Here is a 57,671-nt window from a genome sequence, read left to right as displayed (position 1 = left end):
CGGAGGCAGTGCCGTGCGAAAAATACCGAGCCCGCTCGGCCGTTGCCGGTGGGCATCAAGTTCCCCCGCAACTGATCGTTCGTCTAGCTTGAATCACGACGCAGAGAAACCCTTGGTTCGGTTCACTATTTCGAACTGAACCAAGGGTTTCTTGTCTTGGCTAATTAATTGACCTTGCTGGAATCCCAGGCGCTGGAACGAGCAGAGTCGATGGTCGCTTGGCCCAGCACTCGGCTGTCCTGGTAGACGACCATGGTCTGGCCTGGTGCGACTCCACGCATGCCTTCGGGAAGGTTGACAACCAACTCGTCGCGGCCTTCTTCGGAGCGCTCCATGTGGGCCACTGCAGCGACCGGATCGCCGTGCGCGCGCACCTGCACCATGCAGTCGAACTTGTCTCCGCTGAAGACTTCCGCAATCGGCAGGCCAGCCCACGAAATGCGGATGCCGCGCAGCTGGTCCACAGCCAGCAGGGCCTCTGGGCCGACGATGACTTTGTTGTCCTTTGGGCGGATTTCCAGGACGAAGCGCGGTTTGCCATCGGCAGCCGGGCGGCCCAAGCGAAGACCCTTGCGCTGGCCAACGGTGAAGGCCTGGGCGCCTTCGTGCTCACCGAGCGGATTGCCCTCGTGGTCGACAATCTCGCCTGGCTTCATCTCGATGCGTTCAGCCAGCCAACCACGGGTATCGCCATCAGGAATGAAGCAGATGTCATAGCTATCTGGCTTGTTCGCCACGGTCAGTCCGCGCGCTTCGGCTTCGGCGCGAACTTCTGCCTTGGATGGAGTCTCGGCTAGCGGGAACATGCAGTGCTCCAGCTGTTCCTGGGTCAGCACGCCCAAAACGTAGGACTGGTCCTTGGCCCAGTCTGCGGCACGGTGCAACTCCGGGTTGCCTTCGGAATCGCGCAACACCTTGGCGTAGTGGCCGGTGCATACCGCATCGAAGCCTAAGGCCAGTGCCTTTTCCAGCAGGGCGGCGAACTTGATCTTCTCGTTGCATCGCATGCAGGGGTTCGGGGTGCGGCCAGCCTCGTATTCATCCACGAAGTCCTGCACCACGTCTTCTGCGAAGCGGTCCGAGAAGTCCCAAACGTAGTATGGGATGCCCAGCTTGTCGCAGGCACGCCATGCGTCGTTGGAGTCCTCCAAGGTGCAGCAACCGCGCGAACCGGTGCGCAGGGTGCCTGGCATGCGAGACAGGGCCAGATGCACGCCGACGACATCGTGGCCGGCTTCAACTGCGCGGGCTGCGGCCACCGCCGAGTCCACGCCTCCGGACATCGCTGCTAGTACTTTCATCGTGTAAAACCTGTTCCTGCCGTGTGGATGCTGCTTTCATCGGCTGCCATGCCAGCCTTCTTTGCCTGAGCATACGCTTGGGGCAAAGCCTCTAATAATGCGTCAACGTCTGCGCGTGTGGATGTATGCCCCAATGTGAAGCGTTGCACACTGCGTGAGGTGCGCGCATCGCGTCCCATAGCCAGCAAAACATGCGAAGGCTGCGGAACACCAGCGGTGCACGCCGAACCGGTGGACGATGCGATGCCAACCATGTCCAAGCCGAAGAGCAAGGAATCCCCCTCGCATTCCGGGAAGGTGAAGTGCAGATTGCCCGGGAGGCGCTTGCCCTCATTACCCTGATCCCGTGGACCGTTCAGCACCGCTTCCGGGATCAAGCCGCTGATCTTCTCAACCGCGTATTCACGCAGTTCGCTCAGCCTCGCGGCTTCCTGCCGCAATTCAGAACGCACCGCCGTAGCCGCAGCGGCAAAGCCGGCCGCGTGGGCAGCGTTCAAGGTTCCCGAACGCAGCTTGCGTTCGTGTCCACCGCCGTGCTGGACCGGGGTGAGCACGATATCGCGGCGAACCAGCAGTCCTCCGATGCCTACCGGGCCACCGATCTTATGCGCGCTAATCGCCATGGTCGCCAGATTCGAGGAGGCAAAGTCGACCTCGACCGCGCCAAAGGCCTGAACCGCATCCGAATGCACCGGGATCCCGTACTTGCCAGCCAAGGCAGCAAATTCACGAATCGGCTGAACGGTGCCGACTTCATTGTTGGCCCACATCAAGGTCGCTAACGCGATCCGCTCATGCTGCTCTTCAAACAGCTTTTCGGCCGCCTGCAGGTCAACTGCACCGTCTTCATCCACGGCTAGCCACAGCAAGGTGGCATGCTCATGGTCCTGCAACCAGGTAGCCGTATCCAGGACCGCGTGGTGCTCAATGCCGGTGAGCACAATGGCACGCGCCTGCTCATTGGAAGCCACGCGGTTCCAGAACAATCCCTTCAGCGCCAAATTATCCGATTCAGTTCCACCAGATGTGAAGATCAATTCGCTGGAATGCGCTCCGGCGGCCATGGCGATAGCCTGGCGGGCATCATCCACCGCACGGTTCGCGCGTCGTCCGGCCCCGTGCAGAGAAGACGGGTTTCCGGTGCGGGAGTATTGTTCGGTGATGGCAGCCAGAGCTGCTGGATTCAGATCGGTGGTTGCCGCGTGATCCAAGTATACGGCGGAAGTATTCATAACACTTCAATGGTACGGGGTTGGGCGCCCTAGTTTGAATGGCCGATCCGTGTGAATTGGCCGACCTCAATTGCTTCCAGCACCGGATTGTCCAAGATCGCTTCAATCAATGAAGCTGGACCACCCAGGATGGTGCAGTCATCAAATGGTTCGGTTGACAGCATCCAAGAGCGGTCTGCCGCAAAAGCCAGAGCCGGGCGCTGGCGTTGGGCGCCGTCGGCAGTTCTCGCCCATTCGGGCTGCGCCAGGAACTCTGCGTCCGCTTCGAACAGGTGGTAGTTCCGGTATCCGCCACCCAGGGCAAACGGTTCTGCCTGGATGATCCCAGGGCCAAAGGCAGGTTTCTGCGCCTCGGCGAGCGCCAACTCGTAAACCCGCTGGTTCTCGTCATCGCTCAATGCAGGATCCGGCTCGCGCTCAATCTGGATGCGCTCCCCGCCCTCGATAAAGGCGTAACCGGCCCACAAACCCACCACGAACTTCTGGTCTTTGGCGGAAACCTCGACCAGTTCGGCGGCTAGTGCTTGCCATTGCGATCCTGGGAGCTGGTCCAGCGGCAGATCGGTGTCTACCCAGGCATCTTCCGTTGCGGGATTGCCTTGCGCGTCCAGTCCGGCCACGGTTTCAAAAAGATCCGCGGCGGTGATGATGTGCTTGCGGCTCTTCGCCACTGTCTCCCAGCGCACCAGCTGGTCATCTTCATCCAAGGCCGGGTGCAGGATGCGAACATAGCGTTCATAGCCATGAGGGACTTGGGCTACTACCGTGCTGGGGTCGGCTGAGGCACAAGCGGCGGCGATCCATTGCCCATGTTCTGCGGAGAGGTGTGAAAACTGCATGATCTAAGCCTAGCGAGATCAGCGGGCGAATTCTGTCTCCGAACCGTGGTCGGTGGTATGAATAGAGGAACAACTGATGACCTGTCGAATCCAGCTAAGGGAGCCTTCCTGCATGTTCAAGCCTGACTTCTTGGTTCCCGTCCATGATTTCGCCCAGCGCTCCTTGGATTTCTCAAAACGGATCGCGGTGATGGCCGTGATCAACCGCACCCCGGATTCTTTCTACGATGCCGGGTCGACCTTTGGCTTGGATGATGCGGTGGCCGCTGCCATGCGTGCGGTCGAAGCGGGGGCTGATTGGGTGGATATAGGCGGAGTTCCCTTCTCCCCGGGCCCAGAGCTACCGTGGCAGGAGGAAGCAGAGCGAATTGTGCCGGTTATCCATCAAGTGCGTAAGCGCAGTTCGGTGATTATCTCTGCCGACACCTTCCATCCACAGGTGGCGCAGGCTGCCATTGATGCCGGCGCTGATGTCATCAATGACACCACTGGCTTTTCCTACCCAGGATTAGCTCAGGTGGTGGCCAAGAACAATGTGCACGTGGTGATCACCCATTCGCTAGCCAAGCCCCGCACCATTTACCCGCGCCCTCGCTATGGCGATGTGGTGGCCGAGATCCGCCAGTATCTGCTGGCGAAAATCCAAATTGCGTTGGACGCTGGTGTTTCTCCGGCAAAGATCATTGTTGATCCGGGCCATGACCTGAACAAGAACACCCGCCACACGTTGGATCTGACCGCTGGGTTCCAAGCCTTCGCTGATTTGGGCTACCCGGCCTTGGCAGCGGTTTCGAATAAGGACTTCATTGGCGAAACCTTGAACTTGCCGAAGGCCGAGCGCATGGTTGGTTCCATGGTGGCAGCTACGATTTGCGCCATGAACGGTGCCCGTGTTTTGCGGATGCACAATATTCCTGAATCGGTGCAGACAGTACGCCTGCTCGAAGCAGCGCAAGGGTGGAGGGAGCCTGCCTACCAGATCCACAACATGGGGGAAGTTAATCCTCCTGCTCACCCAGAACGCGAAGTCAGCAAGTAAGGAGTTTTCCAGATGCGTGCCCTGCTTCCCCAACCTGCAGATCAGGTTGATGACCAGTTCCTGCTTGAGCGCTACTCCAGCGAGCAACGCCCTTTCGTGCGTTTCAACTTCGTCAGCAGCATCGACGGGAGTTCCCAGGCTGATGGACTCTCCGCAGCATTGGGTTCCCCGGGCGATCGGAGGGTTTTCGCGCTCTTGCGCCGGCTTGCCGACGTGATCATGGTGGGTGCTGGAACAGTTCGTTCCGAAGGGTACGAAGGCCAGCTCCTGTCCGCCGAGGACATGGCGTGGCGTATCGAGCATGGCCTGCCATCACAGCCCGTGCTGGCGCTCATTTCACGAGGATTGCATCTGGAGCCAACGGCCCCGGTGTTTGTCCAATCCCCGGTTCCTGTTCTGCTTTTCACTAGCGTTCAGGTCACTGACGAGCAGCGTCGGTCATTTGGCCCCAATGTCACTCTCGTGCAGGTTTCTGACACCGACGGCGGGTGTGATCCGCAGGAAATTGTCGCTTATCTGCATTCCGAGGGGTACGGCTTCATCCATGCTGAAGGCGGTCCTCATGTCTTCGGGCAGTTCGCCGCGGCTGGCGCCGTGGATTCGGCTTGCATCAGCTACTCCCCGGTGGTTGTGGCAGGTGATGGCATGAGAATAGCGGTTCACGATCGGCAGGCTTTCCACGCCTTCGAGCTGCATTCCCTATTTGAAGAGGACAGCATGCTCTTCTGCGACTATCGGTTTAGGAAATCAGCTGGATCCCCGCGGGAATAACAGATAGGTCGAAGGGCCCATCCCCCACGCATTCCCCGTCAGCATAGCTGTGCCGGGATGTCTCTACTCGGGCCTGCGTGAGGTTTGCGCTGACTTTCCATGGGTGCGGTGCGCCGGTGAGGATCCTTGCCAGATATGGAAGGACCCGCAGAATCCTTGGCCCCCGTACGATAACCAATTCCGCGGTGCCGTCGGTGAAGTCAGCATGTGGGAACAGCCCGATTCCTCCACCTAGTGATTTGATGTTCGCCACGCTGGCGGCCAGGACACTTCCACTGAATCTCAGCCCGTCGGCCCTTACTTCGCTAGGGCATCCGCGCAGCTGGGGGATGCTCAGGATCAATCCGGCGATATACCGCAGTGCTCCTAGCTGGCGTGGCAACGCGTTGGCTTTCGCGTTGACGGTGGCTTCAAAGCCCCAGGACACTGCGCCCAGTGCATAGCGCCGTGTTCTACCGGCTTGGTCAAACCGTAGCTCCAGCACGTCGATGGGCGTAATTGCTCCCGGCTGCTTGCAGAATGCAATCACCTTGGCCAATGATTCTTCTGCGTTCGCGTCCCCTGTCATGCGCCAGAAGTCGTTGCCACTGCCGGCCGGGATGACACCGACGGGAATCGAAGTTCGCGCAACATGCTGGATGCTGTGGTGGATCAGCCCGTCACCGCCAATGATGATGATCGCACGCGAAGCTCTGAGCTGGTCCCCCACCTGTTCAACGCTCGTCGCCGAGGTATCAACCAGCGCATGATCCAGCCCAAGCTTCCCAAGCGCGTGGGCAAGCTGCTGGGCGCGGAGCATGCCCCGTCCTCGGCCTGAGGCGGGGTGAAAGATGATCCGGATTTTTCCGGCGCGAACAAACGAGCTCATGAGCATAGAGATTACCCAGCAACTTGACGCTTCTACAAAGAATTTGCTGGGTTGGGTTCGCTAAACTGGTGAACACTGACCATCCGGTCTTTTTCACCGAGAGGATTCTTCCGTTCAATGAGCACACCAAGCCCGTACGAAATTCTTGGTGTCGCGCCCACTGCGAGCATGGAAGATATCAAGGTCGCTTACCGAAGGGCCGCTCGCGCGACCCATCCGGATCTCGGTGGCAGCGAAGAAAAGTTCAAGGAAGTACAGCGCGCTTTCCAGCAGCTCAACGAGATGGCGTCTCCGCTGGGTTATGAGCAGACCTTCCAAGCCCCGGGCAACGCTCCACGCGCCGGATTCAGCGCCCGTCCCTTTGACGAACGCTTGCGAAAGAGCCCTCAACAGCCCAAGGCCCAGTTACCCACCGAATATGTTCCACCGTTTTCGGATACGTCTTTTACGTTGCTGGACAAAAAGGTTTGCGAGCAGCGGGTGCACGGGGAGCCCCGAAAACGCGGTCTGTTCTCCAACCGTGCGCGGCTGATCCGCGAGGCGCAGACCATCAACCTGCTTTCCAAGAATGTCCTGAACATCTTGCCAGCGGCCCGTTTGGTCAATGGCCTGCGTTCGCCGGCGTCGGGGCACTACGATCATGTGCTGTTTGCCGGTTACCGCATGGCAGTGATCAACACGATGACTCTTCCCGATGGCTACTATTCCTTTGATGGCAATGTCTTGCGCCACGGCAATAAGCTGACGCAGCCTCCGCAGTTCTCCATCTCCGGTTTGCAACGGCAATTCATGCAGATGAACGTAGTTGCGTTCACCCTGGTGCTTTCTTCCAACGGCAATCACCACGAACCGGTCATTGAATACCGACGCAATGCCGATCCAACACTTGCGTCGACTCCGAATGTGCTCAATGCGGCCGGATTGATGCGCGAGTTGAAGCTCTTCTTGGGCTCTGGCCCATCACCGAATGTCGTCGATCGCCTGGCCCTGGCGCAGTTACGTGAAGCGATGTACTAAGGTCAATGGCATAATTCTTGTTGGTGAGAGCTTAAACTGGTTGAGTGTTTCGTATCGTATTCAATGCCCCAGAGATCCCGGGTAATTCCGGCAACGCTATCCGCCTAGCTGCCATCACCGGCGCAGAACTGCATTTGGTCAAGCCGCTAGGCTTCAACTTCGAGGATGCCAACCTGCGTCGCGCAGGATTGGACTACCATGATCTGGCTTACGTCACGGTGCATGAAAATCTTGACGCTGCTTTTGAAGCGCTGGGCGAAGGCCGGGTCTTTGCCTTCACATCCGAAGGCACCACCGTCTACTCGGATATCAACTACGAGACCAGCGACATCCTGCTCTTCGGCCGTGAATCGGTTGGTCTGAGCGCGGAGGACAAGAAGCATCCGCGCGTCAACGGCCTGGTCCGGTTGCCGATGCTTCCAGGCCGCCGATCGATGAACCTGGCCAATACCGCTTCGGTTGTTGCCTTCGAAGCTTGGCGCCAGCACGGCTTCGCTGGCGCATAAAGTACCAGCACGCCAGCGCCACGCATACAGCTTTACCTAATCTTTATAAAGTAGGCTCGAGTCTGTACCCGCAGTTTTACGGGTATTGAACTGTGCCGACTACATTTCGGGAGAATCCAAGACAATGAACGGTAGCCATTCTCAGCACCGCGACGAGCCCCAGGACGAGAACCTGGGTCTAGATCTGGTGAGCCAAGTGGCCAGCAGTTCACGCGCCGCCAAGAAAAAGCCTAAGCGCTGGATCTTCGCAGTCACGGGACTTGCCATCATCGTTGTCCTAGCGGTGGTCATTTTCTCCCTGCTCAATGGAGGCACCAAGGCGTCCAAGGCATCCAAAGCCGATGATGCAGTCACCCAGACCGTCGAGTTGAAGAGCGGAGGGCAAGCGGTGCTCAGCTCCTCGAAGTCCGAAAACGCTGTGGGTGTGGAGCTCTCTGAGCTGCCGGCCCTGGACGGCTCGGAACAGTATGTTGCATGGGCCGTGCATGAGTCCGGCAGCGTCTCCGTGATCGTTTCCAGCACCGGTGAAGATGCCGCGGCGGGACTGTCTCCAGCCGATGACGTGATTGCCCTTCACATCACCGTTGAAGGGTCCAAGATCCCTGACGCTCCATCGGAAGATGCTGAAGCATCGGTGGACCTTCCGCTGGCCCAAGACAAGGCAGCGGAAGACGAGAGCTAGCAGCTCACCTCTGGCTAGCCAAAGAGTTCGGGGCGAAGATCAATTCTTGATCTTCGCCCCGAACTCTTTTTCAGTATCCATTGCCTGGAACGTCAGAACCCTGCAATCGTGTCGCGGGCGTTCACCGCAACTGCATGGAATGCTTCGGCAAGCTTGCCCGAGCCCAGCTGGCCACGCACGGCGTTTTCCTCGCACTGCTGCAAAACATAGTTTTCCATGGCGGCAACATCCGGGTGCTGCGTGAAGTGCGAACGCAAGGCATCCATCTTCTTGTCGAAGAATTCGGTGATGTCCACATAGGCATTCTCGCGTTCCTGCGGAGCGCCGCACAACCAGAGCCAAGGCACCTTGTAGGCTTCCAGGCCTTCATCATGCAGCAGCTCCGGGTAGGAGAACGGATTCTCCACCGCCGGGTAGATGGCACGGGTGACCGCTTCGCCGCAGGCCAGATGGTCCGGGTGCGAAGCCTGAATCCGATCCCACTTGCGCTCCGGGTGCATGGCAATCACGATGGTTGGCTTCACCTGGCGCATCAGCCGGACCACCTTGCGCATGACATCGTGGTTGGCTTCCAGGAAGCCGTCGCGTTCACCAAGGAAGTGGACGGTCTTCACGCCCACCTTGGCGGCGGCTTGCTTCTGCTCTTCGTGACGCAGCTTAGCTGTTTCTTCAGGATCTCGATCATCAAAACCGCCGGCATCGCCGTCAGTCATGATGCAGTACTGAACTTCTGCCCCCGCCGCAGTCAGGGCCGCTACTGTGCCGGCCGCCCCGAAATCCAGATCATCTGGGTGAGCGCCGAAGGCCAGGACCCGCTGGGTGCCTGCACCAATGAATTGCGCTGTATCGATCATGCCTTGCGACGTCGAATCTCTTCGGCTGCCTGCGGCAGAACCTTGGCCAGGTCGCCGACGATGCCCAGATCTGCGATTTCGAACACTGGGGCGTCGACATCCTTGTTGATGGCGATGATGAACTTGCTGGTCTGCATGCCGGCCTTCTGCTGGATCGCTCCCGAGATGCCTGCTGAGATATACAGCTGCGGGGCGACGGTGGCACCGGTCTGGCCGATCTGCGCATCGTGCGAGATCCAGCCGGCGTCGGTAGCTGCACGAGAAGCGCCCACGGCAGCGCCCAGGGCATCGGCGAGGTCTTCAACCGGGCCGAAGTCGCCGTTGACCCCACGACCGCCTGCGACCACTACGCGCGCTTCGGTCAGTGCCGGTCGATCGCTCGCGACCTTGGCCTCCGCCGCTGCAATACGGACCTTGGAATCACTGGTGTTCTCCAAAGCCAGTTCTTCTACCGCCAAGACGGTGCTGGAAGCAGCTGGCGCGTCCTCGATGCTGTTCGGCTTCAAGGTGGCGAAGAGGGTGCCGTTGGTTGCCTTGGCCTGAACGCTGTAGCTTCCTGCCAGTTCATCCTTGGTAGCTACCAGGTCCCCGGTGATGCCAATGACATCGGTGATAATCGCACCGTTGCGGCGCACAGCCAAACGGGCACCGAGTTCACGGCTGAAGTTGTCGTTGGCAAGCAAGACCAATTCGGCGCCGGTAACCTGCAAGGCTGCGTCAAGCACGGAAATCTCGTGCCGGCCGAAAGCCTGCGCATCGCTGGAAGCGGTGAAAAGCTTCACCACACCATAGGAAGCGAGCACCTGCTGGGCTGCGTCGCTGACCTGGCTGGCAACAGCCACGGCCGGGTTCTCAAAGCCGGAGGCCAAGGTCAGCAGCTCGCGCTGGGCTTTGGACGGGGCCGCGGAAAGTTCAGTGAAAAATACTAGTGCTGAAGGCATGTTCAATATTCCTTAGATCAGCTTCTGTTCGGCCAAGAAATCAACCAAGGCGATGCCTGCCTGGCCGCTGTCGTTGATGACAGTTCCGGCTTCGCGCGCAGGTCGGGCTTCAGCTCCGATAACCTCGGTGTTCGAGCCGGTGGCGCCAACAGCGGCTGCGTCCAGGCCAATAGCAGCCAGATCCAGCTCGGTGACGGTCTTCTTCTTGGCAGCCATGATGGCCTTGAAATTCGGGTAGCGAGGCTCATTGGCCTGGTCGGTGACCGAGAGCACCGCAGGCAGGTTCGCCTTCAGGGTCAAGGTGCGGTCCAGGTGATCACGCTTGATGGCCAGTTCACGCTGTGCGGCGTCGAACTCAACGGCTAGCGCGTGAGTCAGCTGCGCATAGCCCAGCCGCTCTGCGAGCTGGGCTGGAATCACTGAGGTTTCAGCGTCGGTTGAGGACATGCCCGCAATAACCAGATCCACGTTGCCGGCATGTTCAACCAGTGCCGCAAGCGCTTTCGACGTGGCGACGGTGTCGGAGCCAGCCAGGGCCTCATCGTTCAGGTGCAGTCCGGAGCTGGCACCCATCTGAAGGGCCTTCTTGACTGAGTTGCCTGATCCCTTGCCGCCCATGGTCGCAGCGATGACTTCATGCCCGGCGGCGAATCCGCCGTTGGCTTCCACTATGGAAACAGCAGCTTCCACGGCGTATTCGTCAAGTTCCGAGAGGACTGATTCTGCACGGTCAAGACGCAGCGTTCCCGAATCGATGTGACGGTCAAATTGAACATCTGGGACGTGTTTGACCAGGACCACTATTTTCAGTGGCGTGGTGCTTTCCTCGCTCATTCGCGCCTTCCTACAAGCTTCGATGCCCGCACCGGTGCCGGGCACCGGAGCAGGCTAATTCCTTCAGTCTCTATCGTATCGACACAATGCAGTTCACCGGTTGTTTATCGCTCCCAGATCAACAAGTGACGCAGGCTGGTTGATCACCAGCCCGCGTCACTTGTTTCACAGCGTCATCATGACGAATTGTTTAGTTATTTGACAGCGCTCCGACAGTTGCCGTTGCGGTATGTTCCTGACCATTACGAAGGTAGCTGATCTCCACTTCTCCCCCGGACGGGATCTCGCGGATGGCCGCGGTCACGGTCTGCGAGTCCTGCACTGCTCGGCCGTTGACGCCGGTGATCACGTCACCGGACTTCAGGCCTGCCTTATCAGCTGCCGAGTCAGGGCTAATTTCAACGATGCGGGCACCTACCGAGAACGCCGAAGCGTTCTGCTGGTTGGAACCGGCCGCGCCCTGCGGGGTCACCGTGGCACCGAGCAGACCGTGGGTGGCCACGCCGTTGTCGATCAGTTCCTGGGCAACACGCTTTGCGTAGTCGATGGGGATCGCGAAGCCCACGCCTATCGAGCCGCCTTCTTCACTGTTGCCTGCCGAGGCGATAGCAACGTTGACACCGATGATTTCACCATTGGCGTTAACCAATGCGCCGCCGGAGTTGCCGTGGTTGATGGCCGCATCAGTCTGGATGACGTTCACGTAGATCGAGCCGCTGGAACGCTGCTGTTCTTGTTCCTGCCCCGGGAATTGGAAGTTGAATTGGTTGCCGTCCCCGCCCTCGCTCTGGTCGCTTTCCTTGGGAACGGCCGAAGAAGCGATGGAGATCGTGCGGTTCAGGGTGGAGATGATGCCGTCGGTGACGGTGCCGCTTAGACCCAGCGGTGCGCCGATGGCTACAGCGGCATCCCCCACATTCAGCTCGGCTGATGAACCCAAGGTAGCAGGCACCAGGCCGTCGGCTTGGATATTGATGACCGCCAAGTCCGATAGTGGATCGGTGCCGACCACGGTGGCGCTGTGCACCGAGCCGTCGTTCATCTGGACCGAAATCTTGGGATTGGCAACTTCGCCGCCCAGGGTAACCACGTGGGTATTGGTCAGAATGTTGCCTTTGTTATCCATGACGATGCCCGAGCCGGACCCGCCGGCCCCGTTGCCGGAGACCTCGATGGTCACCACGCTTGGGCTTGCCTTGGCGGCAGCGGCGGTGACTTCGGTGACCTTGTCCGGGTTGTTAATCACCACTCCCTCGCGTGGCGAGCTGCTGACCGGGGAAGATCCCGCGTTGTCATTCATCAGGTAGGTAGTGCCTGCCGCGGTGACGCCACCGACCAATGCCGCGGCGACCATTCCGGCGATGAGCGTGCTGCCGGAGAAGGACTTCTTGTCCTTGGAAGGCTTCTCGGGTGGGATTGGGTAATTCGTAGACCCGCTGGGCGGAGTACCGTAAGGGGAACCATAGGGAGAGTCGTTCTGGACTTGCTGGGCACCGGCATGCTGGCCGTGGGAGTGGGCCGAGTTCTGCGTGCTGGCAGCTGCCGGCGCTGGATAAGCGCTGGTTGGATGCTCGCTGGCGCTTGGAGCCTGATTCACTCGCGGATAGCGCACCGTAGGTTCGGACGAAGCAACTGGATCATTGTTGGTGTTGTTCATTGGCTCTGCTGAATCGCCCGCATTGTTCCCACGTGGCTCATTCGGTGTCTGGCTCATGGCTTGCCTCTTTCGAACTGTCGAATCTCTTGAGTTCTATTATCCAACTCTGGTCTGTGGCATCGAATTGTGGTGTCTGAGCACCGCCTGTGAGTTAACTATTCTGCCAGCTGAATGTCGTAGACGTTGTTCATTAGGCCAAATAGAATCAATCATAAGTGTGAACCCAATCTCGGGGATCACCAGATCGGGTTTCTCCCGATTTTAGATTGACTGATGCATTTCAGGTGGGGAACAAGACATGCGTATGAAAGCTCGACGGCTCATTGCTGGAGCAATATTGGCAACGGTGGCCTCATTCGGCTTATCGGCACCTGCGATGGCTGAATCGCCTGTAACAATTCCACCCGGAGACTTTGTAGTCGATTCTTCAGGCGTGCTCGGTTCGGACGAAGCGCGCCTGGAGTCCGAAATTAAAGAACTTCGCAGCGATACCGGACTGAGCCTGTTTGCGATATTCGTCGACGAGTTCTCCAACCCAGACCAGGCCGAGCAATGGGCCACCGAGGTTGCCAACCAAAAGGGCTTGGGCAGCGCTGACTCCATCCTGGTGGTAGCAACCGATACCCGTCAGGCCTATTTTGCCGGTGCAGATGGCGGCCCAATTGCCAAGGCCGACACCGATATCTACAGCAGCCAGATCAGCCCAGCACTCGGCGAGAATGACTGGGCCGGAGCTGTTGAGGGCGCCATCGACGGTATGCGCAGCGTCGAAGGTGGTGGCAGCCCCGACGGCTCTTCCTCCGGCGGAGGCTTCCTAACTGTCGTTCTGGTCATTGGTGCCGTCGCTGTGGTTGGGTTCCTTTTTCTTTCCCGTCGCAGCAAGAAAAAGACCTCTCAGCTCGGCCAGGGCTTTGGCCAGCACCCAGGACAATACGGTGCTCCTGCCCCGCAGCAGCAGCTGATTCCCCTGGACAAGCTCCGCCTGCAGGCAGACCAGTTGCTGGTGGCTGCGGATGATTCGATCCGTTCTTCGCAGCAGGAACTGGGCTTCGCCGAGGCACAGTACGGCAAGCAGGCTATTCAGGTCTACGTGGAAGATATCGAACAGGCCAAGAATCACCTGACCGAATCCTTCCGCCTGCAGCAGCAATTGGATGACGATATTCCAGATACCGAGCAAGATCAGCGTTCATGGCTGAATGAAATCATTGACCGGTGCCAAAAGGTCAATAATTCCTTGCAGGCGCATGCCAACGAGTTCAAGCAGTTGCGTCAGCTGGAGCAGAATGCGGAGGATCGCATTACTGAGGTTTCGGCGAATCAGGAACCTCTCAACCAGAGGCTGTCAGCTCGCGTTGCAGATTTGGAACGACTCGCTGGCCAATACGATGCCAGCGCAGTATCGCAGATCAAGGACAACGCCGACCAGGCGGCCGAGCGCCTGACCTTTGCTTCCTCTGCTTTGAAGCAGGCATCCGAGAAACTGGCCAATGACCGATCCAATGCCGCGATCTTGATCCAGAATGCGGAAGAAGCCCAGGACCAGGCCGATGTGCTGCTCAAGGCCATCAACAAAGCCGGCCAAGCCTTGGAGCAGGCCCAGCAAGACTTGAAGTCGGCAATTGCGCTGGCCGAACGCGACCTGGCGCAAGCGAAAGCTTTCGTAGGCAACGGGTCGAATCCCGAACTTTCAAGTGCAGCGGCTGGTGTCGAGAGCACCCTGAACAATACCAAGCAGGCATTGAGCAGCGGCAAGTACAACCCGCTGGCTTTGATTACCCAGCTCGATGAGGCTGTTCGCCCGCTCTCAGGTGCACTGTCAAGTTCACGTAATCAGGTCCAGCAGGAGCAGTCAGCCCGGGCACAGCTGGATTCGTTATTGCACACCGCAGCATCGCGTATCAGCGGTACCGACGATTACATTCGTGCCCGTCGCGGTGGTGTCCGTTCTTCGGCTCGCACCCGCCTTGCTGAGGCGCAGCGCACCTTCGATGAAGCCCGCGCGCTTTCCGGCAGCGACCCGCTGCGTGCTGTTGGTTCCGCACAGCGTGCCATTCAGCTAGCTGACCAGGCGGCGCAGATGGCCGAAAGCGATGTCAGCGGATTTGGCGGCGTCGGCGACTCCCGCGGTTATGGAAACTACGGCAACTACGGCCGTGGCCGTGGTGGCGGAATGTTTGATGGCATCGGTGGCGCAATGCTCGGAGGCATCCTGATCAATACCATCCTCGGCGGCGGAGGCCATGGCGGTCATTCCGATGGCGGAGACGGCGGAGGTTTCTTTGGCGGGGGCGGCTTCGGTGGCTTCGGCGGCGGAGGCGGCTTTGGAGGAGGTGACTTCGGAGGCGGAGGAGGCGGCAACTTCTAGCTTGCCGGACTGGTTTCACCAGAAGTTTTGAAGTACATAGTGTTTTCTTGACGGACAGAAAGGTCCAACCATGATCAAGCAGTCAATCTTCGGACGCATTTCCCAGTTGGCCAAGGCCAATATCAATGCGATGCTCGACGCAGCTGAAGATCCTCAGAAAATGATGGATCAGATGGTGCGCGACTACAACGACAATATCGCTGAAGCAGAGCAGGCGATTGCCCAGACCATCGGCAACCTGCGCATGCTGGAAGACGACTTCCGCGAAGACGAGCAGGCAGCTTCCGAGTGGGGTAACAAGGCCCTGGCAGCCTCCAACAAGGCAGAAGAGTTCCGTGTCGCAGGCAATGCTGATGATGCCTCCAAGTTCGACAACTTGGCTAAGGTCGCCATCCAGCGCCAGATGCAGGCTGAGTCCGAGATGAAGACCGCCGAGCCGACGATCGCTTCGCAACGCCAAATCGTGGACAAGCTCAAAAGCGGCTTGAACATGATGAAGGAAAAGCGCACCGAACTGGCAAGCAAGCGTGATGAGTTGGTCGCCCGTTCCAAGTCGGCGCACGCGCAGAACCAGGTCAATGAAGCTATCAAGTCCGTGAACATCATGGACCCGTCCAGCGAGATTGGTCGCTTCGAAGAAAAGGTCCGTCGCGAAGAAGCCCGCGTTCGCGGTGCTGCAGAATTGCAGGCATCAAGCTTGGACTCCCAGTTCGAGTCCTTGGAAGATCTGGGCGAGCAGACCGAAGTTGAAGCCCGCCTGGCTGCCCTTAAGGCCAAGCAGGCCGATGCGTTGGAAAGCTAGGCCCTCGGCTATCTAAGCATCGTTATTTGGCTGGCAGTGCGAAGGCGCTGCCAGCCAATTGCTTTAGTGCTTAAACCAAAAACGGAGACCCTTTCGGATCTCCGTTTCCACTTTCGTGGCGGGGAGAGGATTTGAACCTCTGACCTCCGGGTTATGAGCCCGGCGAGCTACCGAACTGCTCCACCCCGCGTCGGTAAATACAATATTACCAATCAGTGAATGACTTGGCTAATCCTGGGGCAGTGCACTTCGTCACCCCAGAGAGCTGTGCCCCTGAAGCATGGAAGATTGCACCATTCCCTCGGAATTTCACCTGGGTGAAGGAAAAACTTATCAGGTTCATCCGGCGAGCCCGAATGGAAATCAACACTACGGACCTGCTGGCGACGGACCTCGACTCGATAAGAGGCGACGTAGCCGATTTTCCAGCATCGTGATTCAGATCGAGTACCTGCTGGAGCTTGCCCACGGTCCCCTAGCGGCGCCAACCCGAGAAATCATGTTAAACCAAAAACGGAGACCCTTTCGGATCTCCGTTTCCACTTTCGTGGCGGGGAGAGGATTTGAACCTCTGACCTCCGGGTTATGAGCCCGGCGAGCTACCGAACTGCTCCACCCCGCGTCGGTAAATACAACATTACCAATCAGTGAATGACTTGGCTAATCCTGGGGCAGTGCCCTTCGTCACCTCAGAGAGCTGTGTCCCTGGGTGAAGGAAAAACTTATCAGGTTCATCTGGCGAGCCTGAATGGAAATCAACACTACGGACCTGCTGGCGACGGACCTCGACTCGATGAGATGCGACCTAACCGATTTTCCAGCATCGTGATTCAGATCGAGTACCTACTGGAGCTTGCCCACGGTCCCCTAGCGGCGCCAACCCGAGAACTCCGGTTAAACCAAAAACGGAGACCCTTTCGGATCTCCGTTTCCACTTTCGTGGCGGGGAGAGGATTTGAACCTCTGACCTCCGGGTTATGAGCCCGGCGAGCTACCGAACTGCTCCACCCCGCGTCGGTAAATACAACATTACCAACTAATGAACTCAATAGCGAATCGACAAGATTGTCCTTAATCGCACTGCTCCCGGATGTCCCACCTGAGCCGAATTATTCTTCGGTGCTATCCATATGTTCGTGCGCCAGCGATACCCGGGTTCAAAGGCGCCAGAAGCCTTTCGCCACATGATTGCCCACTCCGGCAGGCAATCGTCACGCCAACGTACCTGAGAGCCCTTGCAGCAACCGCAATCGCCCGCTCAAAGGGGATTTCGGGCCTTCTAGTCGCCGGGGCCCCGCGATCGGCCTGGCACTGCATCTGCCTACGACCCCATCTTCCGCAGATGCCGGCGACCGCTTGCGCTGTCCGCGAGGACAGTTCCTCAATGTCCTTGGCAGCTGGCATTGGGAAAATTTACTTTCCACGACCGCTCGCTCCCCGCATACGGGTTGACGGCGTTTCTCACACCAATTCTCGTGTGCTGGCCTGGCAGCTAACAACTTGCGGCTTAACGCAAAATGGAGACCCTTTCGGATCTCCATTTTGCCATTCGTGGCGGGGGCAAGATTTGAACTTGCGACCTCCGGGTTATGAGCCCGGCGAGCTACCGAACTGCTCCACCCCGCGATGACTAGACAATTCTTGCATCATCGCGGAGTGAAAGCAAATCGGGCAGCTGGGGCTAATGCTTAGCCTTCAGCACCGTCCTCGGGTGCTGGCGACTGGGCGGCGTCCTCATTCTGGCCGTCGTCCAGCTTCACGTCACCTTCAACCTCGGTGCCGTTGATGGCCGCATCTGCGTCCATCGCACGGGTCAAGGCATCCTCCAACTGCTTCTGCGATTCGCCGTAGGCTCCGAAGTCACCCTTGGCCAGCGCTTCCTGGCCATTCTTGATGGCTTCATTCGCATCAGCCAGAGCCTCGGAGAGCTTCTCGGTATCAGTCTTGGTTGGCTCCTTCTCACCCTTAGGATCATCCTTTGGCGCGACGCCTTCGGTCTCCCCGGTCACTGCACCGGATTCACCGCCAAAGACCTCATCCAGTGCTTCAGCCAAGGTATCGGCGAAACCAACCTTGTCACCGAAGGAGACCAGAACCTTACGCAATGTCGGGTAGCTGGTCTGACCCGAGGACTGAACGTACACCGGCTGGACGTAGAGGATACCGCCGCCAACTGGCAGCGACAGGAGGTTACCGTTCTTGACCTCCGAAGCACCTTGACGCAGCAGGTTCAGTTCGGTGGTCACTCGGGTGTTGGTATCGAAGTTCTGCTGTGCTTGGCCTGGGCCAGGTACCGCAGTGTCTCGTGGTAGCTCTAACAGGCGCAGCTTGCCGTAGTCTTCTGACTTCTCCCCGGGATTGGAGCCGGCATCGGCATTGGCCGAAAGGAAGCCGAACAGCACATTGCGCTGCTGGCCATTGGCCGCGGCAGCAGGGATAAAGGTCGAGGTCAGCGAGAACGACGCTTCATCCTGAGTAGGCATCTTCAATGACATGAAGTATGGCGGCTGCTTCACGCCAGCGGCGGACGAGGTTGGATCATCCGGCACGGCCCACGCATCGTTGGACTCGTAGAATGCATCCGGGTTATCCACGTGGTAGGTGGTCAGCACTTCGCGCTGCACCTTGAACATGTCCTCGGGGTAACGCACGTGCTCCATCAGCTCAGCCGACATGTCGTCCAACGGGTTCAAAGCCGTAGGGAAGATCTTCTGCCAAGACTGCAGGATTGGATCTTCGGTGTCCCAGGCGTAGAGCTTGACCGTTCCGTCATAGGCGTCAACGGTAGCCTTCACCGAGTTGCGCAGGTAGTTCACCCTGCCAGTCAACGACAGGTCCTGAGCGTTGGTCAGCGAGTCGGTCACTGCCGAATCCAACTGCTGCTGCTGCGAATAAGGGAAGTCATTCGAGGTGGTGTAGCCATCGATAATCCACTGCACGCGGCCATCGATGATGGCAGGGTATGCCTGGGAATCCAGCGTCAGGTACGGAGCAACCTTGCTCACGCGATCGCGAGGATCACGATCGTAGAGGATCTGCGATTCGCTATTGACGTTCTGCGAGAGCAACAGGTCAGTGGAGGCGAACTTCAATGCGTAAACCAAGCGGTTGAACATGTTGCCAACGTTCGGACCGCCATCGCCCTGGAAGGTATAGCGAGTGTCCTGGTTCTCTCCACCGGTACCTGGACGGTCAAGCTCCTGGTCGGTCCACCCTTCCTCCGGTCCGCCGACGATGGAGTAGGACGGAGAATTCTCACCGAAGTAGATGCGCGGCTCGTAATCCTTGTCGGTAATCAGATCACCGGAGGTTGGGATGCCACCGAGCATGAAGTCCGGACGACCACCGGCAGCCACACGATTACCGTAGGCGGCCACCAAGCCGTAGCCGTGGGTGTAGTTAATGTGCTGGTTCACCCAGGTGTCGGTTGGGTCGACGTTCACTTCACGGGCGGCGATAACGGTATCTTCCACCTTGCCGTCGATCTCGTAACGGTCAACGTTCAGGGTCTCGGCGAAGGTGTAGTAGCCACGGAACTGCTGCAGCTGCGCGAAAGCAGCCGAAACCAGGTTTGGATCCAGCAGGCGGATATTCGCCGTGGTTGAGGTTTCCTCAGCCAGCGCATTCTTCTCGGTCGAAATTTTTGCGTCGTAGTCAGTAACTTCGACTTCATCCAGGCCGAAAGCCAAGCGCGTCATCTCGATATTGCGCTCAATATATTCGCTCTCCAGCGCCCTTTGGGAAGGGACCACCTTGTACTGCTGGACCAAGAACGGGTAGACGCCACTGGCAACGATCATAGTTGCTACCAGCATGGCGGTGCCGATCAATGGCAAACGCCAGCGCCCGTTGATCGCCGCAATGACGAAGGTGATGGCGATCAGGATTGCCACGATGGCCAGAATCATCTGCGCAGGGATGACAGCGTGGACATCCTTGTACAGTGCACCGGCGACACGGCCGGACTGGTCGGTGAGGGTCTCGTACTGGCCAATCCAGAAGTTCACACCTTGGAAGATCAGGAAGACTCCGACAACGACTGCAGTGTGCACTCGCGCAGCCTTGCCAACGGTAATGCCACCTCGCTCTTCAACACGGATACCGCCGTAGAGGTAGTGAGTCAGCAGACCAGCCACGCCGCTGAGCAGCACGACCGAAATCAAGAAGCCGTTGACCAGTCCGATGAATGGAAGGGAGAAAACGAAGAAGCCCAGATCCATGTTGAACTGCGGGTCAGTGCTTCCGAAGCCGACCTGGTTGAAGAACAGCAAGATGGTCTGCCACTGTCCGGCTACGGCAACGGCCGCGAAAATGCCGATCACCAGTGGAATGCCAACCATCAAGAAACGGCGGACTGGTTCCAGCTGGGCCTGGTAGCGCGACATGGAATCAGGTCGGGTCGTGTTGGGTGCATAGACAGGGCGGTGCTTGTAGGCACTGCGCATCGAGAACCACATGGGAACTGCCATCAGCACCAACGCGATCAAGAAGATCACGAATTTGGAGATCCGTTCAGTCCAGTAGACCTGGGAGAAACCCAGCTGGTTGAACCAGAGGATGTCAGCGTAGAAATTCGACAAGAAAACGAAGACCGCGACGAGGATGACCACCGCGAAGATGGTCAGCGTCAGCGGCGAGGCTTTCTTGCCCGAAGGGTTGGAAGGTCGTTGTGGTTCTTGGGGCCGCGGCGGACCCCCGAACGGACTATCCGATCCGAAAGACACTATCTATTCCTTACTTTGGGTTCTTCTCGTTGTTCCCAACAAGAGAACTCGTGTACCTAATTCTTGTACGGGCGTTGTGCACGAGATTGGTTTCCTTGCATCACATTCTTCCCTTGATGCCCGGCTAAATCTATTCGCATGTCGTGAAAGTCGCCGGGTCTTCACCCGCGGCGATCTTCTCCAAGGCCTGGCGAGCTTCCGAGAGGGTAGCAACCTTGATGACGTCCAGTCCGGCAGGAACACGGCCGATGGCTTCAGCGCAGTTATCAGCTGGGGCCAAGAAGACGGTCGCTCCCGCGTTCTTCGCCGCCACCATCTTCTGGGCGATTCCACCGATCGGACCTACCGCGCCATCGGCAGAAATCTCACCGGTGCCCGCGATGTGGTGCTCCCCCGCCAATGAGCCTTCGGTCAGGCGATCAATGATCGCTAACGCAAACATCATGCCGGCGCTCGGACCACCAACATTCTCCAACCCGAAACTCACATCGATGGGGAACTTGTATTCGCTGCCCAGGAAGACGCCCAATTGGCGTTCGCCATTGTCGGCTTCCTTGGTGCGCACGGTGACTTCTACATCGCTGTAGACACCATGCTTATCCGGTCGGCCAACGGTCATGGTTGCTGGTTCTGCACCGTGGGAGTTCAGTCCTTCCTTCAGCTGCTCCAGCGAGGTTATCTTCTCCCCTTCAAACTCCAGCAGGCGGTCCTTTGGCTCAAGCACCTTTTCATTTGTGTCGGTGGAGAACTCAGCAACCGTCAGCCATTCGGTGAAGCCCTGATCGAGCTCGGTCAAAGCCGCTGCCACAGCCAGGTCCTGCGAAGAGGTCATCATGAAATCATTTTGTTCATTCTTCTCTTCCGAAGAGACACCGCGAGAAATGATCGTTTCTTCCGGAACGAGATCCTTGGCCGGGTTGATCAGTGCTTCGAGTACGACAGGTATGGTGATTCGGTTCTGCCCGCCGCCCTGGACGTAAATGGTCAACAGATCCAAGACGCTCTCCGAAGGGTACGACTGGGCCCCCTTGATGGAGACCACATCGTGCCCGTTGTCCTCGCCAAGAGTGTTGAACACTGGGCCAGGTGATCGGATCATGAAATTCGTGGGGAGAAACATCATTACGCCGATCAGGAGCAGCGCAACGATGCCGGAGCTGGTGCGTTTCATGGTTTTGGAACCTTGCGGAGCGCGGCTGGAATTGCCTGGCTCCAGAGTCGAGTCTTGTGGTTCCCGTACGTGCACTGATCCTGCTCCCGCCAACTGTCAAAAAATACGCGGATCCGCCCTTGCAGACATCCCCACTCTTAGCCTACTGAAGCCACGGGTTTAAAAGCATCAGCATCAAGGCGTATTCGATGTGCCGAAAGCGAACTGAAGCCCAGATTCATGGGAACTATCAGCTACTCGCGGTAGTTTTAAAGGCATGGCACAGAACCCCCCGAACAACCGCCCTAACGGCGATGACGACGAAAACAATCCGCAGGACCCATTTTCTGCAATGTTTGGTCAGCTCTTCGGTGGCGGATTCGACCCGAATGACCTCCCGCCGCAGCTTCGCGATGCCCTTGGTGCTCAAGGCGATCCGGCTGCGATGCAGAAAATGATGCAGCAAGCTCAGGCCATGATGTCCGCGATGATGAGCAATAACGCCACTTCCGGTCCGGTGAACTGGAAGCTTGCATCCGACACCGCTTTGCAGGCCTACGCCAGCGATGATCCTGCGGTTTCTGACGCGCGCAACAACGCCATCAGCGATGCTTCAAACCTTTCTGAATTGTGGCTGGATAACGCCACGGTGTTCGAGTCGAACGGCCACGCGACCGAGGTGTGGACTCGCAAACGATGGTATGACATGACCTTGGCCACCTGGAAACAGGTCACCGAACCTGTTGCCGAGTCGGTAGCCAACGCAATCACCACCGCAATGAAGGACCAGATCCCCGAAGAGATGAAGGGCATGCTCGGCAACTCCGATGGCATGTTCCGCAATCTCGGAGCAAGCATGTTCGGCATGCAACTGGGCACTGCCTTGGGCGGCTTGGCAACTGATGTGCTTGGCGGCACCGATATCGGATTGCCGTTGGCAGGGACCACTCCAGGCATTATCGCGACCAACGTCAGCAAGTTTGGCGATGGCCTTGAAATCCCTGAGCAGGAAGTCCTGCTGTATGTGATTCTGCGCGAGAACGCTCATACGCGGTTGTTCAACCGAGTACCATGGCTAAGCTCCAAATTGATTGGTGCCGTGGAATCCTATGCTCGCGGCATCCACATCGACATGTCTCGCATTGAAGATGCAGTACGCGGTATTGATCCGTCCAACCCCGAAGCTCTGCAGTCGATGCTGGGCGAAGGACTGTTCACCCCGCAGCGCACCCCCGCTCAGGAAAAGGCTCTTGAAAACCTTGAGCTGACGTTGGCGTTGATCGAGGGCTGGGTTGACCATGTGGTCTCCTTGGCCGCTCAGAACCTGCCATTTGCGGGTCACCTGCGCGAAACGATGCGTCGCCGCCGTGCTTCTGGTGGTCCAGCGGAGACTGCTTTCGCGTCCCTGGTTGGCCTTGAATTGCGCCCGCGTAAGCTGCGCGAAGCGGCTGCCCTATGGGAGCACCTGCATGATGAACGTGGCATCGATGGCCGTGACGCCGTATGGGATCACCCAGATCTGATGCCTACCGCGGAAGACCTGACCGATCCTAAGGGCTTCACGCATCGACGTGAAGTTGCCGCGACCGAGTTTGATGACTTTGACGCGGCGCTGGGCAAACTATTGGATGGTGGCTTCGACAATGTTGAACCTGAAACCGAGGGCGGCGATGACTCCGGGAAACCGGAGGATCCAAGAAACTGATTAGGTCAAAACCTCGAAGAAGGGATGTGCACAAGCGCACATCCCTCCTTCTTGCATTGGATTATTGTTCCTCGTCATGGCCAAAGCCAGAAAGCTCATCTTCGGCCCTGCCCAATTCCTTTGCGTGAGCGTTGTAGCCTGCATGGAATGCCTCCAGGAAAATATCCGCCTGCGCTCTGCGTTCGAACTGGTTCAGCAAAGCTTGGAACCTAGGTCCGTGGCCTGCCCGCGGAGCCACCAAATGCGCCAGCTCATGGACTAGCACATAGTCCTGCACCCAGTTGGGCATATGCTGCAATGTGACCGATAAGCGGATGCTGCGTTGCCGATACGAAGCCGAGCCCCAACGCTTATTCTGGTTGGCTACCCAACGCACAGATTGCGGCGCGGCTTCGCCGGCAAAGTACTGCTGGTCAAGGGACGCGGCGCGGCTCTCCAACGCGTCATCGGTATGCCCCGCGGTGCGTGCTTGGCGTCCCTTGCGATACTTCGTGATCATCTCATCGACGAAGGCGCGTTCCGTTTTTTCGTCCAGCGCTGCAGGAACCTGAATAATCAGCCGGTTATCGCGCCACTGGGAGGAAATGGTCTTCTTGCGTTTGGCCGAACGGAGGATCCGCACTGGAATCTCATCTGGCGCTACGAAATCGACGGTATTTGGAAAAGCTGGCATTGCACCTCGCCCCTTTCCTCATCTACGGCAGTGGCCACGAATCGTCCCATCCGCCCTCTAAGTCATCACTTTAAGCTAAGCCCTAGCCTGGACAGCTTCGGCTCCAGTTCACCAATCTGTGGAGAACCCTATGCGCGGCGCTCGCCTACGACCGCAAGAACCGCCTCGCCATATCGTTCAAGCTTGCTTCGTCCCACCCCTGAAATCTTTGACAATCCCTGGATCGAATCCGGCTGGTGCTCCGCGATGGACATCAGGGTCGCATCGGTGAAGATGACGAATGCCGGGATCGCATTGGATTGGGCAATCTCCGATCGCCATTCACGCAAGTTCTCAAATAACGCCTCATCGTAAGCTGCGGGGCACGAGGCGCAACGCTTGAGCTTCCGCTCTTTCGCACTGGTCAGGAACGATCCACAGGTCATGCAGACTGCCGGCGTGATTTTCTGTTCGCGCTTGCGGTAGGTGGTTTGTTGCCTGCTGCTGGCTTGGCGTACCGATTTGATTCCATCGAGGAATCGCGATGGGTAACGGTGCGCACGTCCGCCCGGGGTTCTGGCCAGCGACCAGGACAGGTACAGGTGCTTCCGCGCGCGGGTAATACCCACGTACAGCAGGCGCCGTTCTTCATCGAAGCCCGCTTGGTCCTTGGCATAGGAGATCGGGACCAAGCCTTCGTTCAATCCAACAAGGAATACAGCGTCCCATTCCAAACCCTTGGCTGCATGGAACGAGGCCAAGGTGACGCCATCAAGTGTTGGTGCGTGCTGGATCGCTGCGCGGTCTTCCAATTCCTTGACCACATCGTGCAATGTGGCATCAATGCCTTGTTCTTTTTTGAGTGCAACGACTTCATCGGCCAGGCGTACCAGTGCAGACATCGATTCCCACCGCTGGCGCACAGCACCGGTGCCACCGCTTGGGGCGTTCACCGAGTAGCCGTGCGAGGAAAGCACATCGCGCACCATCTGCGCGACCGGAGTATCCGCGGCAACACTCAATCCTGCCCGCAAGGCGAGCATCCCTTCCTTGACTTCGCGCCGGGAGAAGAATCGCTCGGCTCCACGCATTACATAGGGGATGGAATACGCCGTCAGTGCTTGTTCAAAGGCCTGGGACTGCCCGTTGGTGCGGTACAAGATGGCAATTTCGGAGATGTCTTGCCCGTTTTTGAGCAACTGCTTAATGCGCTGGGCGACTTCCTCAGCTTCATTTTCGTCATCTGTCGCTTCAAAGAATTCAGGGGCCGGACCGTGTTCGCGTTGCGCGATGAGTTCCAGTGGCTCGGGCCAGGTGACGTTACGGTCTGGGACCTGGGATTCAATGCGCCGATTGGCCAGCACCTTATTCGCCAGGTTTACGACTTCAGGAGTGGAGCGGTAGTCGCGTACCAGCTTCACCACTTTTGCCTCCGGGAAGCGCGCGCCGAAGTTCAGCAAGAAGTCTGGGCGTGCACCGGTGAACGAATAAATGGTCTGGGAGGCATCACCCACCACGCACAGCTCGTTGCGCTGGCCAAGCCAGAGATCCAAGAGCCGTTGCTGCAACGGCGAAACGTCCTGGTACTCGTCTACGACAAAGTGGCGGTACTGCTGGCGTACACTAGCTGCGACTTTTTCATTGTCTTCAAGAATCGCAATGGTCAGCAGCAGTACGTCTTCGAAGTCGATAACTCCGCGGTCATCTTTGAGCTCTTCGTAGGTCTGGAAGATGCGGGCCATGCTGACTGCTTCGAGACCGTTTGGCAGTTCGCGGGAAGACGCGATCTTGGCGTAGCTTTCCGGGGTGTGCATGGACACCTTGGCCCATTCGATTTCCGCGGCCAGATCACGGACCATGGCGCGGTCGCTGGAAATGCGCAGGCGACGCGCGGCTTCCGCAATTAACGGGGCCTTGTGTTCCACCAAGTTCGGCAGGGTTCCGCCAACGGCCTGCGGCCAGAAGTACTGCAGCTGGCGCAAGGCCGCTGCATGGAAGGTACGTGTCTGAACGCTGGGTGCACCGAGCTGACGCAAGCGGGTACGCATCTCCGCGGCTGCACGCGTGGTGAAAGTCAGCGCGAGCACGCTGGTGGGATTGTAGATACCGGTATGCACGCCGTGGGCAATCCGGTGGGTAATGGCTCTGGTCTTGCCGGTTCCTGCACCCGCCAGAATACACAGTGGACCGCTGAGGGTTTCAGCTGCTTGCCGCTGTTCAGCATCCAGTCCCGCTAGCAAATCGACTGCTGGCGGATTGTCGTATTCGGTCACTTGCTCAGGGCCTCCGGAAGGGGTTCGCCGTACCAGGTACGGATCAATGCGTGGGCTATCGAGACTCCGCGCGGTATGTCTATTGTTCCTGATTCCAGAGCTTCCCGCAGTTCGGCTCGTGTGAACCAGCGAAGATCCATGATTTCTGCACCATCGGGAACCAGTTCTTCGCTCAAGGCTTCAGCAGCGAAACCGAGCATCAGCGATCGCGGCATTGGCCAGGGCTGGGAACCACGGTAGGCAACATCACCAATATGCACGCCGGATTCTTCAAAGATTTCGCGGCGCACGGCAGACTCCAGGGACTCCCCTGCTTCGACGAATCCTGCAAGCACCGAGTACATCCGGTGCTTGAAGGTGGCGTTGGATCCCAGCAGCAATCGATCTTGGCTGTCGATCACCGAGGCAATGATTGCCGGGTCGGTGCGCGGAAAAAGCTCGTGGCCATTATTCACGCAACGCTGGCCCCAGCCGAACGTGGCTGCCGTAACCGGCGATCCGCATCGTGGGCAGAACTTCTCCGAAAGGATCCAGTTGGCGATTGCCTGCGCTTCAACAAAAAGTTCCGCATGCAGTTCATTGAGCAGGGTGAAGCCTTCACGTAGCGTCGTCCAGCGCTCAATGCCGCTGGAGGCATAGTCGTCTGCGTCAACGATAGCCAAGACGTACTCGGTGCCTGATGCACGCCCCAAATACACCTGGCGCTCGGAGTCTTTCGCAAGATATTCCGTGCCGTCAAGGAAAAAGAGATCAGAGCCGGCAGTTGCCGCGCCACCACCACTGATCAGCAGCACCTTGGTGCTTCGCTGTTTAAACAGGCCAGGCAAAAGCATCGGATCTTGCTTTTCGGTCAGTGGTCGCTCAATCAGAGACTGCCCAAAGTGCAGTCCGGTAAGTGGTGTTCGATAAGTTTCTGCCAGAGCCATACCTCTAACCTAATGCACGTAGCGCTCCAGAATCCTGATGCATTCTCATTGTGGATAGCCGTTGATGAATGAGATTCGTCGCAACTCTGAATGTTGCCGGTGAATCCCGCCATATTCCGTGCGTCATTCAACGATACAAAAGGGATTCTCGCATACGGTGGAACTTGTGAAACGCACTGCCATGGAACTCGCCGCAATCGCCACCGCCGCCGTCCCCGGATTGACTCCGGTTGGCTTCGCGGCGCTGTCCGACGATGCAGAAGATTTTGACTCAGCATTGATCGTCGACGCACTCAAGCATCGCTGGCGCGTTCGTTCACCTCGGCATGACGAGGCAAGCATGCGTCTGGAAGCAGAGCTCTCTGCCTTGCGCGCTTTCTCCGCCAAGGTCCGCGCTGCACTGCCCTTTTCGTTGCCTGCCGTAGCCGGTACCGTGCGCCAGGGCCCACTGCGCACCTTCGTCTACAAGGACATGCCCGGACACGTTCCGAGCCTCGATGAACTGGTTGACGTAGGCAGCAATCTGGCAAAGGCACTGGGCCAGTGCATGGCTGCCATCCACCAGATCCCCGATGAAGCTGTCGAGGTGGCAGGCCTGCCGACCTACACTGCCGATGAAATTCGCCAGCGCAAACTCAACGAACTGGATACCGCCGCAGCCACGGGCAAGGTACCAAGCCGTTTGCTGCGCCGTTGGGAACACGCCATGGAGGACGTGGCGCTGTGGCGGTTCAACGCTGCAGTAGTTCACGGTGACTTCGATGAAGAGCAGCTGCAGATTTCGCATTCCAGCATCACTGCAGTTAAGGGCTGGACCGATTTGCATGTCGGCGATCCCGCCGATGACTTCGCTTGGCTTTCGGCCATCGAAGACCAGAGCTTCAGCGAGCGCGTGTTCACCGCTTATGTCGAGGCTCGTGGCAAAGCTGCGGATCCGCACATCATGCGCCGTGCCGCGCTGGCCGCCGAATTCGCTTTGGCGCAGTGGCTGGTGAAGTCTTTGGATTCCAAGGACTACGAACGCATCGCCGAGGCCGAAGAGATGCTGCGTGAATTGGATCAGAACATCTCCGAATACGGTGGCCAGCCATTGTCGGTAGTGGAAGCGCCACGTCCTTTGGCTCCCCAACCAGAAGCGCCGGCCCGGAAGGCTCCAGAAAAGCCTGCCGCCGTCGCCGCGCCAAGCATCAACATCGACAAGGTCACTCCCCTGGCTGCGGAACCACCGAAGTCGGCAACGCCCCAAAGTGCAGTGCCAAAGGCCCAGCCGGCACCAGAGGAAACCGGAGACCAGCCAGCCACTGATGCTGTTCAGGCTGATGCCATGGGCAGTGCTCCCACGAAGGCAGAGCCCGCGCCCAAGGACGCCGGCCAGGATACTGATGCTGCGGAAGCTGAGTCGACTTCCGCACGTCCAATCAGCGCAGCTGAGCCTGCTGAAAACAATGACAAGCCCGTTGAGGACACCGAGAAGTAAAGGCTTCTTGGCGGCCCGAGCAGCTAGCCCTCGAGCTGTTCAAACGCGCTGCTGATCATCTGTTCCAGTTCTTGTTCATCGGAGAGATACTCCGCGTGGATCGTAATTCCCGCCGCCACATAGTAGAAGGCGGCCTTGATCTCCTCTAGGGGGATACCGTGCAGGCGTGACCAGCCCAAACGATACACCGCGAGCTGGACTAGCTTGCTCTTCAAATCCTTCCCGCTAGGAACTCGACCGGTTTTCCAGTCCAGCATCAGCCAGGTACCGTCATCCATCTGGAAGACGGCATCAATGCGGCCACGCACAGCCACCGGACCCACACGGGTCTCCAATGGCACCTCGACATAGGCCGGCTGCTGCTTGGACCATTCGCTGGATAGGAACGCGTCCTTCATGGATTCAAGGTCCAGCGCCTCATCAAGGTAGCCATCTGCTGGCTCCTGCAGGTCTCCCAGATCCAGCATTGAAGTCTTCTCGTAGAACTCTTCAATCCAGGCATGGAACGCGGTACCGCGCCGTGCAGCCAGCCCCGGTCGACGCGGCACCGGACGCCGAAGGTTCTCCAGTACTCCAACCGGGTCTTCGGCCAGCTCGACAAACAATGACGCACGCACGTGCTCTGGTGCCTCGATGCTGCGTTCACGGCCCGCCAAGAACTCGCGCTGGCCGAGAAGTTTCTCCGCTTCCTCAGCCCACAGCTGCCCGAAGCTGGTCAGCGGCTCATGGTCTGCTGAAACGGATTCGAGGTCCTTCGCCACATCCGCAATGACGTTGCGGCGTGAATACGGGTATGGAGTCCTTTGCACGCCCCCCGTGACGACGGGGCCTTCCAATGGATCGTAGGGCCACAGCGCTTCAAGGGGTGTCAAAGTGCTCGGATTTTGTTCCGGAGCCTCCTCGTCCTTCACCCAAACCGCGATTTCCGCTTGCGATTCTTCGCCTTCGGTCAGCGGAAGCAGGCAGGTGAAGAATTCTGATGGCGCGGTTGGCTTGGTACGGGTGCTCGTCCAGACACTGCTGCTGCAAATCAGCAATGATTTGGCGCGGGTCACCGCGACATAGGCCAGTCGACGTTCTTCGGCAATATGGTGGTCCTCAACCTGGTCCTTGAAGATCGATTCGGCTTCCAGCAGCTCCTTCAAGGCCGGCTGCTCGGTGTCCCATTGGGGCAGGTCGCGGGCGTCGCCACGGATTTCCCAGGGCAGCGCCTTATCGCCGCTGGTCCACCGGTCAGACTTGGAACCCGGGAACACCCCGTCGTTCAGGGTCATCACCGCCACGATGTCCCATTCCAATCCCTTGGAAGCATGAACCGTCAGCAATTGAACTGCCGCCGGATCAGCATCTTCGCTGGGCAGCGGAAGTCCCTTTTCCTTTTCGGCTGCCTGTTCCAGCCACATCAAGAAGCCGGCCAGTTCAACGCGTGGCGCATTGCGGCAGTATTCGCGCACCACATCGGCAAAGGCATCGAGGTTCGCCCGTGCCTTGTCGCGAGATATCCACGGACGGGAAGCGACCTCGATGTCGAGATTCATGGCGCGTTCGGTCTCGCGAATCAGCGTTTCCAGGTCATCGTTGGCCAGCAGCCGCAAGCCCGCGAGTTCATCGCGCAGGGCCACCAGGCGCTCGTAGCCCGCTGCGCTTATGGTCCTGCCGTCATTGCTGGTCCATCCTTCCTTGGGCAGGAAGTCCAGTGCTTCAACGAGGCTGGCGGCATCATTGAGTTCGGCGCGGGCCGCTTCAGTCGCTTCTTCTTCGGGGCTCTGCGCGTCTACGCCTTCTGCCGGGTTTGGCTGCAGGCCACGGGCTCGTCGCCGTTCCAGCTGGCGGGACCAATCGGCGAAAGCCATCAGGTCTGCGGCGCCCAATCGCCAGCGTGCTCCGGCCAATAAGCGCATGAGCTTATCGGAGCGCAGCGGGTCAACCAGCACGTGCAGGTACGAGACCAGGTCGGTGAGCTCGGGGGTGCTCAGCAATCCGGATAGCCCCACGAGCTGGTATTTGATGCCCCGTTCAGCGAGCACCTCGCCCATGATGCTCAACTGGGTACGATTTCGCGAGAGCACCGCGCTGGTTTTCGGCTCGGAGGATGACCGATTCTCGGCAACAATCATCTCAGCAATGGCTTCTGCTTCTTCGCGAACCGTCGCGCAACGGTTGAGCACCACACGACCGGGCTTGGCATGCGCCGAAGAATCCAGCGGCTTGACCGAGACCGGGCCTTGATGCTGCGGCCCGCCGGCGGTGATGCTATTCGCTGCCGCGAGCACGTTGACGGTATTGCGCCATGCGATGGTCAGGTGCTTTACGTGGGCAACTTCCCGGCCTGTGTCCCGGACAATCGGGAAGACTTCCGGGAATCGGAACAGCTGTCCGGCACTGGCCCCGCGGAATCCATAAATGGACTGGTTAGGGTCGCCCACGGCGGTGACCGGATGGCCTTGACCATAGAGTTGCGAGAAGAGCACCATCTGCGCGTGCGAGGTGTCCTGGAATTCATCAAGCAGCACCACCTTGTGGCTGGCTCGTTCGGCGAGCGCAGCTGCCGGCACGTCTTGGGCGATATGAGCTGCGTGGGCCACCAAGTCGCCGTAATCCATCACCCCGAGTCGCTTCTTTTCCCGGGCATACTCTTCAGCCAGCTCGGCAATGGTGGCACGTGACGCCAGCTTGTCGATGAGCTTGAGGGCTACTTGGGTAGTCTTCTTCGGCTTCTCTGCGTCCATCGGCAAGGTGCGCAGGCGTGCCACCAGTTCATCAATCCACTGATGGGCTTCTGGTGCGGTGACCAGGTGCTCGGATGCTTCGGAACTGAAGGAAACGATGGCATCAATCAATGTGCTGGTGGCACTGTTCAGGTGCTCGTAGTTGCCGGTGTATCTTTCCAGCACCGAGTGGGCCACCTGCCATGATTGGGCCGCACCCAACAAGGCACTGTCTTCTTCAAGGCCAAGCCGGAGCCCATGGTCCTGGACCAGGGTGTTGGCGTAGGAGTGGTAGGTGGATACCGCAGGGTCCAGGAAGTCCCGGGTTTCTTCTGCGCTGAGCAGGCCGGTGGCCACAAGCTGCGCGATTTTGGCACGGATACGCACGGAAAGCTCGCCCGCTGCCTTGCGGGTAAAGGTCACGCCGAGGATTTCTTCCGGCCGGACCAGTTGGTTGGCTACCAGCCAGACGACTTTATCCGCCATGGTTTTGGTCTTGCCCGAACCGGCGCCGGCGATGACCAGCATGGGTTCGAGCGGCGCAGCGACAATCTCTGCCTGCTGGGCGGTGGGCGGAAACTGCTCGCCCAGGGCTGCGGAGAGCTCTTCCGGGGTGAATCTGATATTGCTCATGGTTCGGTGACCTGTCGTCCTTGGGCGCACAAAGGGCAGATTTCGGGCAGCGTGCAGTTGCCGAGGATCCCTGCGGCTCCCGAAACGTGCCGAGTGATGAATTCGCTGTTTCCCATAAGTGCTGCGGCTTCGAAGATGAGCGTGCGGGCCCAATCCTCTTCACCGATTGATGGTTGTTCACGGACCGAGGCGCCCTTGGTGCTGGTACCGACGAAGACCAAGGATGCGCCGGCTGGCTCATCCGAGAGTCCGGCAGTTTCCTCGTGTTCTTGCAACGCGCCGAGCTGGATTGCGGTTTGGTAGACGCCTAGCTGCGGGTGTTCCAACGTAGCGTCCTTGGATGGCGCAGAGGAACCGGTTTTCAGGTCCACGACCCTCACCTTGCCATTGGCGTCGGCTTCGACGCGGTCGATAATTCCGCGAAGCTGGATTTGCGTGCCGTCGGGGGCTGGAACCTCGATCTGGAATGGCATTTCGCGGGCCACCAGTTCGCGTCCTTCCTGGCGCATGGTGACGCAGTAGGCGGCAAACTTCTTGAGCATGCTGTTGGCGCGGTCGAAGTCTCTTTGGCCTTCCCAGTTCTCCAGTTTTTCCAGTTCTGGCCAGCGTTGCTCCAGGATCCGCTGGTATTCGCTTCCGCTTGCATCGGGATGCTCTTCGGCGATGGAGTGGATCAGGGTACCCAAGGAGGCCGCGAAATCGCGGGCGGCGGTTCCACCAGCGCTTTGCACAAACCAGTTCAGCGGCGATTTCACCAGGGTTTCCACCTTCGACGGTGACACCCGCCGGGGCTGGTCTTCTGGGATAACCGGCCCATGGGTAGTCAGCTCACGCAACCCCCACCAGGAGCTAGGATGTGCTCCTCGCACTGGGCGATCTGCGTGCGCCAAGCGCCCAAGCACGTGGGCGGCGTCCTGGTACAAGCTATCTGCTTCTACATCGTCCGGCGCCGGTACTGCCCCGAGGCCTGCGGCCTTGGCCCTCTCGGCGGTGCTGCGCAGCTCTGCCACCAAGGTCGGAAGCGAACGGATGCGCGGAACCTCAGTGGGTTCCCTGCCTTCTGGCCCCGGTGGCTCGACCAGGTCAAGGAAGGAGGAGGGCTGGCTGTCTTCGTTATCGACCGCGGTACAGATCAGCTGGTCTCCGGCACGGGAGACGGCATTGCTGAAGCTACGTAATTCGTCGTTGCGGATTTGGCGTACCAGATGCGTTGGCGTTCGGGTGGCCAGGAATTCAATGCCATGCTCCGCGGCATCGGCGAGTGCGTTGGAACCGAGCAGCTCGCCACGGAGCCGGAGGTTGGGCCAGGAGCCCTCTTGCAGCCCGGGGATGAACACTACAGGCCATTGCTTTCCGGCAGCGGCCGCGGTGGTGAGCACAGTGACGGTTTGCCCACCAGCAGCACGGGTTGCCAAGGAGTCCATGGGCAAATCCTGGTGCAAGATGTGCTCGATGAACTGCTGCACGCTGGCGCCGGGAAGCTGATCCACGAAACGTTCTGCGGCTTGGAAAAGCGACAGGACAGCATCCAGGTCATGATCGGCGCGGCGGGCCGCAGTACCGGCGCCCAAGGCCTCTTCGCGCCAGGCTTTGGCCCGGCCCGAGGCTTCCCACATCACCCAGAGCGCTGTTTCCGGGGTAGCGGTTCCGCTGGCCAGTTCGTCTTGAAGCGCGGCGTACATCTTCAACAGGCGGTTCAACCCGTAACCCGGCTTGCCCAAATTCTCGGCCATTGCCGGTTCACGCAGGCAGGATTCAAGCAGCTCTTGGCTGGAGCGGCGTCCTCCGGCTGCGGCTTCCTGCTGGCGCAAGAGCTGGCGGATCCGGCGGATTTCCAAAGCGGTGCTCATCCCGTAGCGCGAAAGCAGCAGGTTCTGCATCAGGAGCGGGTCGTCGGTGACAGAATCGCTGAAGGCCAAGTTCAACAGGTCTAGCAGCGGACGGACCGCGCCTTCATCTTTCAATGGAATCTCAGCCGGTGGCACCTGCACGCCGATTCCCTGGCCTTCAAGAAAGCGGCTGAAGGAGCGCACCTGTGAGCCGTTGCGCACCACAATCGCAATTTCAGCGAGGCTGCGGTTTTCGTAAAGGTTCAGATGCACTATCCGCTGTGCGATGTAACGTTCTTCCAAGGTGGAATTCTCAAATACCAGCGCCTGGCATTGTTCATGTTCCGGCACGTTCAACGGCTCAATGGTCCGCCCGCGCAAGCCTGCGGCCAGCGGTACGCGGCTGACGATCCGTTTCCATGCCTCGGTGATCTGTTCAGACATGCGATAGCCGCGGGTCAGTTCGAGGCAGGTCGCGTCGCCGGTGCTCGCGTAATTTTGTGCGAAACGATGCAATTCATCGGTGCGGGCACCGCGGAATCCCTGAACGACGCTGTCGGGTGCCGCAAAAGCGACCATGGCGCGGTCCTTGCCGAGCAGCGCCAGGAGCCGGTGCTGCGACAGGGTGGCTTCTTGCAGGTCATCCACGAGGATCAAGTCCAAACGGTCTTGTTCTGCGTGCAGGAACGCTTCATTGTCGTCCAGAATTTGTGCCGCCCGAGTAATCAGCCCTGCCGGGTCGAATGCTTCGGCGCTGCCCAGGTCCAGCAGGTCGCGGTATTCCTGGTAGAACAGCGCCGCCGCGTGCCATTCGGGACGGTTGGCTTGCTGGCCGAGGTCAGCGATGTCGGCAGGTTCCAATCCGAGCTCTGAAACACGGTCAAAGAACTCGCGGATTTCCTTGCGGAAGCCGCGGGTCTCTACTGCCAGGGCCAGTTCGCTTGGCCACTGCGGTCCTTCGGTGAGGCCTTCGGCATGGCCTTCCAGCAGGTGGCCGATGAGGGTGTCCTGTTCCGGACCGGAGAGCAAGCGGGGAACGCGTTCAAGCTGGGGCAAGAGTCCTTCAACGCGGGCACGGCGAATCAAATCAAAGGCGTAGGCCGACCAGGTGCGAACCACGGGTTCGGTGAAAGTCCGATCTGCTCGGCGGCTGAGTTCATCACGGATCGAGGCAGCAGTCAGTCGAGTTGGTCCGATGATAAGCAGGGACTGCGGATCAAGCCCTGCGTCCAGATGCGCAACGGCGGTGTCGATGAGCAGATGGGTCTTGCCCGTACCGGGCGCCCCGGTGACCAGGACAGGGCTTTTCACCGAATGCAATTGGCCAAGAACCGCGGTGGCATCTTCGCGGGGCTGGCTTCGGGTCTCTTCCATACTCATAGTTGATCATCTATCTCGGACATTTTGGGGTTGCCCAGCGCCGTACGCAGCGCGTCAATTTTTTCCCACGCCAAGTCGCTGGGGTTCCAGCGGTATCTGTTCATGTTCACGTGCCTGCCCGGGGCTGCCAGTTCTTCGGCGATCCAGTGCCGTTCTGCTGTTTCGGCAAGGGCGTCGGCCATGGAACCGTTGGAGCGGATGATCCGCCACCACGGCGTCCCATCCGGCGCGCTTGCCATCGCCTTGCCCGCTTGGCGTGCTCCCCCGCTTCCGAGAAGTTCTGCCACGTCCTTGTAACTGAGCACCGCACCTGCCGGGACGAGTGCTGCGAGGCGATGCACCGCCCCGGAGTAGTCCAGGGGCTTTTCGGCTGCGTCAGATGTCATAGTCCTATTCTGCCAATTAGCTTGCAGTACTCCACAACACGCAATTCACAGGGCCGTCCTGTCCTGCCTTGGCTGTAGCGTTATATCCATGACTGAATGGCATAAGGGCCTGGCAATTGGCTTTGATTTGGAAACCACTGGTGTTGATACCAATACGGCGCGCATCGTTACGGCATCGGTTGTCTTGCTGGATGCTGATGGCAACGTGGTGAACAACCGCGAGTGGCTGGTAAACCCCGGGGTCGAGATCCCAGAGGCTGCGGCCGCAGTTCACGGGATCTCCACCGAGAAAGCTCGGGCCGAAGGCGCCCCGGCGAAACAGTCCGTTCAAGAGATCTTGAACTTGTTAAAGTTCGCCTCGGAGCAAGCGCCAATTGTTGCCTTTAATGCTTCGTATGATTTCTCCGTGCTCTACAGCGAAGCCGTTCGCTACGACCTTGAGCCCTTCTTCCCGGGCAATGTGATCGATCCATTCATCATCGATAAGCAGGTTGACAAGTTCCGCAAGGGGAAGCGCACCCTAGCTGCGGCTTGCGAGTTCTACGGTGTAGTCCTCGAAAATGCGCACACTTCGTTGGCTGATGCAATTGCCTGCGTCGAGGTCGCTCGCCAGCTGGGCGAACGCTATCCGCAGTTGCAAGTAGATCCGATGGTGCTGCATGGCTGGCAGATAGGTTGGGCGAAAGAACAGGCCGAAAGTTTCCAGAAATACTTACGCAAGACGAAGCCTGAAGCTGTTGTCGACGGCGCCTGGCCTATCACCGAGTCGTAAAGATTGAAACAATCAGCTACTTGTGCTCCATTTCACACGGGGTCGCCAAGCCTCGCGACCACTATATGGAAGTCAATCGTTCATTTTCTGTCACAAATCAGCAAATTATATTCGAAGGCTCCCGCTTAAAGGTCTCATACTAAGAATCTTGACTACGATTTCCCCTTGATTCGGGCGATTTTGTTCGATGATGATTCAATGGAGGGTACTCTCTACACCCTTTGAGAATCTGAAGGAACACGCCTAGTGATCACAGTCAGTGACCTGCGCAAGGTCTACCAGCAAGACGGCAAGGATGTTGTTGCCCTTGATGGTGTCAGCCTTGAAGTCCCTACCGGGAAAATTCATGGCATCGTCGGACATTCCGGAGCGGGTAAATCCACTCTCGTCCGTTGCTTGACCTTGCTCGACCAGCCCACGTCCGGAACCGTTGCCGTTAACGGCAAGGAGCTGACCAACGTCAGCACCGACGAGTTGCGGAATGCGCGACGTCGAATTGGCATGGTTTTCCAGCACGCGAACCTCTTCGATTCGCGCACCACCGAGCAGAACGTGGCGTACCCGCTGGAGCTCGTGGGCACGCCCAAAGCCGAAATTGATGCCAAGGTCGCTGAACTCCTGGAGCTCGTGGGCCTGACCAGGTTCGCCAAAGGGTACCCATCCCAGCTTTCCGGTGGCCAGCGCCAGCGCGTAGGCATCGCCCGGGCACTGGCAACCGATCCGGATGTCCTGCTATGCGATGAGCCAACCAGTGCATTGGATCCAAAGACCACCGACGAGATCCTCGACTTAGTCAGGAAGCTGCGCGATCGGTTGAACATCACCGTGCTGATCATTACCCACGAAATGCACGTCGTGAAGCAAGCCTGCGATTCCGTCTCGCTGCTTGAAGCCGGCAAGATCGTGGAGCACGGCAACATCGAACAGGTCATCACCAATGCCGGAGGCAGTTTGGCTTCCACCTTGCTCCCGCTTCCGGGCGATGCACCGCGCGTGGAGGGCGAGGGCCCGATTCTGGACCTGCTCTACACCGGCGACCAGGCGACCCAGCCTGTCATCTCTTCCATTTCCCGCTTGTTCAATACCGATGTCAACGTCTTGGCCGGATCTGTTGAGCAGCTCGGCGAGCAGCAGTACGCGCACTTGCGCCTGCAGCTGGCTCCTGACGCGGACCTGGATGCAATCGTGAACCACCTGAAGTCCACCGGCATCGCCGTTACCGTGAAGGGAGCCAAGTAAGCAATGGATTTCTTCACCCCCACCGTGCTCAAGGCCGTAGGCCAAGCGACCGTCGAAACACTGCAGATGGTCCTGATTTCAGGTGTGATCACCGTGATCATCGGACTGCTGCTGGGCATCTTGCTGCATGTAACCGGCAAAGGCGGACTGGCGCCAGTACGCTGGCTGAACGCGATTCTCTCCACGGTTATCGTGAACATCACCCGTTCGATTCCCTTCGCCATTTTGATGGTCGCCCTGATTCCGTTCGCCGCGATGCTCATCGGCACCGCCCTGGGCCCGATCGCCGCCTCGGTCTCGTTGACTATCGGCACCGTTCCGTTTTTCGCCCGCCTGGTGGAAACCGCCTTGCGCGATGTTTCCGCTGGCAAGGTCGATGCCGCGCTGGTGATGGGTTCCACCAAACTGCAAACCATCCGCAAGGTCCTGGTTCCAGAAGCCATGCCCGGCATCATCTCGGCAGTCACTACCACCCTGGTGACCCTGATCGGCTACTCCGCGATGGCTGGCTTGGTAGGCGGTGGCGGTTTGGGTCGCCTGGCCTACAACTATGGCTACGTCCGCTACAACATGCCCATCATGCTTGCGACCATCGTGATTATCGTGATCCTGGTCCAGCTGGTGCAGGTCATCGGTGATGCGATTGCCCGCAAGGTCGATCACCGCTAGTCAAAACTTCCGCCGGTTGATCCGGTGGCGCCGTGGAACCGCTGAGGCCACGGCAAATCCGCTCGCACTGTGCCTCACGGCTCTACCTAAGGAAAGACAAGTTATGCGCAAGAAACTCGCACTCGCCATCACCGGTGTTGCCGCCGCATTCGCCCTGGCCGCTTGCGGCAGCAGCGAACCAACTGCTGATGCTTCAGCGACCTTGGATCCAGCAAACCCGACGGTTATCAAGGTAGGCGCCAGCCCGGTCCCACAGGCTGACATCCTGAACTTCATCGATGAGAATCTGGCGAAGGAAGCCGGAATCGACTTGGATGTCATTGAGATCGACGACTATGTCACCCCGAACACCGGACTTTCCGACGGCTCCCTGGATGCCAACTACTTCCAAACCGAGGCCTACCTGGCAACCGAGATGAAGGAAAAGGGCTACGAGTTCGCGCACGGCGCTGGTGTTCACGTTGAGCCAATGACCGTCTTCTCGAAGCAGTTCAAGGACGCCAAGGATGTCGCCGAAGGCACCAAGGTGCTGCTGAACAACGACCCAGTGAACCAGATCCGCGGCATGCGCGTCCTGGAGGAAGCTGGTCTGCTGCAGAACCTCAGCGATGACGACTCCCTGCTGACCGTCAACGGCAACGCGGACAAGAACCCGCTGAACCTCGAAATCACAGACGCCAACGCCGAGCAGGTCGTCCAGTACTACAAGTCCGATGATTCCATCGGCCTGGCAGTCATCAACGGCAACTACATCGTCCAGGCGAACCTGAACAAGGACGAAATGCTTGCCCAGGAATCCGGCGAGAACAACCCCAACGCCAACTTCCTGACCTGGCGCGACGGCGAAGAGACCGCGGCTGTTGCGAAGCTCGAAGAGCTGCTGCACTCCGATGAGGTCCGCGACTACATCGAGAAGACCTGGACCGACGGCAGCGTCATCGCCGCTTTCTAATCCGGTTTCCAGCCATGGGGCATTCCCCAGCGCTTGAGCCTTGACTGCCCGAGTTCCGTTCACGGAACTCGGGCAGTTCCGTTTCCCGCCGTCTTTCCAGGCTTAAATGAGCCAGGGCCAGGCAAGCACCTCGCGGTGCCTGTCTGGCCCTGGCTATTGCCCCCTGGGGCCTGGGATTAGGCCGTGGCAGCCGCAGCGGCCCGGGCAGCAGCTGGAAGGGCAGCGAAGATCTTCTCCATCGCGGCATCATCATGGGCTGCCGAGACGAACCATGCTTCGAAGACGCTTGGCGGCAGGTACACCCCGGAGTCCAGCATCGAGTGGAAGAACGGTGCGTAGCGGAAGGCTTCCTGGCCCTGCGCATCAGCGTAGTTGCGCACTCCCCTTTCGGAGGTGCCGAAAGCTACCGAGAACAAGGTGCCGGCGCGCTGGATCGAGTGGTCCAGGCCTGCAGCATTGAAGGACTGCGTGATAGCCCCCTGCAGCGCCTCGGACTGCTTGGCCAGATGCGCGTAGACGTCCTCGGTGGCGTGGGTCAGCTGGGCGATGCCGGCAGCCATGGCTACCGGGTTGCCCGACAGCGTGCCTGCCTGGTAGACCGGACCCAGCGGAGCTAGGTAATCCATGACCTCGGCGCGTCCGCCCAGGGCCGCGGTGGGCAAACCGCCGCCGATGACCTTGCCGAAGGTGTAGAGGTCTGCGTTCCAGCCCTCTTCCTTGCCGGTCAGGCCCCAATAGCCCGACGAGGAAGCGCGGAAGCCGGTGAGGACCTCGTCGAGGATCAGCAGCGCGCCGTGCTTGGCGGTGGTCTCCTTCAGGAACTTGTTGAAGCCGTCCTCGGGAACTACAACGCCCATGTTGCACGGAGCCGATTCGGTGATCACCGCGGCGATGTTCGCGCCGTGCTCGGCGAAGGCTGCCTCGATGGCTGCGCGGTCGTTGTAGGGCAACACCAAGGTCTCTGCTGCCGTGGCAGCGGTAACGCCGGCGGAACCTGGCAAGGCCAGGGTGGCAACACCCGAGCCGGCGTCGGCCAGCAGTCCGTCGAGGTGGCCGTGGTAGCAGCCGGAGAACTTGATGACCAGGTCCCGGCCGGTGTAGCCGCGGGCCAGACGGACGGCGGTCATGGTGGCTTCGGTGCCGGTGGAGACCATGCGCACGCGTTCCACCCCGCCCATGCGGGACTTGATCAGCGCGCCGAGCTTGGCTTCATCCGGGGTGGATGCGCCGAAGGACAATCCGCGGTCCACGGCCGCGTGCACGGCAGCCTGGATTTCCGGGTGGGCGTGTCCGAGCAGTGCCGGACCCCACGAGCACACCAGGTCGACATACTCCTTGCCGTCGGCATCGGTCAGGTATGCGCCCTTGGCGCCGACCATGAATGGCGGAATGCCGCCGACCGAACCGAAGGCACGCACCGGGGAGTTCACGCCACCTGGCATGACTTCGCGGGCTTCGGCGAAAAGCTTTTCAGAGTTCGACATGTTATTACTTGCCTTCCTTGAGCCAGCCGGCAACTTCGGCTGCATAGTAGGTGAGGATCTGTTGGGCACCGGCGCGCTTGATCGACAGCAGCGATTCGAGCACGGAGGCCTTGCGGTCGATCCAGCCGTTGGCGGCGGCGGCCTCGATCATCGAGTACTCGCCGGAAATCTGGTAGGCGGAGACCGGAACTGGGGAGATATCGGCAATATCGCGCACGATGTCCAGGTAGCTCATGGCCGGCTTGACCATGATCATGTCGGCGCCTTCGGCAATGTCCAGTTCTGCTTCCAGCACCGCTTCGCTGCGATTGGCCGAATCCATCTGGTAGGTTCGGCGATCCCCCACCAGCTGGGAGTCCACGGCCTCGCGGAAGGGACCGTAGAAAGCGCTGGCGTACTTGGCGCTGTAGGCGAGGATGGAGACATCCTGGCGCCCGGCGGCATCCAGGGCCTGGCGGATGAAGCCGATCTGGCCATCCATCATGCCCGATGGGCCCAGCATGTGGGCGCCGGCCTCGGCCTGGGCCACGGCCATCTGGCCGTAGATTTCCAAGGTCGCATCGTTATCCACGTTGCCCTGCTCGTCGAGCACGCCGCAATGGCCGTGCGAGGTGAATTCATCCAGGCAGACATCGGACATGACCACCAGTTCATCGCCCACCTCGGCGCGCACCGCGGCGATGCCCTGGTTCAGGATGCCCTGCGGGTCCAGGCCCGCCGAGCCGGTCTCGTCGCGCTCTGCGGGAATGCCGAAGAGCATGATGCCGCCCAGCCCCTGTTCGGCCGCGTTGCTGGCGGCCGCCTTCAGCGAGTCCATGGTGTGCTGGTAGACCCCGGGCATGGAAGTGATCTCGTTTGGCTGGCTCAGGCCCTCGCGCACGAAGGCTGGCAGGATCAATTGGCGGGCCGAAAGCTCATTTTCTGCCACCAGGCGACGGATGGCAGAATTCTGCCGCAACCGGCGCGGGCGATGCTGGGGGAAACCCATGGCTCCTCTTTCTCCAGTTCTCAATAACTTCTTATTCGGCATTGCTGTCTCCGGCACCGGCAGAACCGGTGCGCTGGAGCAATTCTTCGGCCGCACGGGCCAGGCCCTGCGGCGTGGGCTGCGCGGCAATTGCGTGCACGGGCAACCCGGCCCGTTCCATGGCCGCGGCCGTCGGCTTGCCGATGGCAATGGTCTGCGTCCTGGCAGGCAATTGGCTTCCCGCCAGCTGGATGAAGCGACGGGCCACGCTGGGGGCCGGGAAGACCAGCAGATCCAGCTCTTCCAGTTTGGCACCGATCTGCGCCGCCGGCAGGACCTTGATCCCCGGTGCGGCTGCCGTTTCGGTGACCGGCTGGCCGCCGCGCCCGGCATCCACGGTTTCATAGGCAATGCATTCGGCAACCTCGACGCCGTGCTTGGCCAGCCCGTCTGCCAGCGTTGAGCTGGCCAGATCCCCATGCGGATAGCAGATCCTCGCCCCGGCTTCCACCGCCCATTCGGCCACCATCCCGGCAGCCGACTGCTCGGCTGGCTGGAAGTGCACCGGACGTCCCAATAGGCGGGCAATCGCCTCGGTGGTCTTCTGGCCTACCGAAGCAATCCGCAGTTCTCCGGGAAGCTGCCGGCCGGCCAAAACCTGTTCAACAACGTGGACGGTATTCACCGAGGTGAAAACCAGCCAGCTGTAGCGGCCGGCAACCAGTTCCTCGCCCATGCGGTGCAGCTGGCTGCGGTCCCGGGGCCAGGCGGTTTCGATCAGCTGGGCGCACCACGAGATGATGCCCAGCTGTTCGAATTCCTGCACGGTGGCCGCGGCGCGCGCCGGGTTGCGCAGGATCAGTGCTTGATAAGCCATCTGCCGGAACTAAGCCAGCCCGGCCACGACGGCAGCGCCATCAGCGATCATCGACTGCGCCAGCGAACGGCCCAGCTTCTGCGCCGAGGCCACGGAGCTGGCCGTGGTGCGGGCACTGCGGCGCATGGTCTGCGAGCCATCGGGGTTGCAGGCGACCGCTTCGAGGACCAGCTCATCGCCCTCGATATGGGCCAAGGCGCCAATCGGGGCGGCACAGCCGGCTTCCAGTTCCGAAAGCAGCGCACGCTCGGCCTCCACCTGCATGCGGGTGGCGGCATCATCGAGCTGCGCCAAGGCCGCATCCAATGCGCCGTGGCCGGTGCCCGCCGTACGGGTTTCCAGCGCCAGGGCGCCCTGGCCCGGAGCGGGCAGCATGATGGCCGGGTCCAGGTACTCGGTGATGTGCTTGTCCAAGCCCAGCCGGCGCATGCCGGCAGCTGCCAGGATCACGGCGTCCAGGTCGCCCTGGGTGCCGCGTCCCACGCTGCCATCATCCAGGGTGTTCCCGACACCCTTGACGCGGCCCAAGCGGGTGGGGACGTTGCCGCGGATATCGACAATCTCGAAGTCGCTGCGGTAGGCCAGCAGCTGGGCTGCACGGCGCGGCGAACCGGTTCCGATCATCGCGCCCCGAGGCAGCTGGTCCAAGCCCAGCGAGTCGCGCGAGCACAGGGCGTCGCGGACATCCTCGCGCGGCGGGATCGATGCCAGGACCAGGCCCTCGGGCTGCGCGGTGGGCAGGTCCTTGAGCGAGTGCACGGCAAGATCGCAACCGGAATCGAGCAGGTGCTGGCGCAGCGCGGCGGCGAAGACACCGGTGCCTCCGAGGGTGGCCAGCGAGCCGGTCACCACATCGCCTTCGGTCTTGACCAGCACAGTCTGCACTGCCAGGCCCGAGATCCCCGCCAGCTGCTGCGCGGCCCACCCGGTCTGGGTGGTCGCCAGCGCGCTGCCGCGCGTTCCTACGCGAAATGATTCGCTCATGACTTCGGTACACCAACTTCTGAATCAACTGCGCCGATGGTCGGACGCAAGGATCCGTCCAGGGCGCGCTTCTCGCAGCAGCCCGGACGGCAGACATCAAACCATGGGCCGCCTTCGACGACCGAAGCGCGGCCGGCGCGCAGTGCCTTGCCATCGGGGCCAGCCAGGCGCTCTTCGACCATGTCGACCAGGCCGGAGACGAACGCCCGGTGGGTGCCCGGGGTGGCAACGCGGTCAAAGGCCAGGCCCAGTTCCGCGCAGCTGTCCTTGGCTTCGGTATCCAGATCCCACATGACTTCCATGTGGTCCGAGATGAAACCAATGGGCACGACCACGACGCCGGCAACGCCGGCTGCGGCATCTTCTTCCAGCGCGTCGTTGATATCCGGTTCCAGCCATGGCACATGCGGTGCCCCGGAGCGGGACTGGTAGACCAGGCTGTGCTCCAGGCCCTTGGCCTCTTCTACCTGGGACAGGATGTAGTTGGCCACCGCCTGGTGCTGGCTGGTGTAGAGATTCCCGTAGCCTGCGGCCCGGATGCCTTCGGGTCCTGCTGCCTCGGCGTCGGCCATCGGAATGGAGTGGGTGACGAAAACGATCTTGATCTCCCCGTCTTCCTTGCCTGCTTCGGCCAGCTGCGCACGCACGTTGGCCAGCGAGGAACGCAAGGAATCCACAAAGGGGGTCACGAAGGCAGGAGTGTCGAAGAACTGGCGCAGCTTGTCCACTTCCACCACGCCGTCCAGGCCGGTGTTGACCAGTCCCATGCCCGCATCCTCGCGGTACTGGCGGCAGGCCGAGTAGCCGGAGTAGGCGCCGGTGCCCATGAGCAGCACCTTGCGGTGGCCGTCGGCGGCCAGCTGCTTGAGGGTGTCGTCGACAAACGGGTGCCAGTTGCGGTTGCCCCAGTAAATGGGCAGGTCGATGCCGCGGGTAGCCAGCTCGGCTTCCAGCGCGGCCTTCAGCGCACGGTTCTGCGCGTTGATTGGCGAGACGCCGCCGTTCTTGCGGTAGTGCACCGCAACTTCTTCCAGCCGCTCGTCCGGGATGCCGCGGCCCTCGGTGACCTTGCGCAGGAACGGGATGACATCATCCTGCCCTTCCGGTCCGCCGAAGGAAGCCAGCAAGATGGCATCGTAGGACTTGGGAATCATCTGGCCGTTGCGGTCGTATCCCTCGCGGGGGTCAAAGGCTTGGCTCACTTCAGTACCTCTAGCGCTTCGGCTGCCGAGATGCGGCGGCCGGTGTAGAACGGAGTCTCCTCACGCACATGGTGGCGAGCTTCGGTGTAGCGCAGGTGGCGCATCATGTCGACGAGATCGATCATGTCGTCGGCTTCGAGGCAGATCTGCCATTCGTAGTCGCCGAAGGAGAAGGCGGCTACGGTGTTGGCCAACACGTTCGGGAATTCGCGGCCCAGGATGCCGTGGTCGCGCAGCATCTTGCCGCGGGCTGCTGGATCCAGGGTGTACCACTCGGTGGAGCGGACGAATGGGTAAACGGTCATCCATTCCTTCGGATCCAGGCCGCGGGCGAACGCTGGCGAGTGGTCCTTGGCGAATTCCGCTTCGCGGTGCACCGCCATGGTGGAGTAAACGATTTCGGTGCCGGCCAGCAGCGCCGAACGGCGGATCTTGCGCATCGATGCCTGCAGCAGCTGGGCCGATGGCCCGTGCACCCAGAACATCACGTCAGCGTCCTCGCGCATGGCCGAAACGTCGTAGATGCCGCGCACGGTGGCGCCTTCGGCGGCCAGCTCGGAGACCAATGCGTCGAATTCAGCGGCAGCAGCCTCGGAACGCTCGACAATTTCCGAACGCTTGAAAATGGTCCAGAGAGTGTAGAAGAACGTCGGGTTTTCTCCTGCATTTTCGCGTTCACGAATAACTGGGGAATTATGCTCCGGTGCGTTGCTCACTTGATATTCTCCTTGATCTGGTTTCGGACAAAAGTCCAGGATAGTTGGCCCGGGTGCGGTTAGCGGGCGCTGATCGCGACGGCACTGCGGGCTTGGGCGATAACTCGCGCCAATCCTGTGCCGGCAATCCATGCGCCAACCACATCGAGCCCTTCGAAGCCCGACAGGCTGCGCTGCAGTTGCGCGCGGCGCGCGGTAGCGGCCTGGCCCTGCAGCGGAACCATGTCGCTGAAGCGTGAAACGGTGCTTCCCAAGACATCATCAAGATGCAATTGAACACCGAGAATCTTTGAAGCATCTTTGATTGCCTGGTCGATGAGAGCGGAATCATCACCGGATTCGACAAGTTGCTCATGTTCGCCGATACGTCCAAAGGACAGGCGCAGGACGTGGGTGCCGGGGCCGGCCTCTGCGGCCAGCCATGGCCACTTGGCCGTGGAGTGGGTCAATGCCTTGGCCGCCAGCGGCGCGTCCCTGGAGACCAGCACACCGGAGCCGCGCGGGGCATCATCGAGTTCCGGCTTATCTACAACCAGTATCGCCAAGGCAATGGCGTTGGCACCGCTTTCGCCGGCGATCTGCTCTTCAGCTGCCAGCAGGGGGTTCAGCAGCCCCAGTGCCGGCTCGGCGGGCGTCGCGAGAACTACACGGTCAGCGTGCAGTTCCTGGCCCAGGGTCGTAACTGCGTACGGGGTTGGCGCCTGCGCATCGTGGCGCAAAGAGGTCACCGGCGAATTGCGCACCAGCGCAACGCCTGCCTGCTCCAGCTGGGAAACCAGGGCTTCAACCATGGTGTACATGCCGCCGTTGATACCAGCCACACGCGAGCCTGCCGGTGCCGAAGCCTGCAGCCGGGTGACGGCGCGAGCCAGCGAACCGGTCTCCTGCATGGCTTGGCGCAGGCCAGGTGCGGCGGCATCAATGGAAATCTTGGCAGGGTCGGTGGAATAGACGCCGTTGATGACCGGGGCCACCAGCTGGTCCAGTACTGCCTGGCCCATGCGGGAACGGACCACTTCGGCGATGGACAGCTTTTCAGTGGCCCACTTCTTGTTCATGGGAGTGATCAGGTCCGCCGCGGCACGCACGGTGGCCGGTCGGCCAATGATGCCGCGCACCTCGTCGGTGCGCACATTGCCCGGGATGCCCAGCATTGCGGTGGCTGGCATCTGGTGAGCAAGAATTTCTTGCTCCTCCCCCTGGATGAGCCAGGCTCGCTCTCCTGAGGTCCTGGCGATCTGCCCGCCCAGTTCCAGCTCGTCGAGGTAGGAGGAAACAATGCCGCCACGCAGGGCGAAGGATTCCGCGCCTGCATCGATCTTCATGCCGGCTACTTCGGTGGTGCGCACGCAGCCACCGAAGTTGCCGGTTGCTTCCAGCACGGTCACTTCGTGTCCGGTCTGGCGAAGTTCGCGGGCAGCGACCAGGCCGGCGATGCCGCCGCCAATCACCACCGCATGCGGGGCCAGCGGCTTCTGGGCCTGATCGGCCGATTCGGTCTTCGCTAGGCGAGCTTCGCTGGCGCTGCGCACCTTTTCCATCAGGCGCAAGGCGTGTGCTGCGGCATCGTTGGCAATATCCCGTCGCGGTTTGGACACACCGGTGGCTTCAGCTGAATCCCCTGCGCGCAGATTGCGCTGTTCCTTGCTCACGTGCCTAGCACCTTCTACCTTCACAATATGCCGATGCCCTGTCCCCTGGCCATGGCGTCGAGGGCCAGTTGGGACACAGCGTTAAACCTAGCTTAGACCTGTTGAATTACAGCGAGTGAATGAGCTCCACCACACGGGTCAACACGGTTGGGTCGGTGGTTGGCGGAACGCCATGGCCCAGGTTCACCACATGTCCGCGGGCCTTCTTGCCTGCTGCGACCACTTCGCGCACGTGTGCCTCGAGAACTTCCCACGGGGCAGCCAGCAGCGCCGGGTCGATATTGCCCTGGACCGAAACTTCCTGGCCCAAGCGTTCAATCGCAGTTTCCAGCGGGATGCGGTAGTCCACGCCCACGGTATCCACGCCAGCATCGCGCATGGCCGTGAGCAGTTCGCCGGTGCCGGTGCCGAAGTGGATCAATGGCACGCCCAGGTCGCGGACGTAGTCCAGGGACTTCACCGAGTACGGGGCGACATGCTTCTGGTAATCCGGCAGCGAGAGCGAACCAGCCCAGGAGTCGAAGAGCTGCGCGGCCGAGGCACCGGCTTCAACCTGCGCCCGCAGGAACTTGCCTGAGGCGTCGGCAGCCCAACTCATCAGTCCGTCCCAGACCTCCGGGTCGGTGTGCATCATGGTGCGCGGGCCCAAGTGGTCGCGGCTTGGCTTGCCCTCGACCATGTAGGCGGCCACGGTGAATGGCGCGCCGGCGAAACCGATCAGCGGGGTCTTGCCCAGCTCGGCCACGGTCAAGCGCACGGCTTCGCGGATTGGTTCCAGCGACTCGTCGGTCAGTTCCGGAAGGGCGGCTACCTGTTCCTTGGTGCGGATCGGGGTGTCCAGTACCGGGCCAACGCCTGGCACGATGTCCACGCCAATGCCTGCAAGGCGCAGCGGGATGACGATGTCCGAGAAGAAGATGCCAGCGTCCACCTTGTGGCGGCGCACCGGCTGCAAGGTGATCTCGCTGGCCATGGCTGGGTCCAGGCAGGAGTCGAGCATGCTCACCCCTTCACGCAGCTTCAGGTATTCAGGCAGCGAGCGGCCGGCCTGGCGCATGAACCACACCGGGTGATGCGACGGCTTCTTGCCGGTCAAAGCTTGGATCAAAGCGGAATCTTGGGTACGTCCATCAATCAACGGATGGTTCTGCGACAGGGTCATGCCCCAATTCTGCCAACTCTTCAGATTAAAAGCCCATTTACTGCGTTCGCCCGCAGGGGAAGGTGAGCAAACTAACCCCTTGGAACCATGCGGATTTAGGCACACCTGCGTTGTCTGCAGGTATTTTCCGGCCTATTCTGGGGTCACTGTGGTTTTCTTATCTCTTGTCGCATCGCATTCCCAGCTCGATCTGGAGACCGTCGCACAAATCAGTGCTTCGGCCGACGGGCTGGCAGCTGCCTCCATTAACGGTTCGGCGGCTATCAATGGCGCCGTCGTGCTGGCCACCTGCAACCGCTTCGAAGTCTACGCAGACGTGGACCACGTGGAGGACGCAGCGGAACATCTGGTCAACGAGCTAGCTGCAAGCACCGACCTCGCCCCTGAATTCCTGGCCCGCCGCCTGACCACACTGGAAGGCGACCCGGTAGTTGAGCATCTCTTCTCCGTAGGCGCAGGGCTGGACTCGGCCGTTGTCGGCGAACGCGAAATCGCTGGGCAGGTGCGTCGCGCGCTGACCCAGGCGCAGCAGGAGAAGACCACTACCAGCAACCTCACCCGGCTGTTCCAGAACGCCACCCGCGCAGCCAAGGATGTCGGTTCGAATACCGACCTTGGCACCCAAGGCAAGTCCGTAGTTTCGGTGGCCCTCGATCTGGCCGAGGAACTGGCCGCTGAAGGCCGCGACTGGTCCGAGCAGGACGTCGTGCTCTTTGGCACCGGTTCCTACGCTGGCGCCACCATGGCGTTGCTCAAGGAACGCGGCGTCCAGCGCATCTCGGTGTACTCGCATTCCGGGCGCGCCGCAGATTTCACCGCGAAGCGTGGCGGCTTCCCGCTCAGCGACGAATTGCTGCCGCAGGCCCTGCGTGAAGCTGACATCATCGTTGGCTGCTCCGGCGGCGGGCACCAGCTGGCCCGCGCAGAGCTTGAAGCGCTGCGCGTGAAAAAGCACCCCCTGATCGCCATCGACATGGCGCTCACCCACGACTTCGACCCGACCCTGGTCGAACTGCCGGATGTTGAACTGATTACCTTGGAATCGGTGCGCATGGCCGCCCCGACCGAGCAGGCAATGGCCGTTCACGCGGCTAGCCGCATCGTCAAGAACGCCACCGCAGAGTTTGCCGCCGCTCAGCGTGAACGCGAAGCCGACTTCGCGATTGTCGCGCTGCGCCAGCACACCAAGTCCGTTCTGGATGCCGAGATCGCCAAGGTCCGCGCCCAGCACGGCTGCAGCGCCGCGGCCGAGGAAGTGGAACTGGCCATGCGCCGCATGGTACGCCAGCTATTGCATGTGCCTACCGTGCGTGCCCGTGAACTGGCAGGCGAAGGCCGCACCAGCGAATATGTCTCGGCCTTGGAAACCCTCTACGGCTTGGAGCTGTCGCAGCCGGAGCCCGGGAAATCGGAGACTACGCAGGTCCAGGGCAACTGCCCGGCCGCCCCGGAAGCCAAATCAGCGTAGAAAACCTGATTTCCCCCTGCATATTTCTACTTTCCGCGCAGAAGCATGGAATACTACTTCCAAGTAGGTTAGCCCCCGAGAATTCCTTCGATGACTTGGGAGCTGGTCGCTCTGCAGCTGGAAAGGCCCCATTCGACATGACGGAACTCGAAAATATCAAAGGCACCCGCCCGCAACGGATGCCCCGTGAAGCGCGACGGCGCCAGCTGCTGCAGGCAGCGCACCAGGTTTTCGTGGCCCATGGCTACCATGGTGCGTCCATGGACGAAATCGCCGAAGTCGCCCTGGTTTCCAAGCCGGTGCTCTACCAGCATTTCCCCGGCAAACGCGAACTCTATCTCGCCCTGCTGGATTCGCACCTGGCCGACTTCAGCCGGCAGCTGGATGAAGCAATCCGCTCCACCAATGACAACCGCGAGCGCGTCTTCGCCACCATCAACACGTACTACAGCTACATCAAGGGCGAATCCCAGGCGTACCGGCTGATCTTCGAATCCGATGTGCTCTCGGATCCGCTGATCGCCCATCGCATCGAGCAGTTCAACAGTTCGCTGGCTTCCTCCATCGCCCGCGTAGTGGTCGAGGATACCGATATGAGCGAGGACGAAGGCCTGCTGGCAGGCCGCGCCTTGGCCGGGCTCTCCCAGGTTTCGGCACGCTACTGGGCCACCAGCAGCTCCTCGGTGGACCAGAATGCCGCCGTGGATCTGATCTCCCGTTTAGCTTGGCGCGGAATTTCGCAGTTCCCGAAAGAAAACTAGCTAAATTAGTGTTCAGAGGACCCACACGGGACACCTATTTCGTTCGAGAGGATCTGCGACAATCATGGAAATCCGCATTGGCATTCAGAATGTAGCCCGCGAAGTTGTACTTGACTCCGAGCTCAGCAACGCCGAAGTCAATGAGCTGGTCTCGAAGGCTATCGCCGACGGAACCGTTCTGGCACTGAAGGATCCAAAGGGCCGCGAGGTCCTGGTGCCTTCTGCTGGCATCGCTTACGTTGAGGTTGGCCCAGAAGAAGTCCGCCGCGTCGGCTTCGCACAGTAGCTCTTATTGCTTGCCAAGGCATCGCCTTGGCGGCTGGTGGCCGGTTTCGCTTAGAAGCGAAACCGGCTATTTCTTTGCCCAAATAGTGATTTGACTCACCGAGTCGTGATATTGCTAAAGGGTGACTGAACGAAGAATCCGCAGCCCCCGCCCGGTTCCCGCCAATTCGCTGGCCCAGCTTCTGCTCGGCCTTGAAGCAGAGTTCGAGGTACCGGCGCCCTTCGACGAGCAAACCCTGCAAGCCGCAGAACTGGCGGTAGCCCAGGTTCAGCACCCCGAAGAAGACGCCACCGGCATCCCGTTCTTCACCATTGATCCGCTCGGCGCCACCGACCTTGACCAGGCGATGTTCCTCGAACGAAACGGCGAAGGCTATACCGTGCACTATGCGATTGCGGACGTGCCCGCCTTCGTGGCCTTGGGCAGCCAGCTGGACCAGGTGGCCCGCCAACGCGGTCAGACCTACTACCTGCCGCACCGCAAGATCACCTTGCACCCGCCGCTGATCTCCGAGGACCAGGGCTCGCTGCTGCCAGACCAGGACCGCCCGGCCTTCCACTGGAAAATCTCGCTGGATGCCGATGGCTCCCTGGGCGAGGTCGCGCTGAACCGCGCGCGCATCCGGTCCCTAGCCCAGCTGGATTATGCCTCGGCCCAGGCCCGGCTGGATTCGGGGGAACCCGATGAGCAGCTGGAATTGCTCGCCGAAATCGGTGCAGCGCGCCTGCTGCAAGAGCAGCTGCGCGGCGGCGCCTCATTGAACCTGCCGGATCAGGAAATTGAAGAAGCAGGCGAAGGCTACAAGCTGGTCAGCCGCACCCCGCTGCCCCTGGAAGGGCACAACGCGCAGATTTCCCTGCTCACCGGCATTGCCGCGGCCCGCATCATGCTCGAGGCCGGTGTGGGCATCCTGCGCACCATGCCCGCCCCGGATGAGGCGGACCAGCAGGAATTCCGCACCCAAACCCAGTTGCTGGGCACGCCGTGGGACGCAACGCTCAGCTATGGGCAGTACCTGCATGCCTTGGATGTCAGCGACCCGAAGCAACTGGTCATCATGCATCGTGCCGCCGCGCTGTTCCGCGGTGCGGACTACCAGGTCATAGACGGGCAGCCAGAAGAAGAACTGATCCAAGCGGCACTGGCAGCACCCTACGCGCACACCACCGCGCCGCTGCGCCGGCTCGTGGACCGCTTTGTGCTGCTCACCTGCCACCTGCTCTCCACCGGCCAGCCGATCCCCGCGCAGCTCACCTCGGCCCTGGAAGAGCTGCCCGGGCTGATGCGTACCAGCAGCATTGCCGCCAACCGGGTGAACAATGCGGCCGTGGACCTGCTCGAAGCCTATGTGCTCAAAACACGTGTGGGGGAAGAATTCCATGCCATCGTGCTGAAGTCAGCCGAGCAAAAAGAGGATGGGAAGATTCGTCCCGGAGTGCTGCAGCTGGCCGATGAACCGGTCACCGGTGTCTTTACCGGATCCGCGCAGCCGGGCACCTTGGTGCGCGTGAAGCTGGTCCAGGCCGATCCTGCGGCCCGCAAGATCAGCTTCGAAATCGTGGCCTAAGACTCCTAAACCCGGGTTTCCGGGCAAAACCGGTTATGCTTGGCCTATTAGTAAATAGGATGCCCGATCGCAATGGGCTGATAGATGAAACAGTTTTATGGCGACTTCCCAGCGGCCGCCATCCCGCAGGTGCTTGACCAAGCCACCTAACGTGAAAGTAGCGATCGGCTCCGCTGGATTCGTGCGGTACCCGCATGCTCCTGGCTTGTTGCAAGCCGGAATGGAGCAGGTACCGTGCCCACATGAAACGAGAACAAAGACATCGTGACTGACACGACGCTTTCGGCACCAGCTGCCGAACCACAAGACAATGAGCCAACCATCGCAGAGCCAATCAAGCAGAGCTTTGCCGATCTGAAGGTTCGCGAAGACATTGTTGCTTCGCTTTCGGAAGCCGGGATCGTCCACCCCTTCCCCATCCAGGCCTTGACCCTGCCAGTTGCCCTGGGCGGCAACGACATCATCGGCCAGGCCAAGACCGGTACCGGCAAGACCCTGGGCTTTGGCATCCCTGCCCTGCAGCGCGTGATCCGCGAGGGCGACAAGGGCTACGGGGATCTTGAATTCCCCGGTGCCCCGCAGGCTTTGATCGTCGCCCCAACCCGCGAGCTGGCCATCCAGGTCGGCGCCGATCTGGCCCAGGCTTCGAAGCACTCGAAAATCTCGATCACCACCATCTACGGCGGCCGCCCCTACGAAGAGCAGATCAATGCCCTGAAGGCCGGCACCGACGTGATTGTCGGTACCCCGGGCCGCTTGATCGACCTGAACCGCCAGCGCGTGCTGAACCTCAAGCAGGTTCGCACCGTGGTCCTGGACGAAGCCGACGAGATGCTGGACCTGGGATTCCTCCCGGATGTCGAGCGCATCCTGGCCGCGCTGCCGCCGGTGCGCCAGGCGATGCTGTTCTCGGCCACCATGCCCGGCGCCGTGATCACCATGGCCCGCCGCTACATGACCCGCCCCACCCACATCCGCGCCCAGGATCCGGGCGATGATGATTCGCTGACCAAGCGCAACATCCGCCAGCTGGTCTACCGCGCGCACAACATGGACAAGGACGAGATGGTGGCCCGCCTGCTGCAGGCCGAAGGCCGCGGCAAGACCATCATCTTCACCCAGACCAAGCGCTCGGCTGCCAAGCTCTCCGATGAGCTGGTGGACCGCGGCTTCAACGCCGGTTCACTGCACGGCGACCTGGGCCAGGGCGCCCGCGAGCAGGCCCTGAAGGCCTTCCGCGCCGGCAAGGTCGACATCCTGGTAGCTACCGATGTCGCGGCCCGCGGCATCGACGTGGATGACGTCACCCACGTGGTCAACCTGCAGTGCCCGGATGATGAGAACACCTACCTGCACCGCGTGGGCCGTACCGGCCGTGCCGGCAACACCGGTACCGCGGTCACCTTCGTGGACTGGGATTCGGTGCCCCGCTGGTCGCTGATCAACAAGGCGCTGGGCCTGAACGTTCCCGAGCCGGTAGAAACCTACTCGTCCTCGCCGCATTTCTTCGCCGACCTGGAAATCCCCAAGGGCACCAAGGGCCGCTTGCAGCGTGCAAAGAAGACCGCGGCAGCTGAGGGCGATGGCTCGCCACGCCGCGAGGATTCGGCACGCACCCCGCGCCGCCGCAGCAACTCGCGTACCCGCACCCGCACCGTGAACGGCGAGCAGACGCAGCAGCGCGGCGCGCAGGACGCCGGTGCCGAGCAGGAGGGCGCACGCCACGGCCACTCCAAGGGCAAGCAGGACCGTCCGGCACGCGAAAACGAGCGCCACCGCGAAACCCACGCTTCCGGCGAGGAGCAGGCGACGACCGAGGGCGCAGCCGCTGCACGCCGCCGCCGTCCGCGCCGCCGCACCCGCAGCACCGAAGCAGGCGGCCAGGACTAATTCCCAGTCCAACCGGTCAGCCAACTTTTCCGAAAGGAACCCACACCAGCGGTGCTCGCTCTACCCGAAGAACCAGCTTTGCCTGATGCTGGAACGCAGGACGCCCACGCGTCCGGCGTTCCAGCCTCGGGTAATACCGTGTATCACGGTGATAACCTCTCCATCCTTGGCACCCTGCCCGATCAAAGCTTCACCTTGATCTACGTGGACCCGCCATTTAACACCGGACGCAAGCAAACCCGTGCCCAGCGCACCATGGTTCGCGCTGCCGAAGGCGAAGGCGACCGCACCGGATTCAAGGGACGCGAGTACAACACCGAACTGGGAATCGCCCGTTCCTATCACGATACCTTCGATGACTACCTCAGTTTCATCGAGCCGCGGCTACGCGAGGCCCACCGCCTGCTGGCCGAGGACGGCACGCTCTATGTGCACCTCGATTACCGCGAGGTGCATTACGTGAAGGTGCTGCTCGACGGAATTTTCGGCCGGGACTGCTTCCTGAACGAACTGATCTGGGCCTACGACTATGGCGCCCGCGCCAAGAGCCGCTGGCCGGCCAAGCACGACACCATCCTGGTCTACGTGAAGGATCCGAAGAAGTACCACTTCGATTCGGCCGAGGTGGACCGTGAGCCGTATATGGCCCCCGGCCTGGTGACCCCGGAGAAGCGCGCCCTGGGCAAGCTTCCGACAGATGTCTGGTGGCACACGATCGTCTCGCCTACCGGCAAGGAAAAGACCGGCTACCCGACGCAGAAACCCGAAGGCGTGCTGCGCCGGATTGTCGCCGCGTCATCGCGCCCCGGCGATTGGGTACTGGACTTCTTTGCAGGCTCAGGCACCACCGGTGCGGTGTCGGCGAAACTAGAACGCCAGTATGTGCTGATTGACCAGAACCCCGAGGCCATCGAGGTGATGAAGGCTCGATTGCCTGGAAGCACCACCTATATCGAGGCCTGAGTTCCAGTCCCCTCAGCAATAATTCTTTGCAGCATTTCCGGCTCGGTGAGATTCTCACCGAGCCGGTTCAGCTTTCCGGTGCCGTGATAGTCGGAAGAGCCGGTGACAATCAGGCCGCGATCGGCGGCCAGCTTGAGCAACCAGGCCTTTCCTTCGGCGGTATTGTCCCGGTGATCCACTTCGACCCCGGCCAAACCCGCATCGATCATCTCGTAGAACGTGGAATCGGGAACTACCCGTCCACGAGCCGAGGCCTTGGGGTGCGCGAACACCGGAACGCCACCGGCTTCCCGCACCAATTGCACCGCAGTGGCAGGATTCACCGCTGGATGCGAAACGTAATAGCGCGAACGCGAGGAAAGGATGTTGGCGAACGCTTCATTGCGGTTGTCCACCACCCCCGCGGTCACCAGTGCATCGGCAATATGCGGGCGGCCCACGGTAGAACCCGGCAGGCAATGCTCCCCCACCAGGTCCCAGCTGATCGGATAGTCCTCGGCCAGCAGGTCGACAATGCGACGGGCGCGAACGATCCGCGAGTTCAGCGCATTATCCAGCTCATCGAGCAGCGGCTGGTAGTCGGGGTCATGCAGGTAGCTGAGCAGATGCACGCTGATGCCGTGGGTATCCTGGCAGGTGATTTCCATGCCTGGAATGAATCCCAGTCCCAGCTTCGCGGCTTGCGCCGCGGCTTCGGCCCAACCGGTGGTCTGGTCATGATCTGTCAACGCCACGACATCCAGGCCCGCAACCGAAGCGGCGTGCATCAACTCGGCCGGAGTTTCAGTTCCGTCGGACACATTGGAGTGGGTGTGCAGGTCAATTCGCATATGCCTAGGTTATCCCCTGCGCTGATTCTTTGCTGGGATACAGCTGATGGTGACACACTTGGAACATGACCAATCAAGATTCATCTGCACCAAGCACTGATCAGCCGTTGGAAGACCGCGTGAACAACCGTTCCCAGCGTCCAACGTCCAAGGCATTCCAGGACTTCATGGCCTCCTCGTGGGCGCAAGACACTTCGGATCTGCCAGAACAAGATGCCGCCGCCAGCTACGCAGCAGCTCGCCGTGCCAAGCTCTCGGAAAATTTCCCGGGTGAACGCATCGTCATTCCAGCCGGTCCGCTCAAGGTCCGTTCGAACGACACCGACTACCGTTTCCGCCCGCATTCGGCGTTCGCCCACCTGACCGGCCTGGGCGTCGACCACGAGCCCGACGCCGTACTGGTAATGGAACCAACCGATGACGGCGTTGGCGAGCACGGCTCCAACCACGTTTCCACCCTGTACTTCGCACCGATGGCTGGCCGCGACACCACCGACTTCTACCTGGACTCGCGTTCCGGAGAATTCTGGGTGGGTCCGCGCCCAACCCTGTCCTCGCTGTCGGCGCGCACCGGGATGCCCACCGATTCGCTGGAACAGCTGGAAATCGCGATCACCAAGAACTCCGGCCCGCAGGCCCTGGGCGGCATCCGTATCCGCCTGGTGCGCGAGGTGGACCTGAACATCGAGGCGCTGGTGGATACCTCGCGCATCAACACCGGCCAGGACCTGGAAGCCAGCGACGCCCTGGACACCGAGCTGGCCGAGTTCGTTTCCGAGCTTCGACTGGTCAAGGACGCCTACGAAATCGCCGAACTGCGCAAGTCCGTTGCCGCGACCATCAACGGTTTCGAAGACGTGGTGCGCAACCTGGACAAGGCCGTCGCCCACGAACGCGGCGAACGCGTTGTCGAAGGCGCGTTCTTCGCCCGCGCCCGCCTTGAGGGCAACGAGCTGGGCTACGACACCATCGCCGCCTCGGGCAACAACGCCACCATCTTGCACTGGATCCGCAACACCGGAACCGTCAAGCAGGGCGAGGTGCTGTTGCTGGATGCCGGTGTCGAGGCCGAATCCCTCTACACCGCAGACATCACCCGTTCGCTGCCGGTTTCCGGCAAGTACACCGACGTGCAGCGCAAGGTCTACCAGGCCGTGCTGGATGCCGCCGATGCCGCCTTCGCTGCGGCCAAGCCGGGCTTGAAGTTCCGCGACCTGCACCTGATCGCTACCCGCGTTTTGGCTGAGCGCCTTTCCGAGTGGGGCATCTTGCCGGTCTCGGTGGAAGAAGCCATGGATCCAGAGGGCCAGCACCACCGCCGCTGGATGCCGCACGGCACCAGCCACCACCTGGGCCTGGACGTGCACGACTGCGCCCAGGCACGCGCCGAACTGTACCTGGATGCCAAGCTGGAAGAGGGCATGGTCTTCACCATCGAGCCTGGCCTCTACTTCAAGGACGAGGATCTGGCGATCCCCGAAGAGTACCGCGGCCTGGGCGTGCGCATCGAGGATGACATTCTGGTCACCGCCGATGGCGCCGAGAACCTGAGCGTTGCCCTGCCGCGCAAGCCTGAAGAGGTTGAAGCGTGGATGGCTAAGCTGCGCGGCTAAGGCCTCCCGCAGCGTTAACCAGCGAAAGGCCTGGGAGCAGTTACCGTGGTAACTGCTCCCAGG

The 57,671-nt window shown here is 60.4% G+C and carries 45 protein-coding genes and 4 tRNA genes; 20 read left to right on the top strand and 29 right to left on the bottom strand.

Annotation, left to right across the window (positions count from 1 at the left end; translation table 11 throughout):
- Positions 1-164 precede the first annotated feature (164 nt).
- Genes mnmA through ACRDT3_RS13360 form a run of 3 tightly spaced genes read right to left on the bottom strand, consistent with a single transcriptional unit; the run spans position 165 to position 3,372 of the window.
- Positions 165-1,301 carry a tRNA 2-thiouridine(34) synthase MnmA gene (gene mnmA / locus ACRDT3_RS13370; RefSeq protein ID WP_431493442.1) on the bottom strand — a complete coding sequence of 379 codons (1,137 nt, stop codon included), beginning with the start codon at positions 1,299-1,301 and terminating at the stop codon, positions 165-167.
- The gene (locus ACRDT3_RS13365; RefSeq protein ID WP_431493441.1) at positions 1,298-2,533 is read right to left on the bottom strand and encodes a cysteine desulfurase family protein; all 1,236 of its coding nucleotides are present in this window, start codon (positions 2,531-2,533) and stop codon (positions 1,298-1,300) included. Before ACRDT3_RS13365 ends, mnmA begins: the two co-directional genes overlap by 4 nt.
- A gap of 29 nt (positions 2,534-2,562) precedes the next feature.
- Positions 2,563-3,372 (bottom strand): hypothetical protein, encoded by an 810-nt coding sequence (locus ACRDT3_RS13360; RefSeq protein ID WP_431493440.1) that lies wholly within the window; start codon positions 3,370-3,372, stop codon positions 2,563-2,565.
- Between the two features lie 112 nt (positions 3,373-3,484).
- Between ACRDT3_RS13360 and folP the strand changes: the two genes are divergently transcribed.
- Both folP and ACRDT3_RS13350 read left to right on the top strand, forming a co-directional pair.
- On the top strand, positions 3,485-4,411 hold the full coding sequence (gene folP, locus ACRDT3_RS13355; protein ID WP_431493439.1) for a dihydropteroate synthase: 927 nt from the start codon (positions 3,485-3,487) through the stop codon (positions 4,409-4,411).
- A gap of 12 nt (positions 4,412-4,423) precedes the next feature.
- The gene (locus ACRDT3_RS13350) at positions 4,424-5,182 is read left to right on the top strand and encodes a dihydrofolate reductase family protein (RefSeq protein WP_431493438.1); all 759 of its coding nucleotides are present in this window, start codon (positions 4,424-4,426) and stop codon (positions 5,180-5,182) included.
- Here the strand turns inward: ACRDT3_RS13350 and ACRDT3_RS13345 are convergent.
- Complete coding sequence (locus tag ACRDT3_RS13345) at positions 5,151-6,050, bottom strand: diacylglycerol/lipid kinase family protein (protein WP_431493437.1); 900 nt, start codon at positions 6,048-6,050, stop codon at positions 5,151-5,153. The genes ACRDT3_RS13350 and ACRDT3_RS13345 overlap by 32 nt on opposite strands.
- Positions 6,051-6,167: 117 nt before the next feature.
- On the opposite strand from ACRDT3_RS13345, the gene ACRDT3_RS13340 reads away from it, so the two are divergent.
- The 3 genes from ACRDT3_RS13340 to ACRDT3_RS13330 all read left to right on the top strand — a co-directional run bounded on the left by ACRDT3_RS13340 (position 6,168) and on the right by ACRDT3_RS13330 (position 8,255).
- Positions 6,168-7,067 carry a J domain-containing protein gene (locus ACRDT3_RS13340; RefSeq protein WP_431493436.1) on the top strand — a complete coding sequence of 300 codons (900 nt, stop codon included), beginning with the start codon at positions 6,168-6,170 and terminating at the stop codon, positions 7,065-7,067.
- 44 nt (positions 7,068-7,111) lie between these two features.
- Positions 7,112-7,573, top strand: coding sequence for a tRNA (cytidine(34)-2'-O)-methyltransferase (locus ACRDT3_RS13335; RefSeq protein ID WP_431493435.1), 462 nt, complete (start codon positions 7,112-7,114; stop codon positions 7,571-7,573).
- A 124-nt stretch (positions 7,574-7,697) separates the two neighbouring features.
- Complete coding sequence (locus tag ACRDT3_RS13330) at positions 7,698-8,255, top strand: anti-sigma factor domain-containing protein (protein ID WP_431493434.1); 558 nt, start codon at positions 7,698-7,700, stop codon at positions 8,253-8,255.
- Between the two features lie 92 nt (positions 8,256-8,347).
- Here ACRDT3_RS13330 and ACRDT3_RS13325 read toward each other — a convergent pair whose 3' ends face one another.
- The 4 genes from ACRDT3_RS13325 to ACRDT3_RS13310 all read right to left on the bottom strand — a co-directional run bounded on the left by ACRDT3_RS13325 (position 8,348) and on the right by ACRDT3_RS13310 (position 12,598).
- The gene (locus ACRDT3_RS13325; RefSeq protein ID WP_431493433.1) at positions 8,348-9,109 is read right to left on the bottom strand and encodes a PIG-L deacetylase family protein; all 762 of its coding nucleotides are present in this window, start codon (positions 9,107-9,109) and stop codon (positions 8,348-8,350) included.
- Positions 9,106-10,050 carry an electron transfer flavoprotein subunit alpha/FixB family protein gene (locus tag ACRDT3_RS13320; protein ID WP_431493432.1) on the bottom strand — a complete coding sequence of 315 codons (945 nt, stop codon included), beginning with the start codon at positions 10,048-10,050 and terminating at the stop codon, positions 9,106-9,108. Before ACRDT3_RS13320 ends, ACRDT3_RS13325 begins: the two co-directional genes overlap by 4 nt.
- A 12-nt stretch (positions 10,051-10,062) precedes the next feature.
- Positions 10,063-10,884: an electron transfer flavoprotein subunit beta/FixA family protein gene (locus ACRDT3_RS13315; protein ID WP_431493431.1), complete on the bottom strand. Its 822-nt coding sequence runs from the start codon at positions 10,882-10,884 to the stop codon at positions 10,063-10,065.
- A gap of 190 nt (positions 10,885-11,074) precedes the next feature.
- On the bottom strand, positions 11,075-12,598 hold the full coding sequence (locus ACRDT3_RS13310) for a S1C family serine protease (protein ID WP_431493430.1): 1,524 nt from the start codon (positions 12,596-12,598) through the stop codon (positions 11,075-11,077).
- Between the two features lie 319 nt (positions 12,599-12,917).
- Between ACRDT3_RS13310 and ACRDT3_RS13305 the strand changes: the two genes are divergently transcribed.
- Together ACRDT3_RS13305 and ACRDT3_RS13300 are read left to right on the top strand one after the other, a co-directional pair.
- Complete coding sequence (locus ACRDT3_RS13305) at positions 12,918-14,909, top strand: TPM domain-containing protein (RefSeq protein ID WP_431493429.1); 1,992 nt, start codon at positions 12,918-12,920, stop codon at positions 14,907-14,909.
- A 70-nt stretch (positions 14,910-14,979) separates the two neighbouring features.
- A complete protein-coding gene (locus tag ACRDT3_RS13300; RefSeq protein ID WP_431493428.1) occupies positions 14,980-15,711 on the top strand; it encodes a PspA/IM30 family protein in 732 nt (243 codons plus the stop codon).
- 116 nt (positions 15,712-15,827) lie between these two features.
- Here ACRDT3_RS13300 and ACRDT3_RS13295 read toward each other — a convergent pair.
- From ACRDT3_RS13295 to ACRDT3_RS13270, 6 genes are all read right to left on the bottom strand, one after another.
- A tRNA-Met gene (locus ACRDT3_RS13295) sits at positions 15,828-15,901 on the bottom strand.
- A gap of 358 nt (positions 15,902-16,259) precedes the next feature.
- Positions 16,260-16,333, bottom strand: a tRNA-Met gene (locus tag ACRDT3_RS13290).
- Between the two features lie 318 nt (positions 16,334-16,651).
- Positions 16,652-16,725: transfer RNA gene (locus tag ACRDT3_RS13285), tRNA-Met, on the bottom strand.
- A 538-nt stretch (positions 16,726-17,263) separates the two neighbouring features.
- Positions 17,264-17,337 (bottom strand) — tRNA-Met (locus ACRDT3_RS13280).
- A 62-nt stretch (positions 17,338-17,399) separates the two neighbouring features.
- Positions 17,400-20,435, bottom strand: coding sequence for a UPF0182 family membrane protein (locus tag ACRDT3_RS13275; protein WP_431493427.1), 3,036 nt, complete (start codon positions 20,433-20,435; stop codon positions 17,400-17,402).
- Between the two features lie 130 nt (positions 20,436-20,565).
- Positions 20,566-21,606, bottom strand: coding sequence for a YlbL family protein (locus ACRDT3_RS13270; protein ID WP_431493426.1), 1,041 nt, complete (start codon positions 21,604-21,606; stop codon positions 20,566-20,568).
- 256 nt (positions 21,607-21,862) lie between these two features.
- Here ACRDT3_RS13270 and ACRDT3_RS13265 point away from each other — a divergent pair, with 256 nt between their 5' ends.
- Entirely contained in the window at positions 21,863-23,290 is a 1,428-nt protein-coding gene (locus tag ACRDT3_RS13265) for a zinc-dependent metalloprotease (protein ID WP_431493425.1), read from the top strand.
- A gap of 61 nt (positions 23,291-23,351) precedes the next feature.
- Here the strand turns inward: ACRDT3_RS13265 and ACRDT3_RS13260 are convergent, their stop codons facing one another.
- The 3 genes from ACRDT3_RS13260 to nudC form a co-directional block, all read right to left on the bottom strand.
- A complete protein-coding gene (locus ACRDT3_RS13260; protein ID WP_431493424.1) occupies positions 23,352-23,963 on the bottom strand; it encodes a SprT-like domain-containing protein in 612 nt (203 codons plus the stop codon).
- Between the two features lie 128 nt (positions 23,964-24,091).
- A complete protein-coding gene (locus ACRDT3_RS13255; RefSeq protein ID WP_431493423.1) occupies positions 24,092-26,215 on the bottom strand; it encodes an ATP-dependent DNA helicase UvrD2 in 2,124 nt (707 codons plus the stop codon).
- A complete protein-coding gene (gene nudC / locus ACRDT3_RS13250; protein ID WP_431493422.1) occupies positions 26,212-27,048 on the bottom strand; it encodes an NAD(+) diphosphatase in 837 nt (278 codons plus the stop codon). The genes ACRDT3_RS13255 and nudC overlap by 4 nt, the downstream gene beginning before the upstream one ends.
- Before the next feature lie 250 nt (positions 27,049-27,298).
- Here nudC and ACRDT3_RS13245 point away from each other — a divergent pair, with 250 nt between their 5' ends.
- Entirely contained in the window at positions 27,299-28,618 is a 1,320-nt protein-coding gene (locus tag ACRDT3_RS13245; protein ID WP_431493421.1) for a phosphotransferase, read from the top strand.
- Positions 28,619-28,641: 23 nt separating this feature from the next.
- On the opposite strand, the gene ACRDT3_RS13240 is transcribed toward ACRDT3_RS13245, so the two are convergent.
- Genes ACRDT3_RS13240 through ACRDT3_RS13230 form a run of 3 tightly spaced genes read right to left on the bottom strand, consistent with a single transcriptional unit; the run spans position 28,642 to position 35,554 of the window.
- On the bottom strand, positions 28,642-31,959 hold the full coding sequence (locus ACRDT3_RS13240) for an ATP-dependent helicase (protein WP_431493420.1): 3,318 nt from the start codon (positions 31,957-31,959) through the stop codon (positions 28,642-28,644).
- Positions 31,956-35,168, bottom strand: coding sequence for an ATP-dependent helicase (locus tag ACRDT3_RS13235; RefSeq protein WP_431493419.1), 3,213 nt, complete (start codon positions 35,166-35,168; stop codon positions 31,956-31,958). The genes ACRDT3_RS13240 and ACRDT3_RS13235 overlap by 4 nt, the downstream gene beginning before the upstream one ends.
- Positions 35,165-35,554 carry an MGMT family protein gene (locus ACRDT3_RS13230; RefSeq protein WP_431493418.1) on the bottom strand — a complete coding sequence of 130 codons (390 nt, stop codon included), beginning with the start codon at positions 35,552-35,554 and terminating at the stop codon, positions 35,165-35,167. Before ACRDT3_RS13230 ends, ACRDT3_RS13235 begins: the two co-directional genes overlap by 4 nt.
- 88 nt (positions 35,555-35,642) lie before the next feature.
- Here ACRDT3_RS13230 and ACRDT3_RS13225 point away from each other — a divergent pair, with 88 nt between their 5' ends.
- From ACRDT3_RS13225 to ACRDT3_RS13210, 4 genes are all read left to right on the top strand, one after another.
- Positions 35,643-36,326 (top strand): 3'-5' exonuclease, encoded by a 684-nt coding sequence (locus ACRDT3_RS13225; protein WP_431493417.1) that lies wholly within the window; start codon positions 35,643-35,645, stop codon positions 36,324-36,326.
- A gap of 246 nt (positions 36,327-36,572) precedes the next feature.
- Positions 36,573-37,565 carry a methionine ABC transporter ATP-binding protein gene (locus ACRDT3_RS13220; protein ID WP_431493416.1) on the top strand — a complete coding sequence of 331 codons (993 nt, stop codon included), beginning with the start codon at positions 36,573-36,575 and terminating at the stop codon, positions 37,563-37,565.
- Positions 37,566-37,568: 3 nt separating this feature from the next.
- On the top strand, positions 37,569-38,234 hold the full coding sequence (locus ACRDT3_RS13215; protein ID WP_431493415.1) for a methionine ABC transporter permease: 666 nt from the start codon (positions 37,569-37,571) through the stop codon (positions 38,232-38,234).
- Between the two features lie 103 nt (positions 38,235-38,337).
- A complete protein-coding gene (locus tag ACRDT3_RS13210; RefSeq protein WP_431493414.1) occupies positions 38,338-39,186 on the top strand; it encodes a MetQ/NlpA family ABC transporter substrate-binding protein in 849 nt (282 codons plus the stop codon).
- Positions 39,187-39,362: 176 nt separating this feature from the next.
- Here ACRDT3_RS13210 and hemL read toward each other — a convergent pair whose 3' ends face one another.
- The 8 genes from hemL to hemE form a co-directional block, all read right to left on the bottom strand.
- The gene (hemL, locus tag ACRDT3_RS13205) at positions 39,363-40,670 is read right to left on the bottom strand and encodes a glutamate-1-semialdehyde 2,1-aminomutase (RefSeq protein WP_431493413.1); all 1,308 of its coding nucleotides are present in this window, start codon (positions 40,668-40,670) and stop codon (positions 39,363-39,365) included.
- A 4-nt stretch (positions 40,671-40,674) separates the two neighbouring features.
- Positions 40,675-41,658, bottom strand: a complete 984-nt coding sequence (hemB, locus tag ACRDT3_RS13200; RefSeq protein WP_431493412.1) for a porphobilinogen synthase — start codon at positions 41,656-41,658, stop codon at positions 40,675-40,677.
- Between the two features lie 31 nt (positions 41,659-41,689).
- Positions 41,690-42,514, bottom strand: a complete 825-nt coding sequence (locus ACRDT3_RS13195; protein ID WP_431493411.1) for a uroporphyrinogen-III synthase — start codon at positions 42,512-42,514, stop codon at positions 41,690-41,692.
- A 9-nt stretch (positions 42,515-42,523) separates the two neighbouring features.
- Entirely contained in the window at positions 42,524-43,498 is a 975-nt protein-coding gene (gene hemC / locus ACRDT3_RS13190; RefSeq protein ID WP_431493410.1) for a hydroxymethylbilane synthase, read from the bottom strand.
- Positions 43,495-44,700, bottom strand: coding sequence for a ferrochelatase (locus ACRDT3_RS13185; RefSeq protein ID WP_431493409.1), 1,206 nt, complete (start codon positions 44,698-44,700; stop codon positions 43,495-43,497). Before ACRDT3_RS13185 ends, hemC begins: the two co-directional genes overlap by 4 nt.
- Positions 44,697-45,383: a hydrogen peroxide-dependent heme synthase gene (hemQ, locus tag ACRDT3_RS13180; RefSeq protein ID WP_431493445.1), complete on the bottom strand. Its 687-nt coding sequence runs from the start codon at positions 45,381-45,383 to the stop codon at positions 44,697-44,699. Before hemQ ends, ACRDT3_RS13185 begins: the two co-directional genes overlap by 4 nt.
- Positions 45,384-45,475: 92 nt before the next feature.
- On the bottom strand, positions 45,476-47,068 hold the full coding sequence (gene hemG / locus ACRDT3_RS13175; RefSeq protein WP_431493408.1) for a protoporphyrinogen oxidase: 1,593 nt from the start codon (positions 47,066-47,068) through the stop codon (positions 45,476-45,478).
- A 106-nt stretch (positions 47,069-47,174) separates the two neighbouring features.
- Complete coding sequence (gene hemE / locus ACRDT3_RS13170) at positions 47,175-48,230, bottom strand: uroporphyrinogen decarboxylase (RefSeq protein ID WP_431493407.1); 1,056 nt, start codon at positions 48,228-48,230, stop codon at positions 47,175-47,177.
- 148 nt (positions 48,231-48,378) lie between these two features.
- Here hemE and ACRDT3_RS13165 point away from each other — a divergent pair, with 148 nt between their 5' ends.
- The 6 genes from ACRDT3_RS13165 (at position 48,379) to ACRDT3_RS13140 (ending at position 55,165) form a co-directional block, all read left to right on the top strand.
- Positions 48,379-49,698 carry a glutamyl-tRNA reductase gene (locus ACRDT3_RS13165; protein WP_431493406.1) on the top strand — a complete coding sequence of 440 codons (1,320 nt, stop codon included), beginning with the start codon at positions 48,379-48,381 and terminating at the stop codon, positions 49,696-49,698.
- A gap of 137 nt (positions 49,699-49,835) precedes the next feature.
- Positions 49,836-50,459, top strand: a complete 624-nt coding sequence (locus ACRDT3_RS13160) for a TetR/AcrR family transcriptional regulator (protein WP_431493405.1) — start codon at positions 49,836-49,838, stop codon at positions 50,457-50,459.
- A 64-nt stretch (positions 50,460-50,523) separates the two neighbouring features.
- Complete coding sequence (locus tag ACRDT3_RS13155) at positions 50,524-50,745, top strand: DUF3107 domain-containing protein (RefSeq protein ID WP_431493404.1); 222 nt, start codon at positions 50,524-50,526, stop codon at positions 50,743-50,745.
- Positions 50,746-50,866: 121 nt separating this feature from the next.
- Entirely contained in the window at positions 50,867-52,312 is a 1,446-nt protein-coding gene (locus ACRDT3_RS13150) for an RNB domain-containing ribonuclease (RefSeq protein WP_431493403.1), read from the top strand.
- A gap of 264 nt (positions 52,313-52,576) precedes the next feature.
- Positions 52,577-54,202 carry a DEAD/DEAH box helicase gene (locus tag ACRDT3_RS13145; protein WP_431493402.1) on the top strand — a complete coding sequence of 542 codons (1,626 nt, stop codon included), beginning with the start codon at positions 52,577-52,579 and terminating at the stop codon, positions 54,200-54,202.
- 78 nt (positions 54,203-54,280) lie between these two features.
- Positions 54,281-55,165 carry a DNA-methyltransferase gene (locus ACRDT3_RS13140; protein WP_431493444.1) on the top strand — a complete coding sequence of 295 codons (885 nt, stop codon included), beginning with the start codon at positions 54,281-54,283 and terminating at the stop codon, positions 55,163-55,165.
- Here ACRDT3_RS13140 and ACRDT3_RS13135 read toward each other — a convergent pair.
- A complete protein-coding gene (locus tag ACRDT3_RS13135) occupies positions 55,150-55,995 on the bottom strand; it encodes a PHP domain-containing protein (RefSeq protein WP_431493401.1) in 846 nt (281 codons plus the stop codon). The two genes, ACRDT3_RS13140 and ACRDT3_RS13135, sit on opposite strands and share 16 nt — an antisense overlap.
- A 65-nt stretch (positions 55,996-56,060) precedes the next feature.
- On the opposite strand from ACRDT3_RS13135, the gene ACRDT3_RS13130 reads away from it, so the two are divergent.
- A complete protein-coding gene (locus tag ACRDT3_RS13130) occupies positions 56,061-57,608 on the top strand; it encodes an aminopeptidase P family protein (protein ID WP_431493400.1) in 1,548 nt (515 codons plus the stop codon).
- Positions 57,609-57,671: the final 63 nt, after the last annotated feature.

This window comes from Glutamicibacter sp. (assembly GCF_050701915.1).
Lineage (GTDB): Bacteria > Actinomycetota > Actinomycetes > Actinomycetales > Micrococcaceae > Glutamicibacter.
The sequence above is the reverse complement of the archived record's forward strand: the minus strand, read 5'-3'. Positions and strand labels throughout refer to the sequence as shown.

Excerpts from the sequence above, each read along its gene's own strand:
- ACRDT3_RS13330 (WP_431493434.1), top strand. The coding sequence starts at position 7,698 with ATGAACGGTAGCCATTCTCAGCACCGCGACGAGCCCCAGGACGAGAAC.
- ACRDT3_RS13270 (WP_431493426.1), bottom strand. The coding sequence starts at position 21,606 with ATGAAACGCACCAGCTCCGGCATCGTTGCGCTGCTCCTGATCGGCGTA.
- ACRDT3_RS13155 (WP_431493404.1), top strand. The coding sequence starts at position 50,524 with ATGGAAATCCGCATTGGCATTCAGAATGTAGCCCGCGAAGTTGTACTT.
- ACRDT3_RS13350 (WP_431493438.1), top strand. The coding sequence starts at position 4,424 with ATGCGTGCCCTGCTTCCCCAACCTGCAGATCAGGTTGATGACCAGTTC.
- ACRDT3_RS13360 (WP_431493440.1), bottom strand. The coding sequence starts at position 3,372 with ATGCAGTTTTCACACCTCTCCGCAGAACATGGGCAATGGATCGCCGCC.
- mnmA (WP_431493442.1), bottom strand. The coding sequence starts at position 1,301 with ATGAAAGTACTAGCAGCGATGTCCGGAGGCGTGGACTCGGCGGTGGCC.
- ACRDT3_RS13345 (WP_431493437.1), bottom strand. The coding sequence starts at position 6,050 with ATGAGCTCGTTTGTTCGCGCCGGAAAAATCCGGATCATCTTTCACCCC.
- hemL (WP_431493413.1), bottom strand. The coding sequence starts at position 40,670 with ATGTCGAACTCTGAAAAGCTTTTCGCCGAAGCCCGCGAAGTCATGCCA.
- ACRDT3_RS13325 (WP_431493433.1), bottom strand. The coding sequence starts at position 9,109 with ATGATCGATACAGCGCAATTCATTGGTGCAGGCACCCAGCGGGTCCTG.
- ACRDT3_RS13195 (WP_431493411.1), bottom strand. The coding sequence starts at position 42,514 with ATGGCTTATCAAGCACTGATCCTGCGCAACCCGGCGCGCGCCGCGGCC.
- ACRDT3_RS13135 (WP_431493401.1), bottom strand. The coding sequence starts at position 55,995 with ATGCGAATTGACCTGCACACCCACTCCAATGTGTCCGACGGAACTGAA.
- ACRDT3_RS13365 (WP_431493441.1), bottom strand. The coding sequence starts at position 2,533 with ATGAATACTTCCGCCGTATACTTGGATCACGCGGCAACCACCGATCTG.
- ACRDT3_RS13225 (WP_431493417.1), top strand. The coding sequence starts at position 35,643 with ATGACTGAATGGCATAAGGGCCTGGCAATTGGCTTTGATTTGGAAACC.
- ACRDT3_RS13305 (WP_431493429.1), top strand. The coding sequence starts at position 12,918 with ATGGCTGAATCGCCTGTAACAATTCCACCCGGAGACTTTGTAGTCGAT.
- folP (WP_431493439.1), top strand. The coding sequence starts at position 3,485 with ATGTTCAAGCCTGACTTCTTGGTTCCCGTCCATGATTTCGCCCAGCGC.
- ACRDT3_RS13300 (WP_431493428.1), top strand. The coding sequence starts at position 14,980 with ATGATCAAGCAGTCAATCTTCGGACGCATTTCCCAGTTGGCCAAGGCC.
- ACRDT3_RS13230 (WP_431493418.1), bottom strand. The coding sequence starts at position 35,554 with ATGACATCTGACGCAGCCGAAAAGCCCCTGGACTACTCCGGGGCGGTG.
- ACRDT3_RS13215 (WP_431493415.1), top strand. The coding sequence starts at position 37,569 with ATGGATTTCTTCACCCCCACCGTGCTCAAGGCCGTAGGCCAAGCGACC.
- ACRDT3_RS13265 (WP_431493425.1), top strand. The coding sequence starts at position 21,863 with ATGGCACAGAACCCCCCGAACAACCGCCCTAACGGCGATGACGACGAA.
- ACRDT3_RS13315 (WP_431493431.1), bottom strand. The coding sequence starts at position 10,884 with ATGAGCGAGGAAAGCACCACGCCACTGAAAATAGTGGTCCTGGTCAAA.
- ACRDT3_RS13310 (WP_431493430.1), bottom strand. The coding sequence starts at position 12,598 with ATGAGCCAGACACCGAATGAGCCACGTGGGAACAATGCGGGCGATTCA.
- ACRDT3_RS13260 (WP_431493424.1), bottom strand. The coding sequence starts at position 23,963 with ATGCCAGCTTTTCCAAATACCGTCGATTTCGTAGCGCCAGATGAGATT.
- ACRDT3_RS13320 (WP_431493432.1), bottom strand. The coding sequence starts at position 10,050 with ATGCCTTCAGCACTAGTATTTTTCACTGAACTTTCCGCGGCCCCGTCC.
- ACRDT3_RS13240 (WP_431493420.1), bottom strand. The coding sequence starts at position 31,959 with ATGAGCAATATCAGATTCACCCCGGAAGAGCTCTCCGCAGCCCTGGGC.
- ACRDT3_RS13340 (WP_431493436.1), top strand. The coding sequence starts at position 6,168 with ATGAGCACACCAAGCCCGTACGAAATTCTTGGTGTCGCGCCCACTGCG.
- ACRDT3_RS13130 (WP_431493400.1), top strand. The coding sequence starts at position 56,061 with ATGACCAATCAAGATTCATCTGCACCAAGCACTGATCAGCCGTTGGAA.
- hemC (WP_431493410.1), bottom strand. The coding sequence starts at position 43,498 with ATGAGCGAATCATTTCGCGTAGGAACGCGCGGCAGCGCGCTGGCGACC.
- ACRDT3_RS13235 (WP_431493419.1), bottom strand. The coding sequence starts at position 35,168 with ATGAGTATGGAAGAGACCCGAAGCCAGCCCCGCGAAGATGCCACCGCG.
- ACRDT3_RS13160 (WP_431493405.1), top strand. The coding sequence starts at position 49,836 with ATGACGGAACTCGAAAATATCAAAGGCACCCGCCCGCAACGGATGCCC.
- hemE (WP_431493407.1), bottom strand. The coding sequence starts at position 48,230 with ATGACCCTGTCGCAGAACCATCCGTTGATTGATGGACGTACCCAAGAT.
- ACRDT3_RS13210 (WP_431493414.1), top strand. The coding sequence starts at position 38,338 with ATGCGCAAGAAACTCGCACTCGCCATCACCGGTGTTGCCGCCGCATTC.
- hemB (WP_431493412.1), bottom strand. The coding sequence starts at position 41,658 with ATGGGTTTCCCCCAGCATCGCCCGCGCCGGTTGCGGCAGAATTCTGCC.
- nudC (WP_431493422.1), bottom strand. The coding sequence starts at position 27,048 with ATGCTTTTGCCTGGCCTGTTTAAACAGCGAAGCACCAAGGTGCTGCTG.